The following is a 57,671-nucleotide window of genomic DNA, read 5'->3' on the forward strand; positions in this document are numbered from 1 at the left end:
CGGCAAAGTCACCACACCCTAACAGCGCATCACATTTGATAAATCCACTGGTCTTAGTCGTTTTGATCGTAATGTAAAGAGCACCACTAAATTGTTGATCAATGTAGAATCCATATGTGCCGTCGTCTGCAGTAACAAGTGATGCGGGGCTATCACTGACTATCTGGCTTTTTGCTTGCGCAACAGCTTCAGCTTCAGACGCTGCAGTTGCTTTCTTTTCTACTGTTTCGAGGTTGCTTCTATAAGCAACGTCAACCAACTCGCCGTCTTTTAATTCTTTAACTACAAGCTCAGCACCTCTCAATGTACCTTTTACAGCTTTACCAGAAACAAAAACATTGAAGTCTACCGACGCAGTACCTTCAACATCAGCTGGTTGTACGGGATCAACTGGAACAACCGTGGTCGAGTCTTCACTCTCAAACAGGCTACAACCAGACAGGCCAAGTGAAAACGCAATTGAAGCGGAGATTGGGGTAAGGTAAATTTTTTTATTCACCACAGGAGGCCTCCTTAAATGCCTATAGATTTTTCTTTTATTTGTTTTAAGCGTAGTTGTTATAGAGTAATTCTCTAGTGCTCGGGCTATTTTTTTCAAAATTTCTTGTTAATTCATTTGTACTTAGCAAAAAAGCGCACGTTTATTTTTGCAATTCTTTGGCTAATGACCTCCAAAAAAAACAACAATTCAGAAACCACGAATATACACAAACTCCACATTGTTACGCATATGAAAACAAACTAACCAATAAAAATCAACAAAACAATACAGAGATCACAAGCACAAAACCAAAAAAAACCTATTGATTAAGACAAAAGCCCTATATTTCGTGTGTTTAGAGTAACAAACCCAAAATAATATCTACCAATTGTTTCAATAACACTGCAGTGCAAGTTACAGTAAAATTACATTATTAATGAAAGGAGGCAGTTTGAAGAATTGCAATATTAAGAAAGGTTGGGGTAAGAATAGTGTCAATCATTGACGATAAGAGAATAGGTATGCCGGCCCGTTTGAAGACAGTTTACTATTTTCAGTAAACACGATTTGCCATTTCATTTCTGTTAGATTACACGCTCCGAGCATTGCATCAGCTTTCCATCTCCCAGCTTCCACTTCACGGAAAAAAATGGGGATTTTTCCCATATACATAGACACACCCTCGATATGTGCACCTTTAACTTGCAAACCCGGCCGAGCTTCAATAAAGATCTCGAAAGGCTCCTCAGCCTTAAGTTGTGCATTTGACACCCAATACCTCACACCATTCCCCATTTGACACGGTTCAGATTGAATGCAATTTTTAGTTTTGACTGAACGTTCACTTTTTTCTGAACTTTCATGTATACTTATATATAGGTCTGAACAAGACGCAAGTAAATAAATTAAAAATACCAAAGCGAATGTTGAAAAATAGCGCATAATTTAAGCTGATAATTCGTCTTATACATATGCCTATGATACTACGCTTATCAAGATTTAGGAGCCACCTGAGGTTGAAATTAATCTCGGTTGGCTTGACCGTGGTCATGAAAACTAAGCGGTTTTTAACTACCTGCTGAAAACTTGATTGATGTCATGCTTTGGGGTGTTTTAGGTATCTTTTGTTTTGCAAAAAAATTATTATTTCCTTGCAAAAATAAGGGTTTCTCAGGCTTGCTTTGTCTTATTTAGCGTACGCAAAGCGGGACTGTTGAAATATAAAATATAGGGCCTGTTTTACAGGTTAATCATTTCTAAACGCATTAACTGCAGCGGAATCCAGAAAATGAGCCAAACAGTAGCATCACAAACTGAGTACAATTATAAGGTTGTACGCCAATTCGCTATTATGACAGTGATTTGGGGCATCGTTGGCATGGGTGTAGGTGTCTTTATCGCAGCGCAACTTGCTTGGCCTGCTTTAAACTTCGACATTCCATGGTTGACTTACTCTCGACTTCGTCCGTTACATACGAACGCTGTTATTTTCGCATTTGGTACAAGTGCATTATTCGCAACGTCTTACTATGTTGTGCAACGTACTTGCCAAACGCGTCTATTCTCCGACAAATTAGCCTCTTTTACATTTTGGGGCTGGCAAGCAATTATCGTTGCAGCCGCAATTACCCTCCCTCTAGGCATTACAAGTTCAAAAGAATATGCAGAGCTAGAGTGGCCTATTGATATCGCAATCGCGGTTGTTTGGGTAACCTATGCTGTTGTCTTTTTTGGCACGTTGATTAACCGTAAGGTATCTCATATATATGTTGCCAACTGGTTCTATGCAGGATTTATCATTACCGTTGCTGTTCTTCACATTGTTAACAGTATGGCCGTACCAGTGTCACTTACTAAATCGTATTCAATCTATGCTGGTGCTGTAGATGCCATGGTGCAATGGTGGTACGGGCACAACGCGGTAGGATTCTTACTCACTGCGGGCTTCTTAGGTATGATGTACTACTTCGTTCCAAAACAAGCTGGTCGCCCGGTTTACTCGTATAGATTGTCAGTTGTACACTTTTGGGCACTTGTTTCTCTGTATATTTGGGCAGGTCCTCATCACCTTCATTATACTGCGCTACCTGATTGGACTCAGTCTTTAGGTATGGTGATGTCTGTCATTCTATTTGTTCCTTCCTGGGGTGGTATGATTAACGGCATCATGACGCTATCAGGGGCATGGCACAAGCTTCGTACAGACCCAGTTTTACGCTTCCTTGTTGTATCTTTGTCTTTCTACGGCATGTCAACATTTGAAGGTCCAATGATGGCGATCAAATCAGTAAATGCGCTGTCACACTACACAGATTGGACTGTTGGTCACGTACATTCAGGTGCATTAGGCTGGGTTGCAATGATATCAATCGGCGCTATCTACCACTTGATCCCTGCTCTTTTTGGCCACGCAAATATGTATAGCGTTAAGCTTGTCAACACACACTTCTGGTTACACACAGTAGGCGTTGTTCTATACATTGTAGCCATGTGGATTTCAGGTGTAATGCAAGGCTTGATGTGGCGAGCAGTGAACTCAGACGGCACACTTATGTATAGTTTTGTGCAATCTTTAGAAGCATCATACCCATTCTATATCATGCGTTTCTTAGGTGGTGTGTTCATCGTAGTCGGCATGCTAGTAATGGCTTATAACGTATACCGTACTGTTACAGCAAAAAGTGGCTCATTGGCTACTGATGCAAACACACAAATGGCTTAAGAGGTATCGAATATGAGCAACAATAATTCGACAAACAAACACGAGATTGTAGAAAAAAATGTCGGCTTGATGGCGATTCTAACTGTGTTTGCAATTAGCTTTGGTGCATTGGTAGAAATAACGCCTCTAATGTTCCAAAAGGACACAACACAGCCTGTAGATGGTTTGCGTCCACTCACGGCTCTTGAAATGGAAGGTAGAGATATTTATGTGCGTGAAGGTTGTTACAACTGTCACTCACAAATGATCCGCCCATTTCGTGATGAAGTTGAGCGATATGGACACTACTCTGTTGCTGGTGAATCAGTTTGGGATCACCCTTTCCAATGGGGCTCCAAACGAACTGGCCCTGATTTAGCTCGTGTAGGTGGTCGCTATTCAGACGACTGGCACTATGCGCACTTAATCGACCCTCGCTCCGTAGTTCCTGAATCAAATATGCCAGGTTACCCTTGGCTAGAAGAGAACATACTGGATGGTAAATTAACCGCTAAGAAGCTTGAAGTCTTCAAAAACTTCGGTGTGCCATATACCGATGAAGATATTCAAGGTGCAAAAGCAGCTGTGGAAGGCAAGACCGAAATGGAAGCACTCATAGCTTATTTGCAACAACTTGGCACGCACTTGAAGTAATTTATTATGGATTACGGCACATACAGAGGCATTTTAACTCTGGTAATTTTAGTACTGTTCATTGTGATTGTTGTGTGGGCATACAGTAAGCGAACAAAGAGTCGATTTGACGACGCTGCGAAAGCCATTTTCGACGATGAAATAGAACACGACAACACAGTCTCAAAAGAGGAAAAGGAGTCTGAAAAATGACTAGCTTTTGGAGTATTTGGGTCATTGTATTGACCTTAGCATGTCTGGCTCTGATCTTTGGCCTACTAATTTGGAACCTGAAAAACTACACAGGTGTCGAAGAAGGTGCCAGTTGTGGTCACGAGTTTGACGGCATTGAAGAGCTTAACAATCCATTGCCAAAGTGGTGGACTTACATGTTCTTCGCAACGTTCGTTTGGTCTGTATATTACCTTGCGATGTACCCTGGATTGGGCAACTTCGTAGGTTTGTTAGGCTGGACAAGTTCTAACCAAGGGGTCACTTCCCTTGAAGAGTCTAAGCAAGCTATTTTGGAAGCAAAAGACAAAGGTCTCTGGGTTCAGCTCGACAAAGAGTTTGAAGCCGCAGATGAGCGCTTTGGTCCCATCTTTAAAGCATTTGCAGAGCAAGATGTATTAACACTAGCTAAAAACTCTGAAGCGCTTGAAATTGGCCAAAGACTCTACGCACAAAACTGCGCTCAGTGTCATGGATCAGATGCACGTGGTGGATTGGGTTTTCCCAACCTAACGGATAAAGACTGGCTTTATGGTGGCAACCCTGAGCAAATAAAAGAGACGCTTTTACAAGGTCGCGTTGCAGCGATGCCCGGTTGGGAAGCGGCGTTAGGAGAGCAAGGCGTAAAAGAAATGACCGCCTATGTTTTGAGCTTATCAGGTCGAAAGGTTAATCAAAAAGACGCCGATGCAGGTCAAAGTAAGTTTGCAATGTGTGCTGCTTGTCATGGTATGGATGGCAAAGGCTCTGTTGCTCACAACTTACCATTTGGTGCTCCAGACTTAACAGACAATATTTGGCTATATGGTGGCTCTCAAAGAGCCGTTGAAGAGTCCGTTCGTCATGGCCGCGCAGGTGTAATGCCAGCTTGGAAAGACATTTTAGGTGAGGATAAGGTTCACCTTCTAACAGCCTATGTTTACAGTTTGTCGCAAGACAAATAAACAGTTAGATGAAATAAGCAAGCTTCCGAATTTGGAGGCTTGCTCTTTAATATAAGAATAGAGCTTAGATATATAAATCTTGCGATAAAGTAGATACAACAACATTGTAAAGTAGTGAACAATTATGAATCCAACACCCTGGTATAAGAATTTTTGGCCTTGGTTTTTAATGTTTTTCCCGCTCGTTACCATCATCGCGTGCGTTATTTTAGTCACTGTTGCAGTGGGCAATGGACCTGATATGGTGGTGGATGATTATTATAAAAAAGGTAAAGCGATTAACCTTGAATTGAGTAAATTCGATAAAGCTAAAGCACTATATTTACACGGTGACCTCGTTGTTGAAAATGAGCGCGTGAGTTTTAATTTTACCAAGGGAGATCACAGCAAAGTTAACGCACTTAAAGTCTCCTTCTATCACCGAACAATAAAAGAATATGATTTTTCACTCACGCTGCTGGCAAATGCCAGTGGAGCCTTTACGGCACTGCTAGATGAGGCGCATCACGGTGCATTCACCGTCTTTATCGAACCAATGGACAGCAGTTGGAAAATGAAGGAAAACCTACAGTTACCGACTGACAAACCGATTTCAATTACACCTCAATACAAGTAAGTCTTATGGCAAAAAGTTGTTTCCATTGCCTCGAAGCCGTACCTCATGGGTTTCAAGGCGAAGTAATGTTTGAAGGTGTAGCAAGCCCTGTGTGCTGTACAGGTTGTCAGGCCGTTGCTGAGACAATTCTCGCACAAGGTATGAGCGATTATTATAAGTTTCGTACTGAGTCTAGTGGAAAGGTGCAGGAGCTTGTTCCGGAGCAATTAAAAGAGTTGCTCAGTTACGACAATCAAGATATTCAGAAAGATTTCGTTGCCGACCAAGGCAGCAATAAAGAGGTATTGCTTAGCGTCGAAGGGATCAGTTGTGCGGCATGTGCTTGGCTGATAGAAAAACAACTACTTGCGCTTGCTGGCGTGCAGCGCGTAGATGTAAATACTTCCACCCACCGAGCTATGGTTTTATGGCAAGATTCGAGCACAAAACTTAGTGAAATTATTGGTGCCTTATTGCAGATAGGATACAAAGCCTACCCATTTCAAGCTGATGAAGAAGCAGCACAAAAGCAAGCTGCAGCAAAGGCATATTTGCGCCGACTAGGTGTAGCCGGATTAATGACGATGCAAGTCATGATGTTCGCATTCGCCATGTATTTTGGCATGTTTTCCGGGATGGATGAGGGGTTTGAGCAGTACTTCAGGTGGATAAGCCTAATTTTAGCGTCACCCGTCATTCTCTACTCTGCCCTGCCATTTCTTGCCAATGCGATCAAAGGCCTTAAAAGCCGTCAACTGAATATGGACTTGCCCGTCTCTTTGGCTATTTTTGGAGCCTATGGCGCGAGTTGCTACGCTACTGTCATGTCTGTCGGTGAAGTCTATTTCGAATCTATTTGTATGTTCACCTTCTTACTATTACTTGGGAAATACCTCGAGTTTAGAGCCCGAATGAAAGCCAGTGAGTTTACCGCAAACTTACAAAAACTAATGCCGCTCACAGCGAGAAAGATAACAGGCGCAGTTGAAGAGGTCATTGCTGCAAAAAGCTTAGCTCTTAATGATCTAATTTTGGTTAAACCAGGCGAAACCATTCCTGCCGATGGTATTGTTGTTGAAGGCACCAGTACCGTCGATGAGTCGATGATGACAGGTGAGCATTTACCAATTAAAAAATTTGTAAATCATCAAGTCTATGCTGGAACTCTTAATCATGACGGCGCTATCACTTTAAAAATTAATAAAGTAGGTCAAAACACACTACTCAACCAGATCATTAAACTGCAACATAATGCTCTCATGAAACGACCAAAAATTGTTGAGGTAACAGACAAGGTAGCTCAATGGTTTGTGGCGTGTTTGCTCATTTTTGCCTCAATCACCGCGATTGGCTGGTATCACGTTGAGCCTGAACATGCGTTTTGGATCACTATTGCTGTTTTAGTCGCTACCTGCCCTTGTGCACTCAGTCTTGCTATCCCCACAGCATTAACCTGTGCAGTTGCCACCCTAACCAAAAAAGGGATCTTAATCAAAGAAGCGCATGTGCTCGAAACAGCACCAAAAGTAACTCGTTACGCGTTTGATAAAACCGGTACTCTTACCGAAGGACGGTTTACGATTTTGAAAGTAGCTGTTTTAGACGAACAGTACACTGAACCTATGATCATGGCCCTTGCTTGTGCATTGGAGCGCTACTCCGAACACCCTATTGCAAAAGCCTTTATAGACAAAAGCGACCATTTCATTGAAATAACAGATGCTATAGTCTCTACAGGACTCGGTGTAAGCGGTAATTACGACGGCAAAGACGTTGCTATTGGCAAGGCAAATTGGTTTGGCAGCCATGCTTCATTTTCTCAAGCGACATTATTCATAGATAAGCACCCAGTTGCGGATTTTTATCTTCAAGATAAAGTTAGAAGCAGTGCACCTGAGGTCATTGAGTTTTTACAATCACAACAGCTAACCTGCCATATGCTAACGGGCGATAGCTCCAATGCGGCAAGTAATCTTGCCAATGAGTTAGGGTTGGATTCCTACAAACAAGCGTGCTCACCAAAAGATAAACAAAACGTGGTCGCACAATGGGCTGATAAAGCACATATTGTTGCAATGGTTGGAGATGGTGTAAATGATAGCCCGGTTTTCAATACCGCTCATTTATCTATTGCAATGGAAACAGGTGCTGATATTTCAAAAAATACGGCTGATGTAGTACTGTTAAATAGTGATCTAAATTCGCTAAAAACACTACAAAGTGTTGCTATAAAAACAAAGCAAATAATCAAACAAAATTTGACTATTTCTTTGCTTTATAACGGTTCCATCCTACCTTTGGCAGCACTCGGGCTGGTGCCGCCTTGGCTTGCAGTGATTGGCATGTCTGCAAGCTCAATCGTGGTAATAACTAACTCATTAAGGTTACTAAAGCTATGAGTATAATTTACGTGTTGATCCCCATCGCCATCTTATTTGTCGTCATTGCAATTGGCGTGTTTTTTTGGGCCGTCAGAAGTGAACAGTTCTCAGACCTAAACAAACAAGCTCACAGTATTTTGTTTGAAGATGACAAAGAGCAGCACAAAAAGAGTAACGATGGAAATTAGTTTTGCTAGTGCATTTTTTATGGGCTTGATGGGCAGCGGACATTGTTTGGCGATGTGTGGTGGTATTGCATCAAGTCTGCAGTTAGCACAAACAAAACAAAAGCCAATTGTTGTCGCCTTCTTATACAATTTGGGCCGACTATTAAGCTATGCCGTTGCGGGGTTACTTGTCGCGTCGCTGGGTGTTTCGCTGGCTAAGCAACACACCTCTTTTGCGTTGGCTTTGTCTTACTTAAGTGGCTTGTTTATGTTGTTAGTCGGTCTATACATAATGCGACTAGCTGGTACTTTAAACTGGCTAGAAAAGCTAGGTAACTTCATTATCTGGCGGCGCATTGTGAAGTTAAACAAACATATTTTGCCAATTGATACCAAGACAAAAGCATTAGCTTATGGCGCACTTTGGGGGTGGCTACCATGCGGGTTAGTTTACACCGCGCTATTGTGGAGCCTTCAAGCCAAAAGCGCACTTTACGGGGCGCTTACTATGGTAGCTTTTGCCTTGGGCACCTTCCCTGCACTCTTGGTTGCAGGGCAGTCAGCACAATTGCTGAACAAATTTTTGAACCACACAATTACGCGCATTGCGCTAGGAAACCTATTTGTGTGGTATGGGTTTTACTTGATTATCATTACTAGTAATAAATTAGTAGTTTAATCTAGTTTTATGCTTGCGAATATTAGATAATAGCAAGCATCAATTAAGTTTTTAAAAGCAGGAGTTTTTAAAGGCTTATATCGTGAAAATTTCGAAGTACTGAACTTAATTGAAATATTTAAGTTTTTATTTCATGCAATTTTTGAATTTATTTTTTATGTGCGTCTAAGAGTAATGGATTAATTATGGATTTAAATAATCGCTCCAAAAGTCAGTGTACAATAAGTTGTACAAATTGCAGTATAAGTCAGCTTTGCCTGCCTTATTCACTTAACGGCAACGAAATGGATAAGCTTGATGAAATCATTGAGCGCAAAAAGCCTCTTCACAAAGGTGATTTTTTGTTTGAGTCTGGCTCACCACTTCAAGCTATCTTTGCTGTGAGATCTGGCTCATTTAAATCTTACACCCTGTCTGAACAAGGTGACGAGCAAATTACGGGCTTCCACCTTGCTGGTGATTTAGTGGGTTTTGATGCTATCAACAAAATGCAACATCAAAGCTTCGCTCAAGCACTTGAAACATCCATGGTATGTGAAATACCATTTGATACACTGGACGAGCTCGCTGGTAAATTGCCAAAACTTAGACAGCAGATCATGCGCTTAATGAGTAATGAAATCAATTATGATCAAGAGATGCTGCTGTTACTCAACAAAAAGACCGCAGAAGAAAGACTCGCTACATTTATCTTTAATCTATCTAATCGCTTTGGTGAACGTGGTTTTTCACGTAAAGAGTTCCGCTTCACAATGACCCGAGGCGAAATTGGTAATTACCTCGGCCTGACTGTTGAAACAATTAGTAGACTACTCAGTCGATTCCAAAAAGCTGGTCTTATCAAGGTCGAAGGCAAATTCATAACTATTTTAGAGTCACAAGGATTAGCTGCTGCGGCAGGTATTACTACTTGATCTAAGCCAATTTTTCCATCGAAATAGCTTTATACCTTGGCTATATCAGTTACACTCAAAGTATATTGATTAGCCAAGTGCCACAGGAGGCTTGTATGGATAAGATAAAGAGAATCCTTACTGTTATTGACCCGACTAAAGAGCAGCAAAACAGTCTTGAGCGCTCAATTAGTCTTGCACAAACAACTGGTGCTGAAATAACGGCGTTCCTTTCTATCTATGACTTTTCCTATGAAATGACGACAATGCTCTCTAAAGAGGAGCGTGAGGCCATGAGACTCGCGGTCATCAAGGATAGAGAAGCGTGGATCAACGTGTTGATTGAGCAATATACAGACCTTGATATTCAGGCCAAAGTGGTATGGCACAACCGGCCGTATGAAGCCATTATTGAAGAAGTACTCAATGAGCAGTTCGACATCGTCATTAAGTCCACACATCAACACGACACACTAAAATCCGTGATTTTTACACCAACGGATTGGCATTTAATACGGAAGTGCCCCGCTCCAGTTTTGCTGGTTAAAGATCAAGCATGGCCTGAGCATGGTGAAATTATTGCAGCAGTCAACTCCGTCAGTGATAACGATCAACATCAAGAGCTCAACCAACGAATAATAAAAGACGCAAAGTTCATTTGTAATTTAGCAAATGCGTCTTTAAGTTTGGTTAATACCTACCCTGCAACTCCGGTTAATATTGCAATTGAGATCCCCGAGTTCAATCCATCTCAATATAGCGAAGCGGTGAAAAAGCATCACGAAGACGAAACATGGTCTTTGGCCAACCAGTTCGAAATTGCCAAAGAAAAATGCATCATTGAAGAAGGTCTCCCTGAAGATGTGATCCCATCTGTAGCAGAGAAAAAGTCAGCCGAGCTCGTTGTCATTGGCACGGTTGGGCGCACAGGCTTAAGTGCAGCATTAATTGGCAATACAGCAGAGCATGTGATCGACAGCCTAGACTGTGATGTATTAGCACTGAAACCAGATGGCTATAAGAGCCCACTAGACCACTAACAAATAAAGTCCGATATTAGTATCGGACTTTTTTATCTCAGCTTGATAACCCGATATCCAGCCCATACGATATTCGTTCTTATCATTAGTGTGCACAACCGCCCGATTTAGATTTAAACACTCCCATAACCCATAACATCCAATACTCGTTCACATCAAAAAAAGTAAATTTTTTTCTATTCGCACCTAATTTGATACCTCATTGATTTTGTTGATGAAAAAGGAACTTAAAAACGTTGTTTCTTATTTGAGTACTCCTCTACGTTGATAATAATTCAACAAAACCATGTACAAATCTTAATCGCATACTATATATTGTATACAATCACGCTTTAAAAACTGTCATTAAAGTGTGGTATGCAAGAGGTATATCATTGAATTTCAATGGTTAAAAACCTCTTTAACAACATGTGAAGCATATTTTGCTTTACCCATACTCGTTAAAGGAAAGTTACAGTGCGACAAAAAAAACAATTAAGAAAGCTAGCCCTAGCAACGGCTATCACTGTTTCATTTTCAGCATCTGCTCAAGAAACCTATCTGTTTGATAGGCAATTGAGTTTTGAAAATGAAATTTCAAATCTAGTGATGTCATCAACAAATGAGCCTACCCAAACAAAGCAAAAGCTGATTTTAGATTCAATCAAACTAAATAGTGCTTTGGGTGAAAACCTGCAAGTAGGAAATTCACTGAGCCTTACAATTGATGGGCAGTTTGTACAAATTCACCTGTATGAAGTAACGAAACAAAATAGTAAAATAACCTACATAAATGGTCGCTCGTCCGACGGGCATGCCAAGTTGTCAATGATCAAAACAAATAGCAGTTACAGCGCAAAGATTTACATTGGCAATACTGGTTATTTATTAACCCCTGCGGGAAATGGTCTTTATAAATTAAGTAAGTTCATCCAAGACAACTCGCCTATTGACTCCACGGCTGATAGACCAGGTTTGGAGCATGGTGACTCTTCACATGGTTTAGTGGGTCATACGGAGATCTCGCCTTTCTTACGCGCAGCAGCAAGCAGCGACGCAAGTGCAACGCCTGAAGTAACTGTCGTGGTTGCCTATACAGATAAACTCGCGGCAGAGGTTGGCGATGTCGATGCATACCTAGCACTAATGGAAAAAGACACCAACGACAGCTACGCGGCTAGTGGCATTAACGCAAGCGTCAGAATCATACATTCCTATCAAACCGGCTATGTATCCACCGGAGACATGGCAGAGGATAACTCGTTACTACTAAATGAAAACACAAGTAGTTGGCTAGCAGAGCCTAATCCACTGGCTCCAAACGGGTTTGGCGTAGAACTAAAAAGTATTCGAGATGAACACCAAGCAGATATCATGGTGTTTTTAGCAGACCAAGATGCCAGCTCACCTTGGGCTGGGTGGGCTGGACAAATCGGTACGGATGCTGAGAGTGCCTTATTTACTTTGAGTAGCTGGGGTACTTTTAAAAACACATTTGCTCATGAACTTGGACACTTGTACGGAGCAAGACATGACAATGATTCGACGACCACTCCTTTTGCTTTTGGCCACGGATATTGTAATGAGTCTAAAACGTGGCGCACACTGATGGCCATCAGTGATTGTGGAGAAAGGCTAAATGTATGGTCAAACCCCAATAATAACTATAAAGGTGAAGCTGGGGGAACTGTTGACGTCAATGATAATGCACGAGTACACAATGAACGCGCTACATTTATGGCTGCTTTACGCACATCAGCACACAACGCGCCGTCAGCTACAATTACGCAAACTACCATTACACCAGGCAGCTTAACAGCCAGTTTCTCTGGTCAGGCTAACGATAGCGATGGCAATATTGTTTCTACGCTATGGGACTTTGGTGATGGTGTATACAATAATAAGCCATATGCACAAGGTGACTCGGTTACCCATAACTATCTATTTCCTGGCACTTACATTGTTAGATATACAGCTACCGATAATCAAGGATTGATCCATTCAGCCTCTCAGCAAGTAACCATTACCGCTACGCCAGGCCAAAGCTACTGTGGAGTTAAAGGAACAAATGCAGTCTATCAATATACACAAAGTGTATCAGTGAATGGTAAAGCACATCAGTCGGATAGAAGGCAGTATACCGATCACACTGCACTAGAGCCGTTTACTGTTTACGCCGGCTCAGCAACAGGAATTGAGTTGCAACAAGGTACGCGTGGCAGTAAATTTGGTCCCTACTCCGCATACTGGGCCGTCTACATTGATTTAAACCAAAACAATAGCTTTGATGACCCAGGCGAGCTCATTCATTTTTCTGAGCCGCTATCCAAATCTTCTCCTGAGCCCATACTCGCTAATATCACCATTCCCGACAGCGCACTAGCTGGCACAACACGAATGCGTGTTATTCAATCCAATACGCTGCGTGAGGGAGAAACACAACTTGCTGCGTGCGGTGATTTCAAATTTGGTGAAGCCGAAGATTACAGTATCACCATAATAAAAGAGCAAAACCCAGCTGAATTTACAACGTCCATTAACAACAACGATTTCAACGTAGGTTTTGCTATCGACTCTACTGATGTGGCTTCGGTCAAGTGGGACTTTGGCGATGGACTATTTAGCGATTCAAGCACCAGCACTTCGTTAAACCCAAATCACCAATATGTTTTTGGTGGAGAGTACACGGTAACGCTCACCGTTACTTTGAAAAGTGGTGAAACATATACTCATTCGAAGGTAATTACAGTATCAGCACCTGCTGGCCAAGATTATTGCCGTGCATACGGTAACCAACCAAAGTATCAATACAACGCAAATGTTACACTAAACGGTAATAGTGTTACGTCTGGCGCAGCAAATTATACTGACCACACAGACAAAGTACTCGGCGCAGTTAGAGGTGATAATATTCTATCTGTACGTCAAGGTGCTACTGGATCTAAATCTTCTTATAACGCGGAGTGGCGTGTTTATATTGATATGAACCACAACGGCTCTTTTGAGGATTCAGAAAGCGTTTGGTACTGGGTCGGCGCAAATACAGCAAATGACATAGAAAAAACAATCTCTATTCCTACAACCGCGTTGACGGGTAAAACCAGAATGCGCGTGCTACAAAGTTACGAAGAGTTGAAATCTCCATGCGGACGCATCAGGTGGGGTGAAGTTGAAGATTTCACTGTAGACATCCAGTCTGATAACCCAGCCGACTTCTCTGCCAATGTAACGACAAATAACCTTACTGTTAACTTTACGGATTCGTTTGGAAGTAATACTGAAATTGCTTCGATTGAGTATGATTTTGGTGACAGCGCGGTAAACCCAAATCATACCAGCACACAAAGTAGCCCTTCACACACTTATCTATATTCTGGTACTTATGCTGTAAGAGCAAAAGTTACATTGCAAAATGGCGTAAGCTATGTGAAAGAGCAAAACGTCGTGGTTAGTGGCGCTGCTCACTGCATTGCATACGCAAAGTCAACAACTCAATGGACGAGTAAAGTGCGCGTTGGCAACTTGAGTAATAGCTCAGAAAAAAGCAAATTCAGCCACTTTGACAATGCAGGTTTCAGATTTAAAAAAGGCGACGCAACAGAGATTGGTTTAACACACGGTTCCAATGGGCCATACCTTGCAAATTGGGCTGTTTATGTAGATCTTAACCAAAACAATAGCTTTGACGACTCAGGGGAGCTGTTAGTTCAAACTAGCGCTACTACCTTTGATGAAGTGGTTAACTCAGTAACGATTCCTGCTTCTGCCCAAAATGGCTCAACAACAATGCGAGTGATCCAATCTTATGAATTAACAGATGGGAAATTACCAGCATGTGGCACGTACGGTTGGGGTGAAGTTGAAGATTACTCAGTGACAATTACCGACGAGCAAGGTCCTGAATCAGACTTACTCAATGGAGTGACTAAATCAGGCATTTCAATTGCAGCAAAAGAAACTAAAACCTTTACATTTTTCGTCCCTGAGGGCGCTGAAAATATCAGTGTTGAGATGGGAGCGGGAACTGGTGACCCTGATCTATACGTAAAATTTGGTGATTCAGATACTGCAAACAACTGGGATTGTAGACCATATACTAGCGGCAATAGAGACGAAACATGCGATAGCAGCAAATTAACTAAATCCGGCGGTCTGTACTATGTTTCGGTTGTAGGCTGGACAGCCTCTGACAACGTTACATTGACTGGTTCATACACAGAAGGTGATGTTATCAAGCCTCCTGTCAATGCATGTGCGACTAAAACACCACAAACACGTGGCAACTTGTCTAATAATGATGCCATCTGTATGGGCGCCAACACAGTCTATGTTGCCATTAGCGTTCCTGCAGGTCAGTCTAAGCTAACAATCACCACTTCAGGTGGAGACGGAGACGCTAGCATTTACCAAAACGCAGCCGGTTGGCCAAGCACAAGTAACTTCCAAAACTCAGCGACTACTCAAGGTAGCAGCGAAGAACAAATTGTGATCAATAACCCAGGCTCTGGATGGCACTACTTAATGGTGTCTGGCCAAGGTACCGGAACACAGCTTAACGCAAAGTTTGAATAAACAGATAATCTTCTCACTGGCCAAAGCCTCTTAGCAATAAGAGGCTTTTTTATAGGGTAAACAGGTACGCAACCCCTAGCCCACATAAACAAAATAGCACCTTCATCAAAAGACTTAGCCCCTTATTTTTGTTTGACATTTCATTTTTCCTAATGCCTTTAAGATAGCGTGCGTCTTTACTAGACAAACCTTTGCAGTGCGGGCATTCAGATTGATCATCACTCACTAAAACACCGCACCTTTCACATGGGCTACTATGCTCACTTTTGTAATTAAAAAACTGAAACCACATCTTTTCTTTAAGCACCTATAGTAGAACTACAGGCTGATTACCAAAGCACTGTTTTGCCTAGGAGTATGACAGCTATCAACAGGTTAATTGTACAGGTAATTTCGAAAAAATAAAAAAGGGCCAATTGGCCCTTGAGGAATAACCCAGTGCTCTACTAAAACACTAGTTTTTATAAAAATAGCTGTCTTTCGTAATCGAAATACTACTATCTTCATTCGCGGAAATAGTGAATTGGATTGGCGTACGCTTTCTCTGAATATCATAACCATCAGCAGCAATGGTGACAGGGACGAGTAACATTTTGCCCCCTTGGATCTCAATCTCTTGTGGCGCACTCAATTCTGCGCCCTGTAACCCATTGAAGCTAACTTGGTAATGCAAGGTTTGCTGGGTTTTATTGATGATGCTTAAGGTATAAGGGTTTTCAACTAAGCCTTCAAAATTTACTCGATACAACGCATTTCGGTCACGGATCACGGATGCTTCTATCGGAGTGCGATTAAATGCCCAAATAGCCATTGTCGCAACAATCACAGCAAATAACCCTGCGTAACCTATGAGCTTTAACCTAAATGGACTGGAAGTTTTTCCGCCAGCTTGATTTTCACTGGCATACTTGATCAATCCAGTAGAGTAACCAAACTTATGCATAGTATCGTCACAGGCATCGATACAAAGCCCACAATTGATGCACTCGTATTGCAACCCATTTCTTATGTCAATACCTGCGGGGCAAACCTCAACACACAGATTGCAATCAACACAGTCTCCCAAACCTTTCGCTTTATAATCAGACTTACGTTTGCGTGGTCCCCTATGCTCCCCTCTTTGCGCATCGTAGGTAACAACCAAGGTGTCTTTGTCAAACATTACCGATTGAAAGCGCGAGTATGGACATGCGACATTGCACATTTTTTCTCTTAAAAAGCCTGCGTTCCCATATGTACAAAAGGCAAATAAAAACACCCAAAAGCTTACTAGCCCAGACCATTCCAACGTAAACATATCCATGTATAAAGTTTTGGCTGGTACAAAATACGCCATAAAAGAGGTCGCAGTAAAAAGTGAAATTACAAGCCAAATAGCGTGCTTAGTCATTTTTCTAGCTGCTTTTTGTGCATTCCAGCTTGCTTTGTCTAATTTAATCCGTTGGTTACGTGTTCCTTCCACACGGTGTTCAACCCAAGTAAACATTAACATCCAAATGGTTTGTGGGCAGGTATAACCACACCATACACGCCCAAGCCAATTTGTTACGAAGAAAAGGCCGAAGGCTCCAGCCATAAATATCCATGCTAGGATCATAAAGTCATGAGGTAAAAATGTTTGGCCAAAAATCCTAAATTGCTGACTCGCAACATCTAGAAGAATAGCTTGTTGACCTTTATACGGGATCCATGGAATAGCGACAAATATAAACATTAGGATCCAACCAAGATAGCGACGGATTTTTTGGAAGAACCCTTTTTGTTCACGGATATAAATTGGGCCCTCTTGCTTGTAGGGCTTGATAATCATATCCTCTTCTTTTATATCAAACTTCATATTACTTGCTTACATTAAGTGAAACACACCTTGTCATTTGCAACTTTCAGACCAAACTGAAACTTATATATGATATTGATTTTTATATATTTTTATTTTTTATTCAATTTATTAATCGTGATATATCACGATTAACCTCTAAATATCGCGCTTTTTAACAATTCCAAGCTTTTTCATTTTCGAGCGCAATGTGCTTTCATTCAAGCCAAGCTTATCTGCGGCCCCCTTGCTTCCAGATATTTTCCAATTGCTCAGTTCGAGTACTTCTGCAATGTGCGCTTTCTGAATTTCATCAAGGCGCAAGCTGATCTCACTTTCGTCCTTCACCCCATCCTCAATGCACAGCGGCTGAGATAGGTGCAGGGTATGACCGTTGGCCAGTATAGCTTCTCGTTCGAGTATATTTTGTAGTTCTCGAATGTTGCCCGGCCAGCCATACAACTGTAGTTTTTTAAGTGATGTTTTGGCAATTCCCTTAATGTGTTTTCCCAGACGGACATTCAATTTGTTGATCATGTTTGCGCATAGCATCGGGATATCTTCTCTTCGCTCCCTAAGTGGTGGGACTTTAATAGGAAATACGTTTAATCGATAATATAGGTCCATCCTAAACGTCCCTTGCTCAACCATTTGCCAAAGATCTCTGTTCGTAGCCGCTATAACACGAATATTAACGGAGATTGTTTTACTGCCTCCAACACGCTCAAACTCCTGCTCCTGCAATACTCGCAACAATTTACTTTGTGCTTCTTGGGGCAACTCCCCGATTTCATCTAAAAAAAGCGTTCCGTTGTGGGCCAGCTCGAATCGCCCTTTCCTTCTATCATGAGCACCAGTAAAAGCCCCCTTTTCATGGCCAAACAGCTCCGACTCTAACAAACTAGGGGAAAACGCCGCGCAGTTGACCCTTACGAATGGTAATTCAGATCGTGCGCTTAGGGCATGTAGATTACGCGCAACTAACTCCTTACCCGTGCCGTTTTCACCTAGAATAAGCACAGTACTATCTGTTTTACTCACTAGCTTAATTTGCTCTAACATACGATTGAAGACATGACTTTCACCAACTAGGCCGGATCCTTGCCAGTTTTGGTTGATTTCGGACAATAAATAGCTGTTTTCGTCTTTAAGCTGCTCGGAAAGAGATTGAACTTGCGTCAATGCATCCCGCAGTGCCTGCTCTGTTTCAACCTGCTGTGAAATATCGCGAAAAATAGCCACGGCACCGATTACTTGGGCATCCCGGTACACAGGCGTCGACGTATACTCCACTGGAAAGCAAGAACCATCTTTACGCCAAAACACCTCTCCTTTGACATACCGTGTTTCCCCATCAAACATGGTTTTATAGATCTGACATTCATCTGCTGGGTATTCACTGCCATCTGCATGGCTGTGGTGATGATATTGGTGGATTTTTTTGCCAAGTAACTCGTCGGCGCTCCAACCTGTCATTTTCTCTGCGGCTGGATTAATAAATACAGCATTACCCGATAAGTCAAAACCGTAGATCCCCTCGCCTACCGCGTTTAATAACAACTTAGGATCATTTAAGAAGTGCTTAATAACTGATGACATTATCTTTCCTCGTGATATTTCACGATTAATACTACGCCAATCTACTTGTTCAAACTAGGAACCGGGCGGTAAAGAATGATCTAGGTCAATCGATAACAATAAAAGGAAAGGGACATAAAAAAGCCCAGTAACAATGTACCGGGCTTTTGGTCTATAGGTTAGACTAATTAGACATATTCAACTTCGATGATTTCGTATTCAACAGTACCGTTTGGTGTTTGAATATTAACTGAATCATCTAATTCTTTACCAATTAAGCCACGTGCAATCGGAGAATTAACAGAGATTAAATTGTTTTTAATATCTGCTTCGTCATCACCAACAATTTTGTACGTTACTTCTTCGTCAGTATCGACGTTTACAATAGTTACAGTAGTACCGAAAATGACTTTGCCATTGTTTGCCATTTTTGTGACATCAATAACTTGAGAAGTTGATAATTTAGCTTCAATTTCTTGGATACGACCCTCACAAAAACCCTGTTGTTCACGCGCAGCGTGATACTCAGCGTTTTCTTTTAAGTCACCGTGTTCACGCGCTTCTGCGATATCGGCAACAATTTTAGGACGGACCACTTTTTTTAGATGGTTCAGTTCTTCACGAAGCATTTCTTCGCCTCGTACAGTCATCGGAATTGATTGCATAAGTCTCTCACTTGCAACCAAGGCCAAAGGCCTTGGCTTATATCCATTAGTTCAATCGCTGGTGTAGTTCTTGTACAGAGTTTACAGAGCTTCTGTCGTCTGCGGCATGCGCAGTACAGTTTGCAAACGCTGCATTTAGCGTGGTGGTGTAGTTAGTCTTATGCTGAAGTGCACCACGACGTAACACCTTCGAATCTTCAATCGCTTGGCGACCTTCTGTCGTATTTACGATGTAGCTGTACTCACCATTCTTGATGCGGTCAAGAATATGAGGACGACCTTCGAATACTTTGTTCACGCGACGTACTTCAATACCTGCTTCTTCTAAAGCTTTAGCTGTGCCGTTTGTTGCATCAAGCTCAAAACCGATAGCTTTCATTGTTTTAGCAAGCTCAACTACGCGTGACTTGTCGCTGTTACGAACAGATAGTAACGCGCGACCGCCACGTGGTAAAGCGTTTGATGCACCTAATTGTGCTTTCGCGAACGCTTCGGCGAAGTTTTCACCAACACCCATAACTTCACCCGTTGAACGCATCTCAGGGCCACGAATTGGGTCAACACCTAAGAACTTAGCAAAAGGAAGTACGACTTCTTTTACGCTGTAATAAGGTGGGATAACTTCTTTAGTCACGCCTTGGCTCTCAAGAGACTGACCAACCATACAACGTGCCGCTACTTTTGCTAGTGCAACACCTGTTGCTTTTGAAACAAATGGTACAGTACGCGCGGCACGAGGGTTAACCTCGATTAGGTATACTTTGCCATCTTTCACTGCAAACTGGGTATTCATTAGACCCACAACACCTAGCTCAAGTGCCATGTCACGAACCTGCTTACGCATTACGTCTTGGATATCTTGAGAAAGCGAGTGTGCCGGAAGTGAACACGCTGAGTCACCTGAGTGTACACCTGCTTGTTCAATATGCTCCATGATACCGCCGATGATCACGTTTTCACCATCACAGATAGCATCCACGTCCACTTCGATTGCATCGTCTAGGAAACGGTCTAAAAGTACAGGCGCTTCATTAGAAACGGATACAGCTTCTGTCATGTAACGACGTAGGTCATCTTCATCGTAAACGATTTCCATCGCACGACCACCTAATACGTAAGAAGGACGTACAACTAGAGGGAAACCAATTTCTTGAGATTTAGCTACCGCTTCTTCTAGTGAAGTCACCGTCGCGTTCTCAGGCTGAAGAAGGTCTAGACGCTCAACAAGTTGCTGGAAGCGCTCACGGTCTTCTGCACGGTCGATCGCATCTGGAGAAGTACCAATTACTGGCACACCATTCGCCTCTAAGTCACGTGCTAGTTTAAGTGGCGTTTGACCACCGTACTGAACGATAACACCTTTAGGCTTTTCAACACGTACGATTTCTAGTACATCTTCAAGTGTAATTGGCTCAAAGAATAGGCGATCAGAAGTATCATAATCTGTAGAAACTGTCTCTGGGTTACAGTTAACCATGATAGTTTCATAGCCATCCTCACGCATTGCAAGCGCCGCGTGCACACAACAATAGTCGAACTCGATACCTTGGCCGATACGGTTAGGACCACCACCGATAACCATGATTTTGTCTTTTTCAGACGGTGCTGCTTCACACTCTTCGTCATATGAAGAGTACATGTAAGCTGTGTCTGAGCTGAACTCAGCTGCACATGTATCAACACGCTTGTAAACAGGTAAGATCTCTAACTGATGACGCTTTTTACGGATTTCTTTTTCAGAAACACCTGCAATTTCAGCGATACGCGCATCAGAGAAACCTTTACGCTTTAAGCGACGCAAGAAGTCTTTGTTAAGGCCCGCAAGGCCTGCTTCTGCAATAGCAGTTTCATCGTTGATGATGTCTTCAATCTGAACCAAGTACCAACGGTCAATCTTAGTTAGGTCAAATACATCGTCAACACTCATACCGTGACGCATTGCATCCGCAATGTACCATATACGCTCTGCACCTGGCTCACGTAGTTCACGAATGATAGTTTCTTTTGCTTTAGGGTCATCAAGTGCAACGATTGGGTTGAAACCCGTTGCGCCAACTTCTAGGCCACGAAGTGCTTTGTGAAGTGACTCTTGCTGGTTACGACCAATCGCCATAACCTCACCAACAGACTTCATCTGAGTCGTTAGGCGGTCATTTGCACCTGCAAACTTTTCAAAGTTGAAACGAGGGATCTTAGTCACAACGTAGTCAATTGAAGGCTCGAAAGATGCTGGTGTTGCGCCACCAGTAATGTCGTTTTGAAGCTCGTCAAGCGTGTAACCTACAGCAAGTTTTGCTGCAATTTTCGCGATTGGGAAACCCGTTGCTTTTGATGCAAGAGCTGATGAACGAGATACACGTGGGTTCATCTCGATGATAACCATACGGCCATCTTTTGGATTCACACCAAATTGTACGTTTGAACCACCTGTTTCAACACCAATCTCACGCAGTACCGCCATAGAAGCGTTACGCATTAATTGATATTCTTTATCAGTAAGCGTCTGCGCAGGTGCCACCGTGATTGAGTCACCAGTGTGAACACCCATTGGGTCAAAGTTTTCAATCGAACATACAATGATACAGTTGTCGTTTTTGTCACGTACAACTTCCATCTCATACTCTTTCCAGCCCAGTAAGCTTTCATCGATAAGAAGTTCATTTGTTGGCGATAAATCTAAACCACGAGTACAGATTTCTTCGAACTCTTCCATGTTATAAGCAACACCACCACCGGTACCACCCATTGTGAAAGAAGGACGAATAATACATGGGAAGCCAATGCGAGTAAGTACGTCTTTCGCTTCGTCCATAGAGTGTGCAATCTCTGCGCGAGGACACTCAAGGCCAATGTTTTTCATCGCGATGTCGAAACGCTCACGGTTTTCAGCTTTGTCGATTGCATCAGCTGTTGCACCAATCAACTCAACATCATGTTTGGCAAGTACACCGTGCTTGTCTAAGTCCAGTGCACAGTTAAGCGCAGTTTGACCACCCATTGTAGGAAGGACTGCATCTGGCTTCTCTTTTTCAATGATTTTTTCTACAACTTCCCAGTGAATTGGCTCGATGTACGTCGCATCTGCCATTTCCGGGTCAGTCATAATAGTTGCAGGGTTCGAGTTTACAAGAATTACTCGATAGCCTTCTTCTCTAAGCGCTTTACAGGCCTGAGCACCAGAGTAGTCAAATTCACATGCTTGGCCGATAACAATTGGGCCTGCGCCCAAGATTAGAATGCTTTTTATGTCGGTACGTTTTGGCATTGTTACTCCAGTAATAAATTAGGCTTTACGCGCTTGCATTAATTCAATGAAGTGGTCAAACAACGGTGCAGCGTCGTGTGGACCAGGACTCGCTTCAGGGTGACCTTGGAAACTGAAAGCAGGCTTATCAGTGCGGTGAATACCCTGTAACGTACCGTCGAATAGAGACTTGTGCGTTGCGCGAAGGTTGTCAGGGAGACTCTCTTCATCAGCAGCAAAACCATGGTTTTGAGCAGTGATCATCACAACATCACGATCTAGGTCTTTAACTGGGTGGTTACCACCGTGGTGACCAAACTTCATTTTTACTGTTTTTGCACCAGATGCTAATGCCAGTAATTGGTGACCTAGACAAATACCAAAAATTGGAGTGTCTGTTTCAAGGAAAGACTTGATAGCATCAATCGCGTAAGTACATGGCTCTGGATCACCAGGTCCGTTTGATAGGAAGATGCCATCAGGGTTTAACGCCAGTACTTCTGCAGCGGAGGTTTCTGCAGGGACAACGGTTAGTTTACAGCCGCGGTCAACTAGCATACGTAAGATATTTTTCTTTACACCAAAATCGTAGGCTACAACGTGGAACTGCTCTTCACCTTGCTCAAGCGTTTTAAAGCCTTCGCCTAGTGTCCAGCTACCTTCATTCCAATGGAAAGAAGACTCTGTTGTTACTACTTTTGCTAAATCCATTCCTTTCAGGCCAGGGAATGCCTTAGCCGCTTCAAGCGCCTTTTGCTCATCGACATCATCACCAGCGATGATACATCCATTTTGAGCACCCTTATCACGTAGGATACGCGTCAATTTACGCGTATCGATATCCGCTATCCCTAGAATATTACGTTCTTTTAAATAATCACTTAACGATTGTTCGTTACGGAAATTACTTGCAAGTAATGGTAAGTCACGAATCACAAGGCCTTTAGCCCAGATTTTGTCCGCTTCTTCGTCTTCACTGTTTGTACCAGTGTTTCCGATGTGCGGGTAAGTTAAGGTGACAATTTGTTCCGCATAAGACGGATCTGTCAAGATTTCTTGATATCCTGTCATAGACGTATTGAATACTACCTCACCAACAGATATACCGTCGGCGCCGATGGCAGTACCGCGAAACACCGTACCGTCTTCAAGGACTAACAGAGCGGATTTAGTCAAGTTAACCTCCATAGATATGAAAAAACGGGATAAGCAAACACGCTTTTTTCCCGTCTACAAAGCGCTTGGTAACACGCAGTAAATAAATTTTTGGCAAATTCGTTATAGTCTACAGCACTTTCTTCGATTCGTCTAACAATTCAATCAAAAAACTCAAAAATAAGCTGTTAAAACTCATTTTTAATTGAAACCGCCAAAAAAATAAACAAACTACTTCAAACCTAGCACATCTTGCATATCATAAAGTCCTGCTGGTTTGTTTTTTAACCATTGCGCAGCCCTTACTGCACCTGATGCAAACGTTAATCGAGATGCTGCTTTATGGGTTAATTCAAGCCTTTCACCCATGGTTGCAAAGTAAGCGGTATGTTCACCAACTATGTCACCTGCTCGGAGGACTGAATAGCCAATTTCATCTTGACTTTTAGCCGTATGATCACTGCTGCGATCATAACGAGCCACCTCATCGTGGTCCCACCCTTTTGCTTCTGCAATAGCTTCACCAATTGCTAATGCTGTTCCTGACGGTGCATCAATTTTGTTTCTGTGATGTGCTTCAAAAATCTCTATATCCATTTCGTCGGCAAGCTTAGTCGCCGCTGTTTGGACTAAGTTAAGGAGCAGGTTTACACCCACACTAAAATTACGTGCAAAAACGATCGGTATTACTTTCGCTGCTTCTCGTAGCTGTGCCATTTCATCATCTGCTAGACCTGTAGTACCAATTACCATTGGTACTTTATTGTCAATCGCAGTCTTCAAATGGACCAACATACCTTGAGGTAAAGTGAAATCAATTAACACCTCAGCATGACACTCCTTCGCCTCTTCATCAGAAAAAGTCAGCTCTGATGAATGCACTGGTTGTAACGCTTTAATTGGGGTTTCTAAAAAAGGCGAGCTTGATCTAACAAATGCGGCAGCCAACTGTGCTCCTTGTTCTATTTCCACAGCTTCAATTAAAGCTTGACCCATTCTGCCGTTGGCCCCAAACACACCTATTTTTGTCATTATTCTCTCATTCCTAAAATTATACGTTGTTATAAATCACACTAATCACTCCCGTCTAAACAGTACCCGACAGCTATCGCTGTTGGCGGCTTTGCGAGAACGGATCAGGTTGCTATTCAGTAAAATCACTAAGTTACATCACTAACTGTGATCACCTCAAGCTTTGTCAGGCCTAGAGTTTAGCCCATCTCTATGTCATAGTCAGTTATTCAATAATTATAATAAAGACCGTAGACTTTAGACGTCTAAACATTTAAACTTCCGCATTCGCCGATTTAATTATTGCGGGCGTTGAAGTTTAAATACAGCTAATAATAGCCCTGTTGGCTGTGGTTATTTCTACTTACACATTGCAATTAAGTAGATACTGTTTTTTGGGGAGTGCTATGCAGCCATCTTTTGACAACACTAAAGCAAAGTTATCTTTGCTACCTTTACTAACCTTCGTTGCCCTATTTTTAGGTGCAGGTCTATATTTACAATCTCAAGGTGTCGATTACGCCTTTTACCAGTTACCCGCACCAGTAGCCATATTGCCAGCTATTGTGCTCGCATTTTGGTTAAACAAGACTTCTATTAATCAAAGTGTCGAAACCTTTATTAAAGGTGCTGGTCACAGCAATATCATTACAATGTGTCTGATCTATTTACTGGCAGGCTCTTTCTCTGCTGTAGCGGGAGCAACCGGCGGTGTTGACGCGGTAGTCAATGCAGGGTTGTCTTTGATCCCTCCATCTTTCCTACTTCCAGGTTTGTTCCTTATTGCTGCTGTTGTTTCAACTGCCATGGGGACGTCTATGGGTACTATTGGCGCAATTGGGCCAATTGCTTACGCAGTGTCAATCAAAACAGGCATTGACCCAGCATTGATGGCTGGCACCATAGTATCCGGCGCCATGTTTGGAGATAACTTGTCTATTATTTCGGATACCACTATTGCGGCGACAAGAACACAGGGCTGTGAAATGAAAGACAAGTTTAAAGAGAATTTAAAAATCGCCTTGCCTGCTGCATTTTTTACGGTATTGCTTTTGGTATTTTTAACGCCAGAGCCACAGGCGGTTGAAACCAAACCTTTTGATTGGCTGCTCGTCTTACCCTATGTCTTTATTTTGGTATTAGCAGTGATGGGCCTCAATGTGTTTGCGGTGTTATTCAGTGGCATTATTTTTGCCGCTGCTGTGGGCTTCGCTGGTGATTACGAAGGCGGTGCTTTTGTTAAAGACGTCTATAAAGGCTTTACTGACATGCAAGAGATCTTTTTACTGTCAATGTTTATTGGTGGCTTGTCTGAGTTTATTAGAATCAACGGCGGCTTAGAATATATCGCTAAAAAGATCCACAAAGTGACCTCTTCACTCGGAAAGCTAAATAGCAAAGTTGCCGATCAGCTCGGTATTGCCGCTTTAGTTATGACCAGTAATATGTGTATTGCAAACAATACTGTGAGTATTATCGTTGCAGGTCCTGTTGCCAAAAAGCTTGCAGATGACAGCGACATTTCCCCCAAACGGTCTGCCAGCTTACTCGATATATTTGCATGTGTCATGCAAGGGTCATTGCCATATGGTGCTCAGGCATTATTGTTAGGCGCAACATTCAGTATAAGCCCTTGGGATGTTTCCACTTCTTCATTCTACTGCTTTATCCTTGCCTTCACGGCTGTAGCAGTGATTATCTTGAGAAGGAATAAAGCTTAATATTTGCTTGTGCACTCAATCAACTTGGGTGCACATTCGCTCTTCATTCAATTCACATAATTCAATTACTTAATATATAATTACAAGGTTTATCAACTTTGAAGATATATTAATGAATAAAATACGCTCTCTGACATTCATCACTGCTTTGACTTGTGCGTCCTCAACAGCATTTTCTGCGGATTGGAGTAACACACAGCTCCACCTAAACCATGGTGACTTTAAAAACCCATTTAGTACGAATGAAGCAAGTACAACAGTATATTCATTGCAACATAGCTCGGGTTATAAATACGGCGATAATTTCTTTTTCATTGACTATCTCGTTGATGATCTCGACGACAATTATCAAGACAGAGACTTTTATGGTGAGTGGTATTCCAACTTCAGCTTAAGCAAAATAGGCGGCTTAGACATTAAAAGTCGTTATATCAAAGATATTGGCATTGTTGCCGGGTTCAATATGGCTGGTGACTCCAAAGTTATGAAATACCTGCCGGGATTAAAAGTTTCTTGGGATGTTAAAGGGTTTTCATTTCTTTCTACTTTATTTACTGCCTATATTGATGACAGCGAAGGCCTTACAAAAGGCGGAGCGCCAGCGCAAACCAATAGCTGGATGATAGACATCGCATGGGGGTACCCATTTACTATAGGTAATCAAAAGTTTGAAGTAACAGGCCATGTAGAGTACATAGCTGAACGTGAAAGTGAAACAGGCTCAGATGTAAAAGGTTGGCTGTTAGCTCAGCCGATTATTCGTTGGGATCTAGGTCACGCTTTAGAGATGCCATCAAATCAGTTGTATTTAGGTGTAGAGTGGCAATACTGGCGCAACAAGCTTGGCACTGATACAAACGAATCTGTACCTCAAGTGCATGTGGCTTGGACGTTCTAACAGCTCTGTTGTGAATTTATTCTAGGCGTACACCCCAATGTGCGCCACGGTTTGCGCTCTTATCAAAACCTACCGGATATAGTGTACATAGCAACACTAGACTAATACCCAAACTAACTCATCTTTAATTAGCAAAGTATATATTTGTAATAACATACTGGGGTCATCGTCAGATCTTATTGAACCAATAAATAATTATTATTTTTGTCTAAAGTATTTCGTCACTTCGCCGATAACTACTTCGGTATCGTATACCCGTCTACTTTTTACTGGCTGTTATATCAAGGACTTTTTGATGAACTTATTACATGAAATGAGTGTGGCTTATGGCCATATGCTAGCAACGGATCTCATGAACAAAGCGAAAGAGAGAGAACAAGCGGCTGCTGCCGAGCAAAATGAAGACGCCGCTCAATCATCTGAAGAAGCCAAAAATACTGAGAAAACTGAAAAACCTTCAGAATTAGAAGGGGCTCATAAGCTGTCTCACGAGGAAAAAGAAAAACTTTCTGGCCGAGAAGCACAAGAAAAAAACGAAGATAAGTATGGCGATTTACCCGACCACATTCGCAGAATGTTAGAGCGCTTAGAAGAAATGAAGGAAGAGCTAGATCTTGTTAAGCAAGAAGTTGCAGAGCTAAACGCAAAAATTGATCACAATGACGAGGCTCAAAAAGCTTTTTACGATCAAAGAAACCAGTACTTTTTGCAGCTACAAACTCAGTATTTTGACATGATAAAAAATGTCAAAGATGCGATGAAAGAAGCTGGCGTGACTGATATGAGTGTATTAATAAAGGTGATTGCCTAGCAACACCCTCTATATTATTGCCATTTTCGCACTATTGAGCAAAATTAATACCCCCTCATCTCACTAATGCAATTTTGTGATCATATTTTTTGTTTATAGGTCGCAATAAATATCAAAGTTCACCGTGCTTTACTTTGTCAGTATTGCACTTTAAACGAACAATTCAAATCCACCTTTCTCATATAAACTCGACCCACCTTTAGGATGTACAGCATTTTATTACACTATATTACACAGGTATTTACTGTGATGGCATTTTGTGGAAAATAAGGTGTACCCCTGATGAGTTTATTGATTTTTTATAAATAAAATAACTATCTTTTTCATTAGACAAAGATATATGATGATTCTTTTTTAATACTAAAAGATGAGTGCCCACACAGCGATACCGAAAAGACTAGCGTTAGAAAAAGCAATAGTTATAATTTGTTCTCTTATATTAGTTACGTTTGCTATACCTCTGCTATTAATTCGTTTTCATACGTCAGTTGTATATCGCAATAAAGACACAAACTTAAATGAAAAGAAGCTGTTTACAATCATGTCATTAACTCAATTCTCTGATTCCCACATTCTTGAACGCTTTGAATCTTCAAGATATGAGTTGTTAAATAAAATAGGTGAAGGTGGCTTCGGGAAAGTCTTTAAAGCGAGGCAAGTAAATACTGGTCAATATGTCGCCATCAAGTTTTTGGCTATTGACCAGCACTTCGACGAACAAAAAAAGCAAAGGTATATTGATAGGTTTAAACGAGAAACTGACTTAAGTAGCCGACTAGAGCATCCGAATATAGTTCGATTACTCAATAAAGGACAGATTGACGAAGACCTGCTTTACGGTGTTTTCGAGTTTGTCGAAGGGCGATCACTGCGTGAGCATTTGCTAATAGATGGCGCATTCGAGGCATTGGAAGCGACTGATATTATGCTTCAAGTATTGGATGCGCTGATACATGCCCATGACAAATGCATTGTTCATAGAGACATCAAGCCTGCCAACATTATGCTTACCAGAGCCGGGGCTAAGTTGCATGTTAAAATTTTAGACTTTGGTATCGGCACTTTTACTCAGGACAATAGACAATCAGACTTTAGAACACTAACACTCACACAAGAAACGCTAGGCACCCCCTCTTATAGTTCACCAGAGCAATTGCGCGGAGAGCCTGCTACGACCAAAACTGACTTATATGTCTGGGGTTTGGTGTTCCTTGAATGTTTAACTGGCTCACCAGCTATGAATGGAACAAGCGTCGCCGCCATTTATCATAAACAGCTTAGCGAAGTTCATATTCCCTTGCCGAGTGCTATTCTTAGCCACCCTATTTCTGAGTTACTTAGACGCGTCCTAAAAAAAGATGTCTCAGAGCGAGTTGTAACCGGTGCCGAAATATTTGATGAATTAAAGTCCATTAATATGTCAAATTTAGTGGGGCTCGCAGCACCAACAGCAAATCATCCAAACTTTGACGACGAAACCGTTGTTTTTCGGCCCGAAGACGCCACCGCTTTGTCACCGGCTAGCATTCAAACAGTTAGTAGCGAAAAAAAGCAAATTACGGTGCTCGCCATTCGTTTTAGCACCAGCTTTGTCGACAACAGAAAACACGATTTAGAAGTTTTAGATACTTTATTTAAATCTCAGCGAAACCACTTTATTGATGTTGCATCAAGGTTTGGCGCATATCACGTCGGCAGTATTTCAGATACTTCACTATTTTACTTCGGTTACCCGACAAGCAGCGATAATGACGCACGTCTTTGCGCCAGAAGTGCTTTGGAAATTCTCAGTGAGCTTGCAACACGAAATGCCTTAATGAGAGAAGCCCATGGCGCCCAGCTAAACATTCATATTGGCATGCACACAGGCATGTTTTTAACCTATGCGAACGCAACGCCTGAAGGGTACGTTGCCAGCGCTGCAATGACTTTGGCTAGAACAGCCAAAGAAAAGCAGATCCTATGTAGCAATGACACCACAGCATTGCTTGAACCGTATTGTGAGCTTGAACAGTATGTTCAGTTAAAGTTGGGACAGACCTATCATCCTGAGCAAGTATTCTCACTTATTGGGGAGCGTAAAGCGGAAGCATTTGGATTCTTGAGAGGCACACGAAGCAGCCATGAATTTATAGGCCGCCAACAAGAGCTCGCACAGATCCAGACTGTGTTTAATGGCATTGGTTCTGACAACCGCCTTATTCATATTGAGGGCGAAGCAGGCATGGGGAAATCTCGTCTGCTGTTAGAAATAACAAATAGAAATGCCGATTTTGCTTACCAGCTGGCACAATGTTTACCCGAACACCAAAACAATGCACTCTACCCTATTTTAAATTTAGTAAAACACAAGTTCGGGCTTGAAAAGCTTAGTAGCCATGAGGCTTACCACCTTTTTAAAAGTACGCTGTCAGACAAAATTGAGCAAGTTAACTTAGACCAAGCACTGTCGTCTTTACTCATTTGGCTCAATATTAAATTAGACGGTAAACAACTTCGAAGTCCAAGCTCAGCACAAATGCAAAAAGAGCTGCTTTTTTTATCTTTGTATTCTTTGCTTTTTTCTCCAAAAAGTTTTGGCCCGAGGCGCAATTGCCTTGTTATAGAAGACCTTCACTGGGCCGATAATACCACATTAGAGTTTCTTAAATATGCAACGCCGCAGCTTACATCCGATAGCGTCGTGATAGCCACATCAAGGGAAAAGTTGCCTAAATCATTGGCAAACAAAATTTCTTATACCTCTTTGACATTGGCCAAACTAAGTGAGCCTGATGCGCGCGAGTTTATTAGCAAACTTTTTTCAGATAAACCCGTTTCCAATGAGCTACATAATACCTTGATCAGTCGCGCCGATGGTGTACCTTTATTTATTGAAGAGTTAGTTGGTATGCTCAAACAAAAGGAATATGTTGAGCTCAAACACGGTGAATACTGCTTCTCAAGCCCTGAGCACATTGCTCAAGTGCCGTTGACTTTAAGGGAGTCACTGCAAAGTAATTTGGAATCATTAGGCTTTGCAAAAGACACTGTTCAAAGAGCCGCTCTGCTTGGGCGCGAATTCGAACATCAACGTTTATTTAACCTTGTTGATATTACAGAATCTCAACTATCTGCCGATCTTCAATTGTTAGTCGAGCAAGGAATTTTAGTTAAACAACGCCAAGCACACTCAGACAATTATATTTTCAGGCACGCGCTGATCAAAGACGTATCGTACGACTCAATCGACAAAAACCATCTAATAAAATGGCATTTGAAAGCCGCAAAAGTAATAGAACAAGAAGTTACTCAAGATCCAACGCTTAGTTCTGAAGTTGCCAGACACTACGAAGCGGCCAACGACATTTCCCAAGCTCGTTTATGGTATTACAAATCAGCTAAATATGCCGAGGCTAAGTATTCACTTGACGAGGCAATCACGTTTTTCGATAAAACGCTTACGTTGAGTGGGTCACAAAAATTAAATAGTGACGATATATACTTACAGAGTTTGTACCGATTAGGGCACAACCACTCGCAAATTGGCCAACAGGAAAAAGCCCGAATTTATTTGAACCAGCTTACTGATAAGCTGGCCCACAGTGACTTCAACGAGCTAACAGTACAAACCTACTTGACCCTTGGAAAAACGTTTGAAATCGTTCATCAACACGGTGATGCATTGGAACAATATGAAATTGCCGACAACATACTGGAAACACTTCCACACACTCAATCACCACAAAACAACAGCTGGTGGCAGTTGTGGCTGTCGCTAAAAAGTGCTCAGCTATATGTCAATTATTGGCTCGGTAATAAATCATCAATGAGTAGATTAGTTGATCAAACGTCTCCGGTTGTAGAGCTAATTGGAACTGACGCCGTGAAAGCAAAATTTTACGATGATTTATTACACCTGAAGTTTCGTGAAAATAGATACATTCTTGGCGACGATGATCTGCACATTGCCCAGTTAGCGGAAAACTCAGCTAAAGCAACCGCCGATACGTCGCTTTACGCTTATGCGCTGTTCGTCAACGGCTTTTCACTCTCATTAAATAAAAGGCATGATGCCGCCATCGATAAGTTGAACCAAGCAATTGAAATCGCGAAAAAGCTTAACGACAAGGTTACTTTAACTCGCTGTATTACTTATCAAACGATTTCATATCGACTGGCGCAAGATGTGGATAAAACACTCGCTTGTGCAACCTTGGCACTTAAATATAGCCAAGAAACGGATATGGACGATTACAAAGCAGCTGCACACGCCAATTTGGCATGGGTTGCATTTAAACGCGGCAACCCGACTGAAGCCATCGAGCAATTAGAATGTTGCTTTGCTATTTGGAAAGAGCTCAGCAAAACATATTCTTTTCCTTTCAGTTGGATTGCGTATGCGCAGCTCATTTCATTGTCCGCACAGGATTCACAGGCGCGGGAAATGTACCAACCTAAATTGAAACAGATTTGCCACTCCCTATGTGATGTCAACCAAATGTTCTTAGGTTCTCAATTGCAGTCTTTACTAGAAACATATAGTAAAAACAGCGACAACCAACATTTGATAGATATTACGGATGCATTAATTCAATCTAAATACCTATAAAAAGGAAATACAAGATGTCTCAAGCACAAAACAATAAACCAAGTTCTAGAAATGATATTTTTAGAACTTCAAATGCGCCAAAAGTAGCTCAGGGTTTAACTGAAGAACAAATTGCAGAGCAATGGCGTCAAGTAGCACACAATATGTTTGTGCTAAGACAAAATGGCGAAATTGTATACCTAGACGTAGATTTCTATACACAGGGTTCACGTCTTATCGAGTGGGTGCACTCAGAGCAAGATATTCATAAGTTCTTCCTAAACGAAGACAACCTATTCCCACTCAATTTAATGGGTCCTGCGGTGACAAAAGTGATCCCTTGGAACCTTGCCGAAGCAAAAGACAAGCTACCTACTACATTTGCGGGACAAGCGCCGTTAAAACCAGGTTACATGATTGATTTACGTGTGATCCAACTGAATCGCCTAAATGCAAACGACCCTAACTTTGCAAGACTTTTAAATTCGGGTCTTGATATTCCAATTCAACTTGTATCCAATTCATTTGATCCTATCTACCCTGTACCTCACGAGTTTGAACATCAGTTAAGTGCTCCAATCGAAGAAGAAAACTTATACATCGTATCGTTCAAGAACCCTGAAAGAATTAGAGGTATTGATGACTTATATGGGTACCAGATCAGCTATATCAGTAAAGAAGAACTCGACAATGTTGATAAATATGTGCCTAATGAGGACGACAAAAATGAAGCATTGAAGTTAGATGAACTGAAAAAAGAGCATACAGGTCAGTATTTAGAACGCTATTATGGTGATACAAATGCCCAGATCGGGGCAATAAACCCGCGTGATATGGCACCTCACCTTTTAGGCGCTGCATGTTATATCGCTAACTTACGCACTATGAAAAAAGACTAACTAAGTCAATGAGGCCCTGTTTTCGATGGGGCCTTCTCAAGTTGGAAAAATGAAAAAACAGTATTTTGAAGGCACGCATCGTGTCCTAAGCCCTCAGCAAACACTAGATAAAATCTCTCCCACGCTCAAAACAATGGGGATCACTCGCATCGCAAATGTAACTGGCTTAGATAATATCGGTGTCCCTGTTGCAACCGCCTGTCGTCCAAATTCTAAAGCCGTGGCAGTTTCACAGGGCAAAGGGGCAACACTAGCTGCGGCTAAGGTCTCAGCGGCCATGGAAGCTATCGAGACTTATCATGCCGAGAATATAGACTTGCCACTTAAGTTTATGAGTTATAACGAGTTAAAGCAGGATCACTCCTTCGTAGAGATAACCTCACTGCCTAAATTGAGTGTAAAGCCGTTTTGCCCAAAAGAAAAACGTCTTTGGATTGCAGCTGAAGCCTTCGATGACAAGCGTGCTTTATATGTACCCTATGACTTGGTACATTGCGATTATACACTGCCATTGCCTGCTGGCAGCGGCGTTTTTCAAATGAGTACCAATGGACTTGCCTCTGGTAACACCATAGAAGAGGCACAGCTTCATGGGTTGTGTGAGGTGATTGAACGAGATGCACTGTGCTTATGGTCATTGAAAGAGAGTCATAAATACCAAATCAAGCGCGTAGATTTAAAAACGATTACAGACAGCTCTATCTCTGAGCTACTGTCAAAACTCTCAAGTGCAGGTGTATTGTGTGCTTTATGGGATATTACCAGCGATATTGGTGTTCCAACTTTTTTAGCAACCATCATTGATGAACAAGAAAACCCATATAGACCCCTATATTCGGCCTCTGGAGCTGGAACACACCCAAATGCTAACGTCGCACTTTCCAGAGCAATAACTGAAGCGATCCAAACGAGGCTCACTCTTATCTCTGGCTCTCGAGACGATATTAACCTCGCCAAATATGAGTCTAAACGTCAATTAGAGGCTATGTCTGAGCTACGTAAACTCCTACAAGATGAACCTGAGCATCAACTAGACTTTAATACGCTAGCTAGCTTTCAAAGTGAAACCATCGAAGATGATCTTAATCATGTTCTTCTCAAGCTCAAACATTGTGATATCAATCCCGTTTATATTGATTTAACCAAATCAAAATACCAGATCCCTGTTGTCAGAGTGATTGCGCCAAACTTAGAGGGAATCCATGACACCCCAGGATACATTTTTGGCACACGGGCAAAACATGTAGCACAATTAAACACAGAGAGTCTCATTCCATGAAGGTAATTGTATTTGCTGGGCCAACAATCTCTGAAAGTGAGGTTATTTCAGTACTCCCCGACGCGTCTGTCCTTCCTCCCGCAAAACAAGGAGATATACTTAAGGCGAAAGCGCTAAAACCAGATATTATTTTGCTTATTGACGGAACATTTGAGCAGCATCCAGCTGTTTGGCACAAGGAAATACTGGACGCAATTGACAATAAGGTCGTAGTAATTGGATGCTCGAGTATGGGCGCTTTACGCGCAACTGAGCTTGCTTTGTATGGCATGATTGGGGTTGGTGAAGTTTTTGAATCCTTTGATTCTGGGAAAATTGAAGATGATGACGAAGTTACTTTACTTCATACTGATAAATCATATGGATACGGGCATATTTCAGAAGCACTTGTAGATATAAAATTCACGCTTAAGTCCAGCGTTAAAGCAGGAATTATCAGTGACGAAGTAGCTACATCTATAGAAGGTAAATTAAAAGAAACATGGTACCCCTATCGTACCTATTCACTTGTATTCGAAACAGCAGCCCAATTCCTTGAGGAAGAAAGCTTAAAGCAGTTCGTTCAATTTGCAAGCAATGCCCCTTCATTGAAAAAGCTTGATGCATTTAAAGCGCTGGAGCTTATCAAGACAACAACCGAAAGCAGGTCGGTATTTCCTGCTGCGCCTGACTTTGACTTTAGCTTTACTGACGCTTGGCAAATGATGCTGGACGAATTCAACGTAGAAGAAAAAGCACCGTATTATTCTAGTCATTTACTGTCCAATACGGCAATAAACCATGATGGCTACGAAACTCAAATCTTAAGCCGCTATTTAGCCAAAAAACTCATAAGTGAAGTTTCAAAGGAAGAAACGCTACCAACGATGCACAAAATTGCGCAAAAATGGGCATGTAGCAGTAATGGACAAACGGATTTCAATAAACTTGGAAAACGTTTAGATAGTTTATCTCTTACGCCTGACGAGTTTATTCAGTTTATTGAACGGGAAACAGCTTTAGATCTTTTGAAAGCGAAACTCAGTGATCAGTCCAGTTTCGCTATCGATGAAATTTTAAGTTCAGGTGAACTGGATAAGTTGAACTAATCTTTCATTTGAATGATTTCAATTACATTTCCACTTGGATCTGCAACAGCAATATAGTGTGCAACAGGACATTCTTGCGCACTTTCATGCAGCAAATTTAAATTTTTTGTTTTCAAATCAGCTAGCGCGCCTTCAAGATCAGTCGTGACGAGATTAATGATCATTTGAGATTGGTCTGGGTATGTGATCTCCTTTGGCTGCTCAACTTTATTTAAGATAATTGTTAAATCATCTTTTTTCACATACATAGCTTGCGGTAACAGATCATCTCCTATGACCTCAAAACCAAGTCCATTAACATAAAAATCTCTCGCGGCTTCTACGTCATGAACACTAACTTGCAATGCAAAAAGCTTTAACATATTTTTCTCTCATTATTTTATTGAAGTTCATAATTTAATTAAAATGGGTCCGTAATTCAATATACACATGATTTTAAAAGTAATGTTTTCAATTTATAAGCATACAGTTCAATCACAACTCTTCTGCTCTGTCGATATCAACACGCGTTTTGTTCATTTTTAAAGCTCTCTTCTCATTTCCACACAAATGCATAAATAAAAAACAGTACTTCAAACAAAGTATGGCCGTCTCAAAAAATTCTAACGGAGTTATACCTATTAATTCCTATACGAAACCAAAATGGCGCAGCTTAAAAGCCAAGATCTTGAAACTATCGTATTTGACTATTCACGAAAATCAATCCCAATCAAAAACGGCAAGAGTTTTCGTTCCCTAGCTCTGTCATATCTCGCGGCAATCAGGCAATCAGGCAATCAGGCAATCAGGCAATCAGGCAATCAGGCAATCAGGCAAAGATTGTACAATGTGCCAGTTAGGCTAGGAATTCGAGCTAAACCTTTAAAATAGACAACAGTAACTAACAAGGGTTCTATATTTTGACCCTTCTAGGCACTTATAAATACAAGTACCTAGGCCTTTTATCCCGTTTATTTATATACAAGAATTTTTGTAATCTAGTATTTAAACGAAATCCCTCACATCAAGCACCTGCCCTGTCATAACCCCTTCTACCGCCGCTTGATAAGTAACTGCCGTATTTGCAGCCGACATACCCGTGCTGCTATCCATACCCATCATTTCCATGGTTTCTTTTACAAATATAGGGCTTACTGTGTTTATTCTTAAAGAATCACCCAACTCTAAAGCTGCGGCTTTTACAAAAGCGTTGAGTGCACCATTGACCGCACTGATGGAAGCAGAGCCAACCATAGGTTCTTCTGAAAGCATGCCTGAGGTCAAAGTTATACTGCCACCTGCGTTGACAAAACCGGCTCCGACTCTATACAAATTGATTTGACCCATCAGTTTATTTTGCCAACCTAGCTGATACTGCTCATCAGTTAACTCATTTAATGGAGCAAAGGCGGCCATACCTGTGGTTGAAATTATGGCATCTACTTTTCCCACTTTTTCAAACAGCGCCTGAATTGACAATTTACTTTGTAAATCCACCTGAAACTCACCGTCTTTATGGCCTACTGTGAGCACTTCATGCGATTGTGCTAAACGCGCATGGACCGCTTTGCCAATAGTACCTGTTGCGCCAATCAATAAAACTTTCATAGTCATTCTCCAAATTTAATATGTTGCTTTGCTTTGATGAATGCAGTGTAGATAATTCAGTAAATATGATAAATAATAAAGAAATAAACTCTCTTTTCACTTTTAATGCACAATGAATCTATTTAAATCTATGTTGGTATTCCAAAAGGTGTGTGAGTTAGGTAGTTTTAGCCAAGCCGCAGACCAACTGAACTTAGTCACTTCTGCGGTAAGTCGCCAAGTGAACGAACTTGAAAAACACTTTGGCGTGAGGTTACTGCAAAGAACAACCCGTTCAGTTACACTCACAGCAGATGGACGTCAATATCTTACAAAAATATCTGAAATAACAGACAGTGTGCAGGCGTTGGAAGCAATTCATAAAGGCGATGTAGTTTACAGTGACCATATTCAACTCACAGTCCCGCCAATCCTCAGTAAAGTGGTACTTACCCCCTTATATACCTCACTACTAAAGAAACACCCTGAAATTTCAATTTCAATCACCCAAATTAATCGAACCATTAATCTCGTAGAAGAAGGTTATGACTTTGCGATTAGAGTCGGACAATTGGAAGACTCCAATCTAGTCGCCAGAAGTATCTCTGAGCTGAAACTCGCTTTGGTCGCAAGTCCAGAGTATTTGAATACACATGGCCAGCTCAATCATCCGAAAGAGTTACCGCAACACAATTGCTTGATAAATACAATGCTCACACACCCTAAGCGCTGGGCATTCAAAGAGCACAAACGTTCTTTCACTGTAAAAGTAGATGGGCAATATGATGTAAATGATGATTCAGCACTTTGCGAAATGGCGCGTGCAGGACTTGGCATAGCCTATCTGCCCCTTCAGATTGTTGACGCGCATCTATCAACTGGTGAACTTGTCCAAGTTCTATCGGATTATACAGTCGACCCTCTACCCATTTCGTTGGTATATCCACACCGCCAGTTGCTCAGCCCTGCTAAACGAAAATTAATTGAATACCTGACGGGCGCGTTTTCTTAAATACCTGCTTGTTGCTCTTGCTTATAAGTGATTAACGCAGAGCCGCTTGCGCACTTTTCAACTTATTTAGCCACATATCTCGTAATGCTACTTCATGAATCAGTTCACTATACATTTCTACAGCAAAGATGTTGTCATTGGTATCTGGCAACCATCCACTATCCAATAAATTGAATATTGACGTAGTTAATTGTTCAGGATCTTCGTTTAGGGAATACCAAAAAGGTTGATATCGAATATCCAATTTCGTCGGCCCATTTAAATGTTCAGCAATAAGTGCCCTTATTTCCTGCACCTTACGCCTGTTTTCCACCTTCTTCAAAATCATTGCATAAAGCAAATAAACACCAACATGTTCGTTAACGTTTCGATTCAATCTGCTAACTGAATTAAAGTGCTTTTCAAATAGCAGCTTTGCGACACTATACTGCCTAGTTTGATAAAGCCCCATGATATATGGCATTGCATAGTGATTGTCTTCTGGGGCCAGTAAATATCGCTGCTTTAATAAATCAATTGCGCCCTGTTTATCTTGTTGGTACCACTTTAACCCTGCACGTACGTATAGGTTAAATGACGTCACGTTTTGCCGCGTTATTTGGATTTCTTCCGATTTTTGTATTGCTTCTTCTAAGTTTCCAGTACTCAGTAAAAACAAAATATGCGAGAGCTTATGCAAAGGATACACTCGACTGTACTCTGTCATGTGTTTTTCGTACCAAGCTTTATACGCTTTCGCTCTTTGCTTGTTTAGCAGGTAAAAATCTAATTGATAAAGCGCAATGTGTTTAACATGGGGCGCGATTTCAACACTACGCTCAAAATACTTTCGTGCATTTTTTAAATCTCGACGATTCAAGTAGGTGTATGCTAATCCTCTTAGCACCGTAGGGTTGTTAGGGGCTAGCCTAAATGCTTTTAAATGGGCATCTAGCGCTTTATCTAGATTGTTTTTCTCTCGGTGAAAGCGTCCGTACCAATGCCATAGCATGGGTGATTCATTTGACAAAGAAAGTGCTTGGTCAAAATACACTTTCGCTTGATCAAACTTTCTACTCAAGGTCTCTAATCTTGCTAGCGAAGTAAGTACATCTGCATTGTTGCTATCAAGCTCTAATGCCTTAAATAAAAGTGGTCGACATAAAGCATCTACCTGTGATTCAGGCAGTGAGCCATATATTGCCAAAGCCATATGCGTATTACATAAACCACTCATCGCCACAACATGCTCAGGACTTACTTCCAAAACTTCCGTATAAATTTGTTTCGCCTTGGTAATTCTCTCAGGAAGTTTAGATTTAGTAAGGTGCTCAGCGAGAGATACAGCTTCAAAGTGAGGGTCACTTTTTGAATCAGCTTGATTTTTTTGGCCAAACACATAGATAGCCAGCAAAATTAAAAATAACGTAAATATGGCCCCTACATACAGATACGCGTGTGTCTTTTTATCAACCACGTTGGAGTCTAAATTGAACACGTCAATTTCAGTAGACAGCCGATACCCTTGACCAGAAATGCGTTCAATATAGTCAATGTCGCTTTCTTCATTGAGCACTTTTCTAAGCATTGCTACCGCTTGATAGACAGAATTGTCTGACACCACTCTGTCCGGCCAAACTCGTTGGGCAAGCTCATCAACGCTTAAAGGGCTATTGCGATGTTCAATCAAGGTCGTAAGAAGCGCCATCACTTTTGGCGTCACAACATATACGTTAGGCGAAGCCGTAAGCTGTATTTTGTTTAATTTAGGTATTACAACCCACTTCCCAACTCGAATACTTTCTGGCTCTGAATTCATATTAGATTTTGTTTTTATTGCTTTTTATTTTTTTAAGACAAATTTAAGATTTATATTATTCGTTTTTCATTACATCAATAACCGTTTTTATAAACTCAGCGTAACAACGGAGGTCTTATGAAAAAAAATATCCAACTTACTGCTCTATTGATTACTACCAACCTAGCTTACGCTGAAGTTGACTTACTGATCACTGATGCAACGATTATATCACCGATAACCCAAAGCGAAGTATCAATAAAAACCAATCATTGGCTATCAATTAACGAGGGGCGAATAATTGAGGTTTCTGATAAAGCGAAAAAGCCACCAGCCAAAAAAATCATAAATGCAAATGGACAATTTTTAATTCCCGGGTTAACCGATAGTCATACACATTTGCGAACTATGCCTGGACTTTTAAAAACAGACAAAGACGCCCCAAAAATGCAAACGGCCTATTTAAAACGTCAAGGTAGCAACTACTTGTACTATGGCGTGACGCAAGTAGTAGACCCTGCAAATACAGCGCAGGGCATTGCCAGCTTTAAAGAACTTAACATGTCACCAAATGCCTATTTTTGTGGTGCAATGCCTATATATCAGGGCTACTCAGCTCAAGGCATTAAATATCAGCACCTTAATGAGCGTAGGCCTTATTATGTTCATCAACATGGCGACCCAACTCACCTAAACACGCCTTCCGTTAACTCCCTGCACGAAGCCCAAGCGGTTGTCAAAAGATTAAAAAAAGACGGGGCAATCTGTGCCAAAATATTTTTAGAAGATGGGTTTGATAAAGCGACAAATATTCGTCTCATTAATAATGAAAATGTAGAACAAATAGTTGATGAAGCAAATCGCCAAAATTTGCCAGTGATGGTTCACGCCAATGCGACTGACATGCATTCTGTAGCACTAAATAATCATGTTGATATTTTGGCCCATGGCATTTGGAATTGGCTGGATGAACATCAGCAAGGGGACGATATTTCCCTCGCTTTGCCAAAAAATGTTCAACGAGTTGCTGATGGGATCTTAACAGCCCAAACTTACTACCAGCCTTCACTAAATGTCATGCGCAGTCTAACTGATGTAATGGTGCCCAACCATTTGGACAACCCAAAATACAAAACAGTTTTACCTAGCTGGCAAATTAGCTGGTATACCTCAGCGGATGGTCAGTGGTTTGCTCGCGAAATGTTATCCGGCTGGCAAGGTCTGACGCAACAACAAAAAATTGATTATTTACGCAGCAAACAAATTAACGGTAAACGTGTTTTAAATTACCTTTACAAAAATGGCGGGAAAATATTACTAGGCTCAGACACGCCGCCAGCCCCGACCTACGCATCCCAGCCTGGGTTATCTACTTTTTGGGAGTTACAAGATATGCATGATTCGGGCGTTGACCTAGTCGGACTGCTAGCCAGCGCCACAATAAATAATGCAAAGGCATACGGGTTGGAGTCAAAATATGGAACAATTCAACCGGGTAAAATCGCAAACATTTTGCTGCTCAATTCCAATCCTCTAGTATCCGTCGATGCATATGACGATATCCATAGTATCATCCTAAACGGCAATGCGCACAAAAGAGAAATCTTTCATATTCGCAATTTGTGATTGTATTGAATTTTACCCAGTATTGAGTGCCTACCTCAATGCTGGGGTCATCTATATCCATATATCATTTTGTGCGGTCAACTTGCCACCTGCATCTCCTGTGTTAACAACACCTTTTGGCTCAATGAGTAAAATTTCACATTCTTTTTCCGCTACTGGTTTATGCTGCTCTCCCTTTTTCACCACAAGCATTTCTCCACTATTAAGCGTTACAACTCTATTTTCGAAATGAATGTCCAACCGCCCTTTTAAAACTAAAAACAATTCATCGGTATCATCGTGCTGATGCCACGTAAACTCTCCCAGTACTTTGACCACTTTTATTTGGTAATCATTGATCTGCCCAATAACTTTAGGTGACCAATGTTCTTCAAAAAGAGCCAGTTTTTGAGCCAAATTAACTGCGACGTAATCATTCATGTATAAAGCTCCTTACATTGACTTACTTGTAGATTAAGTTGCATTCAAGCATGAATCAAATGTACATTTTTCAGATAAATATGAATATGGTACATATTATGAATCTAAGACAATTTGACCAAAACCTATGGTTAGTACTTGATGCGCTATACCAGACTCAAAGTGTATCCGATGCTGCAAAAAGTTTAAGTTTGAGCCAATCCGCTATGAGCCATGCTTTAAAAAGGCTTCGAATTGCATTTAACGATCCTCTTTTTGTTAGAGAGAACGGTAAAATGCTTCCAACACAAAAGGCGCTAAATATACAACCACTCGCACAGCAAGGCCTTGCACTACTCAACCAAGTTGCGATTGGTCTTGATAGCTTTTGTAAAAATACGTCAAACAGACAGTTTGTTATCGCTGCCACCGACTTTACAACTAAGCTATTTATTTACCCTTTGCTCAATAAGTTATCCTCACTTAACTACAATATTCGAATCAAGGTCATAGATCTCAGGTCAGAAATCCCAATCAAAGCGTTGTCGTCCAATCATATCGACTTGGTACTGACGTTTAGTCATGCACACGCTTTCGACAATAATCTTAGCCAACAAAAATTAATTTCTGGACACTATCGTGTCATTGCTAGAAAACAACACCCGCTCGTTTCGAAAGAACTCTCTTTAGAGCATTACTTAAGTGCAAAGCATGTACTTGTCTCTCCTTGGGGGGCTGAAACTGGCAGTTTAGACAATGAACTGAAAAAACTCGGAAAGTATCGGCATATAGCGGCCACAGTCCCACAACTTATGAATGTGGCAGAACTTGTAAGCAATGGAGATTTAATCGCTACGGTCCCCGCTCTCTCTATCAGGCAACATGAAATAAAAAATGTACAGATATTAGAACCGCCTATCGCATTACCTGACTATAAATTGTTCATGGTCTGGCATCCATCCTATAACTTAGACCAAGGTCTAATATGGCTGAGATCTGAGCTTGAAACTATTGCAGCACAAATACTTGAAGGTTTTTCATAGTCATGCGTCCGACACCCTGTTTACATATTTAGAACAAAAATATTGCGCTTGAGTTTTATTTGTGACAACTTCTAAGGCAGGCAAAGCCGTTAAAATAAAAAATAATTATAGAGTAGTAAGTTATGACAGGATCTCTCAAACTATCACCAATAGCATTAGCACTATTGGCCAGTACCACAATGGCGCAAGCTAATGAACCAACTGAAGAAAAAATTGAAACCATTTCGGTCCTCGGCTCAAAAGTTTCAAACCGTACGGCCACCGAATCAACCTCACCAATCGATATTTTAGATACTGAACAACTCAACAAAGGTGGTTACACAGAATTGGGGCAAAGCTTGCAGTCAATAGCCCCCTCTTTTAACTTTAGTAGAACACAGGTTTCCGACGGCTCAGATCTATTTCGCCCAGCGACTTTAAGGGGACTCCAACCCGACCAAACACTTGTACTTATTAATGGTAAAAGAAGACACAACCAAGCCATTTTTGGCTTAACTGGTACTGTTGGCGCTGGTGCTGCAGGTACAGATATGAACTCCATACCCATGATGGCACTTAAAAATGTTGAGATCCTACGAGATGGCGCCGCTGCTCGATATGGCTCGGATGCCATTGCAGGCGTGATCAACTTGTCTTTAAATGACTCTACTGGTGAAACTACAGGATTCTTTCAGGGCAGCTCAACTGGCGAAGGTGATGGCGATACCTATGCTTTTGGCTTGAACAGAGGTTTTGATATTGGTAGCGAAGGTGGCTTTATCAACTTATCTTTGGAGTACAGAGACGCTGATGGCACCAATCGAGCTGAACGCGATACGGGTGGCTCTTCAACGATTCCCGCTGGGAAATTATCAGAAACCGTCAGGTGGCGCCAAGGTAACTCTGACAGCGAGTTTACCTCTCTATTCTTTAATGCCGCTCTCCCCTTGGGAGACAAAGAATTATACTCCTTTGGTGGCTATTCAAATAGAACAGCGTTCGGAAATGGCTTTTACCGAGACTTTAACCGTGCAGAGCGTAATGTTCCTCAAGTATACCCTGATGGCTTCTTGCCAAGAATTGATAACGAAGCTGATGATATTTCGTTAGCCGTTGGTTTTAAAGGGGATATAACGCCTGATTGGAGTTTTGATTTTTCAAATGTATACGGTCAAAACAAATATGACTATTCCTCTTCGAATACAATCAATGCTTCTTATGCAGCCGAATACCTTGCCAACAACCCAAATGCGACTGACCAACAAGTTAGGGACAACGCAGGTCCTCGAGGCGGATACTCTGGTGGCTTCAGATTTGATCAATGGACCACAAACTTAGACCTAAACGGGGTTATCGACCGCGCAGATGCTGAGCCAATTTATTTGTCAATTGGTGCAGAATACCGTAAAGAAAACTATGAAATTGTCCCAGGAGAAGTAGCATCTTATGCATGCGGCTTCTCAAACGCTTCTAGCTCATTCCCTTCTGTAATCGACTCTAGCGTATTTGCGGACTGTGGCTTTCAGGCTTATCAAGGTTTGAGGCCCGACGCGGCAAACAAAGCTGACCGCTCAAGCCACGCAATTTACATTGAAGCAGAAACCTTGCTTAACGAATACTGGTTAGTCAGTGGTGCGCTTCGCTATGAAGATGTTTCAGACTCTGGCGATGATATTATTTGGAAGCTTGCAACGAGATACGAAGTCACAGAGGACTTGGCACTTCGTGCGGCCGCCTCTACAGGTTTTAGAGCGCCTTCGCTACAGCAATCTGGGTATACGGCATTTACAACCAGCTTAGGCGGTGATGGGTCACTTGCTACATCCTATACAGCTACAGCAGGTTCACCTTTCCCAGAAGCGCTTGGCATAGAAGGCCTTCAGCTTGAGTCTTCCGACAACTACAACTTAGGTTTGGCTTGGGACGCGAGTAATGACCTCTCTATTACACTAGACTTTTACCAAATAAAAATTTACGACCGTATCAATTTAGGTAGCTTTATTGGTGCAGACAGTGATGAATTGAGCAACTTCCCAGATGCCAATGCAGCACTCAAAGCATCGGGTGCCGTACAAGCTAATTTCTTCTCCAATTCATTGGACTCGACAACTAAGGGCATTGATTTAATAGCTTCTTATTCTACCGAAGTAGCGTCTGGAGAACTTGAAATAACCTTTGCAGCCAATAAAAATAAAACCACTATCGACAAGGTTAACTCTCCTAAGGGAATACCAGAAAGTATTGCGTTAGATGAGCAAACACGTTCATTTTTAACTCACGGCCAACCACAAGAACGCGCAACCCTGACTTTTGACTATACAAAAGACAAGTGGTCATCACTGCTACGTTTAAATTATTTCGGCAAAACCGAAGTCGCTTACTTCTCAGGTAAGCATATTGAACTGCCAGGCTTTTTATCTCCAACAAACAGCTGGCAAGATCACAGCGTTGTCGAATCAGCAGTATTGGTTGATATTAACCTCGGATATCAAATCAACGAACACTTTGATGTGTCTTTGGGCATTGACAACTTATTTGATAAAACACCAAATGAACTTGGAGAAGATGAAGTATTGAACTTTATCACCAACGGCGCAATGCGTTACCCGCTTCGAGCACTACCGTACGGCTTTGATGGGATGACATACTACGCCAAGGTAAACTTTAGATTCTAATCGTTGAGGTAATGTATTGAGCACTCGCTCAATACATTACTTTTCGCAATAACCCACACCGTCAAGATGCAATAAAAAGCCGATAATACCTCAACATCTAGCTAACGCGTGTTTCAACTCAACTCAACTCAACTCAACTCAACTCAACTCAACTCAACTCAACTCAAAGTATGTACTTTACTTTTTATAACGCTAGCCTAATAAACCAAAGGAATATTTAAAATCACTGTAAACAAGCCTACCAACTGAGGTAACTGAACAAATAAAAAACGAAAGAATTGAGAGATATGCGTCTAAATTGCTTGCTTACAAAATATGGCTTTCTATACTCTGCTTCTTGGTGACAATGGACTTTGTAGCTAAACTCCGTTGAGCAATCTTGTGTACACTACTATTAGTATTTGACTTAGTGATCGCCGCAGTGCCATGCCAAGTTGAACATGGCACAATATCAATAATCCTTTCACAAGGAATAATCGAGTTCAACACAAGCTATTAAAAGCCATCCGAAAGTTTAAAAACTAACTAAAGTCTCACGCCTACAGCAAGCCAAAACCTATACTTCACCAAGCCGCTCACAAGTAAGTAAACTATACCTAAAAGCGTGTAAAGTATAATGTGCTTAAATCAACGTCTAAGGTAGATTGGTTAGATACGAATTTATATTAAAGAAAAGAATCGACGCTTTGCCGAAAACAGCTTAGTTTACTCACCTTACATATTTTCTTATGCCATAATGCTTATTGGACTGAAAAAGTTATGTTTACCTTGTTATTAGCTTGTCCATTACCATACTCTTTTTTATTGGCATACAAAAAGAATAAATACACCTTTTTCTGGGTTTTAGTCATGATATACAAGCCAGAAGTTGACAGCAGTCGTAGAGTATAAACATGGTCAACTTCCCAAAACTAACTAGAGTTCAATAAGCAATGTCATTTTTTGGCATTAACTGATTAAAGCTTTTAAGTTCAATTCTTAGGCCTCAGCAGCTTTAAGTACTTCAAATAGACCTAGCTTTCCAGCTCTTCCTTGCTCCAAAAAATTAACGACTACCTATCGTCCATCAGTTTGCGGAGGCGGCTCGTCTGCAGTATTGGACGCAGTTTGCCCCCCAAATATTAATGGTAATTGATTCCGAGTGAGAACTATTAAGTTTTTCTTTTTAAGCTTCATTTATTGTGTCCTTATTTATTTTTATCTCGCACATTTATTCAATGCACAAAAAGCTAGCTGGATAGCCACCTCTTAACGACCTCAGTATCAGCGACTAGTATATATCCAGAATACTAACAACCAACTTCAAATCGTGTATCAGATAATAATAAGTCATAGCCGTTTCATGCAAATAAAAAATACATTTACAATCAATTTATGAGCCTTTTAATAATTTGGCGATAAATTTTACTTTTTGTCCAAATAAACTTCAGTACTATCGTGTAAATGCCGCTTTTGGCTCTAGTCAAAATTAGGATTAAGATAGATTTTAGACATGTAAAATTGATATAGCTCCTTTAACCAACGACCAGCATTTATTTAGGGGACAGAGACTTGATTGCCTTAATCAAGAATTTGCCCTGACTAGGAAAGAGAAACGCGGCTTTTGATACACTTTCTGTCTCTGGGAAAGTTGCAAGTGCGACCTCAAAGTTTTGGCCTTATTTCAAAAAACTTGATAAAGCATTGAAATAACGATATGTTAAATCTTGATTGACAAATAAATTACAAAAGGAAATAACAAATGCAATTGAAGCTTAATAAGAAGAAAATAAAAACTTTATCCGAAGACAAAAACTCAATCCCTCATGCTCAAACACCAGCCGTTGGCGGTGGTAATATATCAGAATCGCTTTGCGTATCATTCAGTCATGGTGGCTGCTGTGGTACAGTTGCCCCAACTATACGAGTGTGTAGTGCTGGCATAACTTGTCAGCCATAATGACAGATTTGAGCTTAAGGGCATAGCCCTAAGCTCTTTTGATAAAGTAGCTGTAACTACATCAATTTAAGTACAGTGCGCTAGTAGAATTAAGCTTAGAGCTATACGCTTAACACGCTTTTAAACACATAACTTCAGAAGCCTACATTCCACTAAAAATAGAGCACTATCAATATAAAGCGCTTTAACCAACACCGTGCTTTATGCTGATATCTGGAACCAACATGTCAATCTCAGTCTATTGAATATACCAAAACACTGTTTTTTAGTGCACTGACAGTTTCTCATCATGAAACACCCTTCTTTAAATAATGGCAATCCAGCGTTTAAGCTATTTATGGGGTAGTGTCACACATAGTCTTGCGCACCTTTTATACCAACCTTAAGATAATTACCCAAAAGACGTAATGACTTGTTTCCCCCTCATACCTACATTAATGCTACCACGATACGATACCGTAAATGTTTCGTTTTACGCGTAAGCTGTCTCTGTGAGACAATGCACATGGAGAATCTTTTGTATTAACGAGATTACGTAGTTTCGCGTCAGTAAGTGCTGCCATAATATGCTACCGTTTTATACACACGTAGTGGTTTTTATATACACACATATACTCACTTGATCGACATTGCAAAAGACTCGAACAAAAAGAAAACAATACAGTTTCAATGTAAATAGTTGATTTATGAACAAAACAGACCAAGATCAGACGCAGCAAACAGACGAAAACATACCAACAATCTATTGGCACGATTATTATAATGCATAGATAAAATCTTGATTTAATTATGATTAAATCTTATCGCAACTTTCTATACACACACTCATACACACTTGTATACATTCAGCCCTACTTTCCAGCTAAACTTTCTGCGCACTTTTCGAATTTTGCTGAAGTAAAATTGTAGTTTCTCTGCCACTTTTCTGAGTAGTGAACGGGCTTCCTGTCAAGAAGATCAATTAATTCGTTTTCTAGCTGTAGACAATATAATGTAGGGACTGCTTTCCCCATAAAATCAATATACCCGATACCCGAAACAACTTTTGTTGCAGCACTGGGAGCCTTTACGCTATACGCGAGCTCTCCCGACTTTGCTACAAACGGGTTTATATCAAAAATGTTTAATGTAAATACTAGAATCACCAAAACTAACAATATATATTTCATGCATGCCTTCCTTTACATTTTTTTGACCTGAACTAGCATCAAATACACCTATCAATTAAACAACTACTGATAGATTGGTTTCAAGCTCGCCCGCGCTCTTGCTTAACTCACTCAATTCAGCTTTATTTAAAGGAGGCCCAGCTCCCTGCTCACTATGCCCATGGTTTTCCAATTTTGCGCAAAGGTCTTTAACGATAATAATAAGATGGTGTAAAACTTCAATAGCATTCACTGATTTATCACCCACCCAAACTTTCGCTCCCTCAAGCTTTGACAGCTCATTTGCTTTAATATGCAGCGTCATTAGTGATTCAATGTTCACATTCTCACGAGCCTTGATATTAATTTGTTTTTGACTGCCAAGGAGCAGACCTTCCAACGCTGTGAACAGCGCTTTTTCACCAACCACTGTTTTTAAGGCGCCCATGACCTCGTTTATCTGGTTACCATCAATGTGGTTAGTTTCATGAGTAGCTATCGTTGATTGTTTAACATGAAATTGCTCTACCCGTTTGCGGGCTTGGACTGCGCTTGAATCACTAACTTGCGTGATTGAATCGTCAGTTTCTATTATCCAATTTCCATCGCGCCCTTGGATTTGTGCTCGAGAGCTTTGTTTAAGACCAACGTCAGTATGCTTTTGCTCTGGTACCAAAGCCCCCCATGGCAATAGGTTTGTAATAACTGGGTGGCTGTTTAATCCGTCGATGTATTGAACCATGCAATACATGCCCGGTTTAGGTTCATTCACTAAGCCCGCATCGTTTGCTTGGCCTGTCGCTAGTGTGACTTGCTCGAATACTGGTGTATTAGTTGGTTCATGCGTGACGGGGTCCAGCAATTGTATATCAACCGCTTTGTATGGCCTAAATGGTGTGCTTATTTTTCCACTCTCTGTTGGCAGATCATAAATTTTTTCTATAAGGGCTAGCTGAGGTAGGTGTTTTCTTTCACCTAACTCTGGAAAGCAACGGAGTATTAAACGCTTAAAAGCTTGTTTGACCATCTTATTTGCATCCTATCATTTTGTAGCGTCACTTCCTGTATGTGGCGCCCGTTTAGTTTTAGTCCAGGTCTGAGTTTTGGAATGGCAATCACTTCGCCAGTGGTTGAGCTGGTTGTTTTCAATGAATGCTCAGGAAAATCATTAATTGTTGACTGCGCCCACCGACTATCGTGCCAACTCCCTACATAAACTTTGCCGTCCGGTCTTTGTTGAAAAATGTACTGCGGGATTTGCCAAACGCGGCCTATTTGCCTTAGTGCTTCAATGCCTGTGCCTGCATGACAAAACATAGGGACTTTGATTTGCATATAATCAGCGCTTGGAGTAACAAACTCGATGTGTTCATCCAACACGTCTAAGACTTGGGAGATTGTCGGGTGTCGCAATGAAAAAGATTTTTGGTATGCTAATGCCCCTAACAATTCTCTGCATGTTAAATACCAACGTCCGTTTGCAAAGTGTTTTGATTCAATTACGCCCAAGAAATAGGGCTTCATATCAGTCAGTTTATAGCCCAAATGCAACTCGACTATGCCTGTGGGCTCCGAGTTAGTCACAACTTCAAAACTAGCTCGGCCCGCGCTATTTATATCGAGCTGCACCTGTTTTTTGATAACAGCTGTTACCGCCACACCACCTATATGCAGTGAATCAGATAAACGTGAGCTCATTCACGGGCCGTCCACTTGCTCAAATTGCTGTTGCACTTGTGATTGAGCATCAGTAGATTGTTGTTCACTCGCTTGATTTGATGTTTCGTCTAGCTGCTGTTGTTCGCGCTCTGATACCGAGCGCACTTCAAGCAATTTAAACGTGATCTGCCACCCTTTTACGTCCTCTAAATCAGTCGCTTTTACTTCACCATCAAATTTGGCTTTGCGAATTTTATAAGCTTCAGCGAGTGAGTTGTTCACTGTATATGTTACCCGTGCGCCATTTTCGTCGAGTGCTTTAGCTTTCGTAATGAGTGCGGCTAAGTCGTTTTCATCAGTATGAGCAATTTTAGTTTTTACGGTCAACACACCTGGCTTTACGCCATTATCTGAACTCAGGGCAAATGAACCAAACCCCGACATATCATCGCCCGCCAGTTTAACCCCTGCATTTACTTGGGTGTCAAAACCTGGGACTTGCCAGCCATCAATGGCAATCATAGTGCTTCCTTGATTTGATTTAGCTCCCTTAGTTCTCCAACGAACAAGCAATAGGCCCAATATTGTGAGTCATCGCCCAGTTGCTCAACTTGTCTCGCCAATGCATCAGCACTGCCCGCATTCAGTATGCGTTTATCAATGTCTGTATTTCTTAGTGTGAACGGTCGATTTAGCCTCTCATTACAAGCGGCTTTTAATTCGATTGCTTGGGAAAGTGCATCGTCAATATTGGTAATTAAACTTCTACCCTGCTCGGCTACTTCTGCCAGTTCTTCAGCAATTTGCTTTTGTTGCAATGGCTTTAAGCTTTGCGAGCTATGCTCACGCCACTCTATGCTTTGACCCTCGTATACCGTGAGTTTATCTTGCTCTAATGAACTCAAGCTTTGTGCATAGTGTTGGCACGTTATTAAGTCGGGTATAGGGCAATAGTCGTTTAATGTTTCAAGTTGGCTTGCCAGCGCTGCGGGAGTTGTTGCGCCTACTGATAAGAGAAAACCGTTATAGCTTGATGGCTTATCAGTTCGTGAATTGTCCTTTAGAGCTTTAGTAAGCAAAACCGCGCCCGCTTGCATTGAGCAAGGAGCGGCGGTTTGGTTAAAGCATAGAGAAACGTTATGCATTTGGTGCTAAAGGCCAAACTACATTTTCTGGTGATTCAAATTTTTCAGGCAAATCACGAAGCGCTTGTCTATAAAGGTTCCACTCTTGCTTTCGCTCTTGCGTTAATGGACTGTCAGCCACTTGTGTCCAATCACAAGAACTTAGCAGTTTGTCCCTTTGCTCTCTTACAACAAGCCACTGCTCTTGCGTAACTGCATCTTTAATAACTGCAATTGGGATACCCGCCATCGATTGACCATCAGCAAAAAAGCCGTCTTCTCTAACGCCGTAATAATCTTTTCCATGATAATGAATTTTTTTCAAAACAAACATTTTACACCTCCATCCCGATCACATTAATTGCTCGTTGATTTGTATCACGAACTATATCCCCAACGACCAAATCCGCTGTTTTCGCCTCCTTATTTTTTGCTGACATCACTAACCCATTCGCTTCAACTGTTGCAACAGCGCCGCGTTTTAATAGCATTAAACCTTCAGACATGACGCCTTCGACCTCTAAGCTATTTGTGACAAAACTTCCTACTGTGCCTGTGTTTGGATAAAGCAAAACAAAATGTGTGAAAATACCGTCGATAGCTTGGTTGTTGCAGCAGCTAAAGCTAATAGAGCTGTCAAAATTTAATCGAACGGGACAGTCGTATGGATGTTGAAACGCCAGTTCATCAATGCTTTCAACGTCTGATCGATATGTAAGTGAGCTTGTATGAAGATACGAGTGATTTAAGTTGAAACCTACTAATCGAAATTTGCTTGATGCATCAATTTGGATTTTTTTAAAAATTACATCTGTTTTTATCTTTCCTTGGCCTTTCAACATTACCCTTTTATTTTCAACTTCAATATGCTCGTCGATAAAATGTCGCCCCTCATGAAGAATAACGTTCAACAAAGCGCCAGGAGGGAACGACTCAATTGCACATTTGATTGTTTTATATGTATGAAATGGTTTTGGATAATCAATATCGTCCCCGTTGTCATTTGATACATAGATAGTCGCGTCCATGATCTGACTAATAGTTGCTGGTAGATCACCCAACGCAATTTTAACTTTGCTGTCGATTTCAGACGTTTTATTTTCAACAACACTTGTCAATGCTTCGCATGCATCAACGGCTCTACCTAACAATTCTGTGCTCATAATTTAATGTCCTTATAAAAATAGTTTTACAAAGCGAGTCATGCTGTTTATCTGGCTGACAGCTAATCTCACTTGTGTTTTATTGATTTCATCAACCTGTGGCGAGTAATCAAACATCCAAGATTGTGCAGGTATGATGATTTTCGATAGTGCTGCGGCGGCCGCAAACTTGAGTACAAACGAGCGGTTATGTACGTTGTTAACGCCTTTACGCTTTCGCTGCATGGGCAAGTAATCCACGGCCAAAAGCAACCCTGTACCTGTTACTAAACCAATCCAGTTATAGTCAAAGTCGCCAATGTCTTGCTCTAGAATAACCGCCCAAGCTACGGTGTTATCATCCACTTTGCCTTCTACGTCGATATTGCGACGATGCACAATTTGTAAGCTTGGCGGCATTCCTTCGTTTGGGTTACGCTCAGCCTTTTCATTGAGGTTTGGAATATTGGCAAAGACCAGCTCTTTAATACCTAAGCCTTTATCGTTCAAAGCTTGGGTGGCAATGTGCTGTTTACCCGCGTTGGTTAAAATCCCTGTTATATTTTCGCTCATAGTTTAGCGGTACTAATGCCGCCCTCCTTGCTTATAAATCCATATCTATGCTGTGCAATAAGCGCATGCTGCACGATTAAATCGGCGGCAAAAAATTCGGTATTGCTCACTTGATTCTCTAGCCCGATAAACTGATACAGCTGTTCAAGTTCAAGGTCATGTTTGACATCGTGTTCGATTGGTAGCAAAGGCGCTGTACTTGACTCATTTTGTAATGCAGTAAAACCATGGGTGTATTGCTGTTGTGCTTTGCTATCTGCTTTTAAATACATAGCATGTGGTACATGACAACTGTCCCATTGCACATGTGTTTCACCTATAGACAAAAATACATCAGCCACGTTATGGACGGTAAATTCATAGCGGCGGCAAGTACGGCCATACAACTGAATAATTTCAGGTAATAAGTTGTTATTGTTGGCTAGGGCCGTATCACTGATATCTAAGGCGACAATGTCCCAGTCTCGCCCGTCGATGCGTTCCCGCACGCTCAACACTTCTATATCCAACCGGGCAAACACGTCTTTGATATTTGCCAAATCGCCTGCTTCAATAGTATTCACCAGCGCATATTGAACACGTTTTCGATATAAACTCACTGGTTCATTGTCGAGCTTATCGGTTAAACGTTCCCAAGCTAGAAAGCTTAAAATAGGCTCTTCGTTTTGTTGGGCTTCTTTTTGGTTAACTGCCCACATCACAAACTCAGCTGTTTTATTCCAATACCCAGAAGAGGCTTTTACCAGCTTTTGTGCATAACCTTTGTTCAGCCAAGTTGCGATTTGTTTGCCGTCAGACTTAAACACGGTTTAACTCCAATGTCCCAAGCACAGGCAACCAGTGTTGTGCATGAATGTCATCAATGTTGAATTTGATAGATTTAAGCTGCTCAAACTCTTCATGACATTCACTGATTAACTGACTGATTGAAAACTCGCCGTTATGGGCAACGCGTGTTGGTTTATAGGCGGCATTTTTTCTAAAAGCCGATTCAATAAAAGCGGTTAACTCAGCGTTTAAGTCTTGTTCGGTATGCAAAGAATATTGCGCCACCACATTAAAGCTTTGGGTAGGCATAGCGAACACCATAAAGTCATCACCTAAACCATGATGGCCTTTATCTCTGATGTGCGTATTTATGGCACTTATAAGCGCGGAAGGCACCGCACCCACATCAAGATAAATATATGCATTTGCGGTACCTGGTCCACGCGGGGCTTGTGTCTCAATCTCGATGTTATCAATTGGCACATGAAAGTTTGCGATTATCTGTTTATAGACAGAATTAATATGCCAACGCGCTGCGGTACCAAACACATTACGAATACGGTTACGGTAACTTTCAGTGTCTTCACTGTCTGCACCTGGTCTTAATAACCAATCTGCAGAATTGGTGACAGTGACACCATCTTGTTGTTCGGAAAAATAGCGATAGGCATTAGCAGGCAGATTAAAGCCCGCACCCTCTTCAACCGCTTCGGCCAGTGCATATGCTGTGCTTTGTCCGTCTTTAAAATAAGCTTCTTGCAATAAAACCAGTTTATAAACTTGGCCGCCAATCACATCGGTAACAACCTCAATTCCCTCTACTATGGCACTTTCACCATCGCTGCTTATTCGGGTAAAGGTCAGTAAGCCTTGAGCCTTTAGTCCTGTTTGAATAAACACATTTCGACTTGGGCCGTGTTTTTCAATTAATGCGTCGCGACTTGCGGTCATGATAAATAGATCTGGCATTACCGTTTGGGCAATCCAATTAAACAGCTTCACAACGGGTTTTGTGATCAAGGCTTCAATAGTTCGCCAGAACGGACCAAATGGAGAGTCATTCGCCACAGAAATATTCTGGTTTTTGAGTTCTTCACGCCATTGTTCGGCTGCTTTTTCTTCAGTAAGCGGTAGTCCTGCTTGTTCCATCAGGGACTTAAATTTCATGATTGCCCCCGTACTGTCTGGTTTTTGCGTCAATTGATAGTCCGTTATCGTTTTTTATTATATTGATTGAGCCAGGTTTAAGCCTGTCGTCTTTTTCAATAAGCAATTCAAGCTCGGTCAGAATTGGCTTAATACCGTTTTCATTGCGCAGCCCAACAAGCTTTACAAGCAAACCACTTTCTAAAATGCGGTGCTTAATGTCTTGAGCGATTACGTCTGCTTTTTGTAATGTTGCAGGACTAAGAGAGTCATTGAGCACAAAGTCCCCATCGACAACATTTAAATCAATATGCAACTGGATCTCGTCAAATGTCATCATGACGCCAGCTCCAATACATCCTCTAATGTGCTATTCATGTCATCAGTTTTGACAGTTAAGTTATCGATGTGCACATTCTTAGAGTTGTCACTGCTTGCATTGCTGGTACTGATATTGTTTGTTTTAGCAAGCTGCTGTAAAAATGCTGAGCGCTTTGGCTTGGCAACATAGGTGCTGTTCAGCTCGATTTGCTCTTGCTCAAATGACTGAGCACTTTGTTCAATAATCTGGCTTTGGGCATTGTTGGTAATTGCGTGATCTAAATAAGCAAGTTGCGTATTTTGCGTTAAGGTTTGTTCTGCTCCCACTGCATGATGATTGCTATTAGCTATATTATGATTAGCTAGAACTTGTGCATTTAGCGGTATCACACTACTTGAGAGTGCTTGATTTACTTCACTTACTTTTGAAATTGGTGTGTTAGTAAAATTCGTAGCCTGTGTTTGTTCTGACGCTGCAAAGATTTGTTGTGTGCGGCTTGTATTGTTAGATACTTGAGCATTTGAAAGTGCCATAACATTATTAGGAAAAACAATAGTCGATTGCGAAGACAAAGCACCATTTTGAGTTTGTTCAAGCACTCGATTAGTTACGCTATTACCCGTTTGCAAGCTTGCGAATTGCACAACATTGTTTGATTGTGCTTGCTCTAAACTTTGTAGTGAATGACTTTGAACTTGCGGGATCACATATTCTGCTACTTGGTAAGCTGGTAAATTTTGTTGAATAGCATTTGCATGTGTTGCGCCTTCTAACGATTGCACTGCTGAGCTTGGCTGCTGGCTGATTTTCTGCGCTTCTTCATCATCACTGAAAAAGTCGATTACCATTTTTAAAATGCCATTTTCGGCCACTGTTTTTAAAAAGCCGGTGACACTGGCTGTAATATCGCTGAAGAACGTAAAGAAGGCACTTACTTTTGAAAGTACGCCATCGAATACACTTGAGATAAATTCGCCAATACCTGAGAAAACGGCGGCAATTGGTTCATACACAGCTATAAATGCAGAAGTAATTGAGTTCGTCACCGTACCTACTAGCTCGCTAATAAAGCTAAATGCTGGGGCTACGAATTCATAAATTGCTAAGCCGATAGACTTAACCAGGTACCAGATTATTTGTAGGGGCAACGTTATCAAGTCAAACGCTATTTTCATTCCAGTCCAAACAGCCGAATTATCAGCCCAGTTATTGAAGGCAGTTGAAATTTCATCAAAGTAGTAGACCAGTGCAGAGACTGCGGCAATTGCTGCAACAACACCAACTACTATCCAAGTAATTGGATTCGCGAACAAAGCAGCAGAAAAACCCCAAGCAGCGGTGGCAGCAGCGCCTAACTTTGCGGTCACTAAAGTTAGTACCCCAACACTCATTGTTTGCAAACGGCTCAACACGCCACCCGCAAACATTAGTGCATTCCCATAATTCGCAGCTGCAAAACTAGCGGCTTTCATAGCTGCGGTTTGTATTACTAATACACCCGACCAAGCTTTAGACCAGATACTAGCAAGCTGTGTTGCATACGCACCTTGCAACATGGCTAAGCGATATAGCCCAACCAGTGCATTGAAGGTACCCATGATCACAGTTGCGCCCACTAAGGCAACAACAAACGCGCCAATAATGCCACTTAAAACTGGGAACTCTTGGGTTAACCAAACCACCCCCTGTAAAAGCTTTGCAAGTAAATCAACGATGGGCTCAATAATTGGCAACACGGTTTG

General features: G+C 41.5%; 47 protein-coding genes (2 of these 47 running past the window's edge). 23 read left to right on the forward strand and 24 right to left on the reverse strand.

Features of this window, described 5'->3' with window-relative positions; all coding sequences use genetic code 11:
• A protein-coding gene (locus QNM18_RS08960; RefSeq protein WP_284136944.1) for a hypothetical protein crosses the window boundary here: on the reverse strand, positions 1-499 show its 5' end (the start). It extends 2,567 nt beyond the left edge of the window; only the first 499 of its 3,066 coding nucleotides appear in the window; its start codon is at positions 497-499; its stop codon lies off the left edge, out of view.
• Between the two features lie 480 nt (positions 500-979).
• On the reverse strand, positions 980-1,423 hold the full coding sequence (locus tag QNM18_RS08965; protein WP_284136945.1) for a hypothetical protein: 444 nt from the start codon (positions 1,421-1,423) through the stop codon (positions 980-982).
• Positions 1,424-1,769: 346 nt separating this feature from the next.
• Between QNM18_RS08965 and ccoN the strand changes: the two genes are divergently transcribed.
• From ccoN to QNM18_RS09020, 11 genes are all read left to right on the forward strand, one after another.
• Positions 1,770-3,203, forward strand: coding sequence for a cytochrome-c oxidase, cbb3-type subunit I (gene ccoN / locus QNM18_RS08970; RefSeq protein ID WP_023401643.1), 1,434 nt, complete (start codon positions 1,770-1,772; stop codon positions 3,201-3,203).
• A gap of 12 nt (positions 3,204-3,215) precedes the next feature.
• Positions 3,216-3,836, forward strand: a complete 621-nt coding sequence (gene ccoO, locus QNM18_RS08975; protein ID WP_023401642.1) for a cytochrome-c oxidase, cbb3-type subunit II — start codon at positions 3,216-3,218, stop codon at positions 3,834-3,836.
• 6 nt (positions 3,837-3,842) lie between these two features.
• Positions 3,843-4,028 carry a cbb3-type cytochrome oxidase subunit 3 gene (locus QNM18_RS08980; protein ID WP_023401641.1) on the forward strand — a complete coding sequence of 62 codons (186 nt, stop codon included), beginning with the start codon at positions 3,843-3,845 and terminating at the stop codon, positions 4,026-4,028.
• Positions 4,025-4,990 (forward strand): cytochrome-c oxidase, cbb3-type subunit III, encoded by a 966-nt coding sequence (gene ccoP, locus QNM18_RS08985; protein ID WP_211010172.1) that lies wholly within the window; start codon positions 4,025-4,027, stop codon positions 4,988-4,990. The genes QNM18_RS08980 and ccoP overlap by 4 nt, the downstream gene beginning before the upstream one ends.
• Positions 4,991-5,114: 124 nt before the next feature.
• The gene (locus QNM18_RS08990) at positions 5,115-5,606 is read left to right on the forward strand and encodes a FixH family protein (protein ID WP_023401639.1); all 492 of its coding nucleotides are present in this window, start codon (positions 5,115-5,117) and stop codon (positions 5,604-5,606) included.
• Positions 5,607-5,611: 5 nt separating this feature from the next.
• Complete coding sequence (locus QNM18_RS08995; RefSeq protein ID WP_284136946.1) at positions 5,612-7,984, forward strand: heavy metal translocating P-type ATPase; 2,373 nt, start codon at positions 5,612-5,614, stop codon at positions 7,982-7,984.
• Positions 7,981-8,154, forward strand: a complete 174-nt coding sequence (ccoS, locus tag QNM18_RS09000) for a cbb3-type cytochrome oxidase assembly protein CcoS (protein WP_063373912.1) — start codon at positions 7,981-7,983, stop codon at positions 8,152-8,154. Before QNM18_RS08995 ends, ccoS begins: the two co-directional genes overlap by 4 nt.
• Positions 8,144-8,812: a sulfite exporter TauE/SafE family protein gene (locus tag QNM18_RS09005; protein ID WP_247687319.1), complete on the forward strand. Its 669-nt coding sequence runs from the start codon at positions 8,144-8,146 to the stop codon at positions 8,810-8,812. The genes ccoS and QNM18_RS09005 overlap by 11 nt, the downstream gene beginning before the upstream one ends.
• A gap of 185 nt (positions 8,813-8,997) precedes the next feature.
• Positions 8,998-9,726 carry an FNR family transcription factor gene (locus QNM18_RS09010; protein WP_023401635.1) on the forward strand — a complete coding sequence of 243 codons (729 nt, stop codon included), beginning with the start codon at positions 8,998-9,000 and terminating at the stop codon, positions 9,724-9,726.
• 95 nt (positions 9,727-9,821) lie between these two features.
• The gene (uspE, locus tag QNM18_RS09015; RefSeq protein WP_211010175.1) at positions 9,822-10,745 is read left to right on the forward strand and encodes a universal stress protein UspE; all 924 of its coding nucleotides are present in this window, start codon (positions 9,822-9,824) and stop codon (positions 10,743-10,745) included.
• 456 nt (positions 10,746-11,201) lie between these two features.
• The gene (locus tag QNM18_RS09020; protein ID WP_284136947.1) at positions 11,202-15,296 is read left to right on the forward strand and encodes a GEVED domain-containing protein; all 4,095 of its coding nucleotides are present in this window, start codon (positions 11,202-11,204) and stop codon (positions 15,294-15,296) included.
• A 454-nt stretch (positions 15,297-15,750) separates the two neighbouring features.
• On the opposite strand, the gene ccoG is transcribed toward QNM18_RS09020, so the two are convergent.
• The 6 genes from ccoG to dapB form a co-directional block, all read right to left on the reverse strand.
• Positions 15,751-17,133: a cytochrome c oxidase accessory protein CcoG gene (gene ccoG / locus QNM18_RS09025; protein ID WP_284136948.1), complete on the reverse strand. Its 1,383-nt coding sequence runs from the start codon at positions 17,131-17,133 to the stop codon at positions 15,751-15,753.
• Between the two features lie 138 nt (positions 17,134-17,271).
• Positions 17,272-18,711 (reverse strand): sigma-54 interaction domain-containing protein, encoded by a 1,440-nt coding sequence (locus QNM18_RS09030; protein WP_284136949.1) that lies wholly within the window; start codon positions 18,709-18,711, stop codon positions 17,272-17,274.
• A 167-nt stretch (positions 18,712-18,878) separates the two neighbouring features.
• Entirely contained in the window at positions 18,879-19,355 is a 477-nt protein-coding gene (greA, locus tag QNM18_RS09035; RefSeq protein ID WP_211010179.1) for a transcription elongation factor GreA, read from the reverse strand.
• A 46-nt stretch (positions 19,356-19,401) separates the two neighbouring features.
• Positions 19,402-22,620: a carbamoyl-phosphate synthase large subunit gene (carB, locus tag QNM18_RS09040; RefSeq protein ID WP_284136950.1), complete on the reverse strand. Its 3,219-nt coding sequence runs from the start codon at positions 22,618-22,620 to the stop codon at positions 19,402-19,404.
• An 18-nt stretch (positions 22,621-22,638) separates the two neighbouring features.
• Positions 22,639-23,775 carry a glutamine-hydrolyzing carbamoyl-phosphate synthase small subunit gene (gene carA, locus QNM18_RS09045; protein ID WP_284136951.1) on the reverse strand — a complete coding sequence of 379 codons (1,137 nt, stop codon included), beginning with the start codon at positions 23,773-23,775 and terminating at the stop codon, positions 22,639-22,641.
• Positions 23,776-23,985: 210 nt separating this feature from the next.
• Entirely contained in the window at positions 23,986-24,786 is an 801-nt protein-coding gene (gene dapB / locus QNM18_RS09050; protein WP_211010182.1) for a 4-hydroxy-tetrahydrodipicolinate reductase, read from the reverse strand.
• A 386-nt stretch (positions 24,787-25,172) separates the two neighbouring features.
• Between dapB and QNM18_RS09055 the strand changes: the two genes are divergently transcribed.
• The 7 genes from QNM18_RS09055 (at position 25,173) to QNM18_RS09085 (ending at position 36,031) form a co-directional block, all read left to right on the forward strand.
• Entirely contained in the window at positions 25,173-26,486 is a 1,314-nt protein-coding gene (locus QNM18_RS09055) for a Na+/H+ antiporter NhaC family protein (RefSeq protein WP_211010183.1), read from the forward strand.
• A 112-nt stretch (positions 26,487-26,598) separates the two neighbouring features.
• Positions 26,599-27,384 carry a nucleoside-binding protein gene (locus QNM18_RS09060; RefSeq protein ID WP_284136952.1) on the forward strand — a complete coding sequence of 262 codons (786 nt, stop codon included), beginning with the start codon at positions 26,599-26,601 and terminating at the stop codon, positions 27,382-27,384.
• A 295-nt stretch (positions 27,385-27,679) separates the two neighbouring features.
• The gene (locus QNM18_RS09065) at positions 27,680-28,195 is read left to right on the forward strand and encodes a hypothetical protein (protein WP_284136953.1); all 516 of its coding nucleotides are present in this window, start codon (positions 27,680-27,682) and stop codon (positions 28,193-28,195) included.
• A gap of 541 nt (positions 28,196-28,736) precedes the next feature.
• Complete coding sequence (locus QNM18_RS09070) at positions 28,737-32,786, forward strand: protein kinase domain-containing protein (protein WP_284136954.1); 4,050 nt, start codon at positions 28,737-28,739, stop codon at positions 32,784-32,786.
• Positions 32,787-32,800: 14 nt separating this feature from the next.
• Positions 32,801-33,664, forward strand: coding sequence for a hypothetical protein (locus tag QNM18_RS09075; RefSeq protein WP_211010186.1), 864 nt, complete (start codon positions 32,801-32,803; stop codon positions 33,662-33,664).
• A gap of 49 nt (positions 33,665-33,713) precedes the next feature.
• Positions 33,714-34,943: a YcaO-like family protein gene (locus QNM18_RS09080; protein ID WP_211010187.1), complete on the forward strand. Its 1,230-nt coding sequence runs from the start codon at positions 33,714-33,716 to the stop codon at positions 34,941-34,943.
• A complete protein-coding gene (locus QNM18_RS09085) occupies positions 34,940-36,031 on the forward strand; it encodes a TfuA-like protein (protein WP_284136955.1) in 1,092 nt (363 codons plus the stop codon). Before QNM18_RS09080 ends, QNM18_RS09085 begins: the two co-directional genes overlap by 4 nt.
• On the opposite strand, the gene QNM18_RS09090 is transcribed toward QNM18_RS09085, so the two are convergent.
• Together QNM18_RS09090 and QNM18_RS09095 are read right to left on the reverse strand one after the other, a co-directional pair.
• A complete protein-coding gene (locus tag QNM18_RS09090) occupies positions 36,028-36,393 on the reverse strand; it encodes a VOC family protein (protein ID WP_284136956.1) in 366 nt (121 codons plus the stop codon). The two genes, QNM18_RS09085 and QNM18_RS09090, sit on opposite strands and share 4 nt — an antisense overlap.
• A gap of 622 nt (positions 36,394-37,015) precedes the next feature.
• A complete protein-coding gene (locus QNM18_RS09095; protein WP_211010189.1) occupies positions 37,016-37,618 on the reverse strand; it encodes a short chain dehydrogenase in 603 nt (200 codons plus the stop codon).
• A 112-nt stretch (positions 37,619-37,730) separates the two neighbouring features.
• Between QNM18_RS09095 and QNM18_RS09100 the strand changes: the two genes are divergently transcribed.
• Positions 37,731-38,609 (forward strand): LysR family transcriptional regulator, encoded by an 879-nt coding sequence (locus tag QNM18_RS09100; RefSeq protein WP_284136957.1) that lies wholly within the window; start codon positions 37,731-37,733, stop codon positions 38,607-38,609.
• A 31-nt stretch (positions 38,610-38,640) separates the two neighbouring features.
• On the opposite strand, the gene QNM18_RS09105 is transcribed toward QNM18_RS09100, so the two are convergent.
• Positions 38,641-40,407: a winged helix-turn-helix domain-containing protein gene (locus tag QNM18_RS09105; RefSeq protein ID WP_284136958.1), complete on the reverse strand. Its 1,767-nt coding sequence runs from the start codon at positions 40,405-40,407 to the stop codon at positions 38,641-38,643.
• A 117-nt stretch (positions 40,408-40,524) separates the two neighbouring features.
• Here QNM18_RS09105 and QNM18_RS09110 point away from each other — a divergent pair, with 117 nt between their 5' ends.
• Positions 40,525-42,012, forward strand: a complete 1,488-nt coding sequence (locus tag QNM18_RS09110) for an amidohydrolase family protein (RefSeq protein WP_284136959.1) — start codon at positions 40,525-40,527, stop codon at positions 42,010-42,012.
• Between the two features lie 51 nt (positions 42,013-42,063).
• On the opposite strand, the gene QNM18_RS09115 is transcribed toward QNM18_RS09110, so the two are convergent.
• Complete coding sequence (locus QNM18_RS09115; RefSeq protein ID WP_211010193.1) at positions 42,064-42,432, reverse strand: cupin domain-containing protein; 369 nt, start codon at positions 42,430-42,432, stop codon at positions 42,064-42,066.
• A 98-nt stretch (positions 42,433-42,530) separates the two neighbouring features.
• Between QNM18_RS09115 and QNM18_RS09120 the strand changes: the two genes are divergently transcribed.
• From QNM18_RS09120 to QNM18_RS09130, 3 genes are all read left to right on the forward strand, one after another.
• Positions 42,531-43,454, forward strand: a complete 924-nt coding sequence (locus QNM18_RS09120; RefSeq protein ID WP_211010194.1) for a LysR family transcriptional regulator — start codon at positions 42,531-42,533, stop codon at positions 43,452-43,454.
• A 122-nt stretch (positions 43,455-43,576) separates the two neighbouring features.
• Positions 43,577-46,108, forward strand: coding sequence for a TonB-dependent receptor plug domain-containing protein (locus QNM18_RS09125; protein WP_284136960.1), 2,532 nt, complete (start codon positions 43,577-43,579; stop codon positions 46,106-46,108).
• Positions 46,109-47,849: 1,741 nt separating this feature from the next.
• Positions 47,850-48,047 (forward strand): hypothetical protein, encoded by a 198-nt coding sequence (locus QNM18_RS09130; RefSeq protein ID WP_211010196.1) that lies wholly within the window; start codon positions 47,850-47,852, stop codon positions 48,045-48,047.
• 851 nt (positions 48,048-48,898) lie between these two features.
• On the opposite strand, the gene QNM18_RS09135 is transcribed toward QNM18_RS09130, so the two are convergent.
• The 12 genes in view from QNM18_RS09135 to QNM18_RS09190 are tightly spaced (at most 55 nt apart) and all read right to left on the reverse strand, a layout consistent with a single transcriptional unit that may run on beyond the window.
• Positions 48,899-49,216 (reverse strand): hypothetical protein, encoded by a 318-nt coding sequence (locus QNM18_RS09135; protein ID WP_211010197.1) that lies wholly within the window; start codon positions 49,214-49,216, stop codon positions 48,899-48,901.
• A gap of 55 nt (positions 49,217-49,271) precedes the next feature.
• Entirely contained in the window at positions 49,272-50,222 is a 951-nt protein-coding gene (locus QNM18_RS09140; protein WP_211010198.1) for a hypothetical protein, read from the reverse strand.
• Positions 50,195-50,893, reverse strand: coding sequence for a hypothetical protein (locus QNM18_RS09145; RefSeq protein WP_284136961.1), 699 nt, complete (start codon positions 50,891-50,893; stop codon positions 50,195-50,197). The genes QNM18_RS09140 and QNM18_RS09145 overlap by 28 nt, the downstream gene beginning before the upstream one ends.
• Positions 50,894-51,376 (reverse strand): baseplate complex protein, encoded by a 483-nt coding sequence (locus QNM18_RS09150; protein ID WP_284136962.1) that lies wholly within the window; start codon positions 51,374-51,376, stop codon positions 50,894-50,896.
• The gene (locus QNM18_RS09155) at positions 51,373-51,999 is read right to left on the reverse strand and encodes a hypothetical protein (protein ID WP_284136963.1); all 627 of its coding nucleotides are present in this window, start codon (positions 51,997-51,999) and stop codon (positions 51,373-51,375) included. The genes QNM18_RS09150 and QNM18_RS09155 overlap by 4 nt, the downstream gene beginning before the upstream one ends.
• The gene (locus QNM18_RS09160) at positions 51,992-52,312 is read right to left on the reverse strand and encodes a tail fiber assembly protein (protein WP_284136964.1); all 321 of its coding nucleotides are present in this window, start codon (positions 52,310-52,312) and stop codon (positions 51,992-51,994) included. The genes QNM18_RS09155 and QNM18_RS09160 overlap by 8 nt, the downstream gene beginning before the upstream one ends.
• Before the next feature lies 1 nt (position 52,313).
• Positions 52,314-53,141, reverse strand: a complete 828-nt coding sequence (locus QNM18_RS09165) for a hypothetical protein (protein WP_284136965.1) — start codon at positions 53,139-53,141, stop codon at positions 52,314-52,316.
• 12 nt (positions 53,142-53,153) lie between these two features.
• A complete protein-coding gene (locus QNM18_RS09170; RefSeq protein ID WP_284136966.1) occupies positions 53,154-53,693 on the reverse strand; it encodes a phage tail-collar fiber domain-containing protein in 540 nt (179 codons plus the stop codon).
• A complete protein-coding gene (locus QNM18_RS09175; protein WP_284136967.1) occupies positions 53,690-54,499 on the reverse strand; it encodes a hypothetical protein in 810 nt (269 codons plus the stop codon). The genes QNM18_RS09170 and QNM18_RS09175 overlap by 4 nt, the downstream gene beginning before the upstream one ends.
• Positions 54,492-55,628, reverse strand: coding sequence for a baseplate J/gp47 family protein (locus QNM18_RS09180; RefSeq protein WP_284136968.1), 1,137 nt, complete (start codon positions 55,626-55,628; stop codon positions 54,492-54,494). The genes QNM18_RS09175 and QNM18_RS09180 overlap by 8 nt, the downstream gene beginning before the upstream one ends.
• Positions 55,618-55,944 carry a DUF2590 family protein gene (locus tag QNM18_RS09185; RefSeq protein ID WP_284137278.1) on the reverse strand — a complete coding sequence of 109 codons (327 nt, stop codon included), beginning with the start codon at positions 55,942-55,944 and terminating at the stop codon, positions 55,618-55,620. The genes QNM18_RS09180 and QNM18_RS09185 overlap by 11 nt, the downstream gene beginning before the upstream one ends.
• Positions 55,944-57,671, reverse strand: partial view of a phage tail tape measure protein gene (locus QNM18_RS09190; RefSeq protein WP_284136969.1) — the 3' portion only. Its footprint extends 1,047 nt past the window's final position; 1,728 of the gene's 2,775 nt are visible here — the last part of the coding sequence; its start codon lies off the right edge, out of view; it ends in the stop codon at positions 55,944-55,946. The genes QNM18_RS09185 and QNM18_RS09190 overlap by 1 nt, the downstream gene beginning before the upstream one ends.

This window comes from Pseudoalteromonas obscura, from assembly GCF_030135505.1.
GTDB classification, from domain to species: domain Bacteria; phylum Pseudomonadota; class Gammaproteobacteria; order Enterobacterales; family Alteromonadaceae; genus Pseudoalteromonas; species Pseudoalteromonas obscura.

Excerpts from the sequence above, each read along its gene's own strand:
- QNM18_RS08965 (WP_284136945.1), bottom strand. The coding sequence starts at position 1,423 with ATGCGCTATTTTTCAACATTCGCTTTGGTATTTTTAATTTATTTACTT.
- ccoN (WP_023401643.1), top strand. The coding sequence starts at position 1,770 with ATGAGCCAAACAGTAGCATCACAAACTGAGTACAATTATAAGGTTGTA.
- ccoO (WP_023401642.1), top strand. The coding sequence starts at position 3,216 with ATGAGCAACAATAATTCGACAAACAAACACGAGATTGTAGAAAAAAAT.
- QNM18_RS08980 (WP_023401641.1), top strand. The coding sequence starts at position 3,843 with ATGGATTACGGCACATACAGAGGCATTTTAACTCTGGTAATTTTAGTA.
- ccoP (WP_211010172.1), top strand. The coding sequence starts at position 4,025 with ATGACTAGCTTTTGGAGTATTTGGGTCATTGTATTGACCTTAGCATGT.
- QNM18_RS08990 (WP_023401639.1), top strand. The coding sequence starts at position 5,115 with ATGAATCCAACACCCTGGTATAAGAATTTTTGGCCTTGGTTTTTAATG.
- QNM18_RS08995 (WP_284136946.1), top strand. The coding sequence starts at position 5,612 with ATGGCAAAAAGTTGTTTCCATTGCCTCGAAGCCGTACCTCATGGGTTT.
- ccoS (WP_063373912.1), top strand. The coding sequence starts at position 7,981 with ATGAGTATAATTTACGTGTTGATCCCCATCGCCATCTTATTTGTCGTC.
- QNM18_RS09005 (WP_247687319.1), top strand. The coding sequence starts at position 8,144 with ATGGAAATTAGTTTTGCTAGTGCATTTTTTATGGGCTTGATGGGCAGC.
- QNM18_RS09010 (WP_023401635.1), top strand. The coding sequence starts at position 8,998 with ATGGATTTAAATAATCGCTCCAAAAGTCAGTGTACAATAAGTTGTACA.
- uspE (WP_211010175.1), top strand. The coding sequence starts at position 9,822 with ATGGATAAGATAAAGAGAATCCTTACTGTTATTGACCCGACTAAAGAG.
- ccoG (WP_284136948.1), bottom strand. The coding sequence starts at position 17,133 with ATGAAGTTTGATATAAAAGAAGAGGATATGATTATCAAGCCCTACAAG.
- QNM18_RS09030 (WP_284136949.1), bottom strand. The coding sequence starts at position 18,711 with ATGTCATCAGTTATTAAGCACTTCTTAAATGATCCTAAGTTGTTATTA.
- greA (WP_211010179.1), bottom strand. The coding sequence starts at position 19,355 with ATGCAATCAATTCCGATGACTGTACGAGGCGAAGAAATGCTTCGTGAA.
- carB (WP_284136950.1), bottom strand. The coding sequence starts at position 22,620 with ATGCCAAAACGTACCGACATAAAAAGCATTCTAATCTTGGGCGCAGGC.
- dapB (WP_211010182.1), bottom strand. The coding sequence starts at position 24,786 with ATGACAAAAATAGGTGTGTTTGGGGCCAACGGCAGAATGGGTCAAGCT.
- QNM18_RS09055 (WP_211010183.1), top strand. The coding sequence starts at position 25,173 with ATGCAGCCATCTTTTGACAACACTAAAGCAAAGTTATCTTTGCTACCT.
- QNM18_RS09060 (WP_284136952.1), top strand. The coding sequence starts at position 26,599 with ATGAATAAAATACGCTCTCTGACATTCATCACTGCTTTGACTTGTGCG.
- QNM18_RS09065 (WP_284136953.1), top strand. The coding sequence starts at position 27,680 with ATGAACTTATTACATGAAATGAGTGTGGCTTATGGCCATATGCTAGCA.
- QNM18_RS09070 (WP_284136954.1), top strand. The coding sequence starts at position 28,737 with ATGTCATTAACTCAATTCTCTGATTCCCACATTCTTGAACGCTTTGAA.
- QNM18_RS09075 (WP_211010186.1), top strand. The coding sequence starts at position 32,801 with ATGTCTCAAGCACAAAACAATAAACCAAGTTCTAGAAATGATATTTTT.
- QNM18_RS09080 (WP_211010187.1), top strand. The coding sequence starts at position 33,714 with ATGAAAAAACAGTATTTTGAAGGCACGCATCGTGTCCTAAGCCCTCAG.
- QNM18_RS09085 (WP_284136955.1), top strand. The coding sequence starts at position 34,940 with ATGAAGGTAATTGTATTTGCTGGGCCAACAATCTCTGAAAGTGAGGTT.
- QNM18_RS09090 (WP_284136956.1), bottom strand. The coding sequence starts at position 36,393 with ATGTTAAAGCTTTTTGCATTGCAAGTTAGTGTTCATGACGTAGAAGCC.
- QNM18_RS09095 (WP_211010189.1), bottom strand. The coding sequence starts at position 37,618 with ATGAAAGTTTTATTGATTGGCGCAACAGGTACTATTGGCAAAGCGGTC.
- QNM18_RS09100 (WP_284136957.1), top strand. The coding sequence starts at position 37,731 with ATGAATCTATTTAAATCTATGTTGGTATTCCAAAAGGTGTGTGAGTTA.
- QNM18_RS09105 (WP_284136958.1), bottom strand. The coding sequence starts at position 40,407 with ATGAATTCAGAGCCAGAAAGTATTCGAGTTGGGAAGTGGGTTGTAATA.
- QNM18_RS09110 (WP_284136959.1), top strand. The coding sequence starts at position 40,525 with ATGAAAAAAAATATCCAACTTACTGCTCTATTGATTACTACCAACCTA.
- QNM18_RS09115 (WP_211010193.1), bottom strand. The coding sequence starts at position 42,432 with ATGAATGATTACGTCGCAGTTAATTTGGCTCAAAAACTGGCTCTTTTT.
- QNM18_RS09120 (WP_211010194.1), top strand. The coding sequence starts at position 42,531 with ATGAATCTAAGACAATTTGACCAAAACCTATGGTTAGTACTTGATGCG.
- QNM18_RS09125 (WP_284136960.1), top strand. The coding sequence starts at position 43,577 with ATGACAGGATCTCTCAAACTATCACCAATAGCATTAGCACTATTGGCC.
- QNM18_RS09130 (WP_211010196.1), top strand. The coding sequence starts at position 47,850 with ATGCAATTGAAGCTTAATAAGAAGAAAATAAAAACTTTATCCGAAGAC.
- QNM18_RS09135 (WP_211010197.1), bottom strand. The coding sequence starts at position 49,216 with ATGAAATATATATTGTTAGTTTTGGTGATTCTAGTATTTACATTAAAC.
- QNM18_RS09140 (WP_211010198.1), bottom strand. The coding sequence starts at position 50,222 with ATGGTCAAACAAGCTTTTAAGCGTTTAATACTCCGTTGCTTTCCAGAG.
- QNM18_RS09145 (WP_284136961.1), bottom strand. The coding sequence starts at position 50,893 with ATGAGCTCACGTTTATCTGATTCACTGCATATAGGTGGTGTGGCGGTA.
- QNM18_RS09150 (WP_284136962.1), bottom strand. The coding sequence starts at position 51,376 with ATGATTGCCATTGATGGCTGGCAAGTCCCAGGTTTTGACACCCAAGTA.
- QNM18_RS09155 (WP_284136963.1), bottom strand. The coding sequence starts at position 51,999 with ATGCATAACGTTTCTCTATGCTTTAACCAAACCGCCGCTCCTTGCTCA.
- QNM18_RS09160 (WP_284136964.1), bottom strand. The coding sequence starts at position 52,312 with ATGTTTGTTTTGAAAAAAATTCATTATCATGGAAAAGATTATTACGGC.
- QNM18_RS09165 (WP_284136965.1), bottom strand. The coding sequence starts at position 53,141 with ATGAGCACAGAATTGTTAGGTAGAGCCGTTGATGCATGCGAAGCATTG.
- QNM18_RS09170 (WP_284136966.1), bottom strand. The coding sequence starts at position 53,693 with ATGAGCGAAAATATAACAGGGATTTTAACCAACGCGGGTAAACAGCAC.
- QNM18_RS09180 (WP_284136968.1), bottom strand. The coding sequence starts at position 55,628 with ATGAAATTTAAGTCCCTGATGGAACAAGCAGGACTACCGCTTACTGAA.
- QNM18_RS09185 (WP_284137278.1), bottom strand. The coding sequence starts at position 55,944 with ATGACATTTGACGAGATCCAGTTGCATATTGATTTAAATGTTGTCGAT.